Annotated in this window: 48 protein-coding genes (2 of these 48 only partly in view); 22 read left to right on the top strand and 26 right to left on the bottom strand. The window is 69.4% G+C overall.

All coding sequences use genetic code 11. From position 1 onward, the window contains the following. Positions 1-1,665: the 5' portion of a YgiQ family radical SAM protein gene (locus ASF43_RS03935; RefSeq protein ID WP_056176883.1), read on the bottom strand. The gene continues 648 nt to the left of window position 1, outside the view; the window shows 1,665 of its 2,313 coding nt (coding positions 1-1,665); its start codon is at positions 1,663-1,665; the stop codon falls past the left edge of the window. Positions 1,666-1,852: 187 nt separating this feature from the next. Here ASF43_RS03935 and ASF43_RS03930 point away from each other — a divergent pair, with 187 nt between their 5' ends. The 6 genes from ASF43_RS03930 (at position 1,853) to ASF43_RS03905 (ending at position 7,770) form a co-directional block, all read left to right on the top strand. Next, positions 1,853-3,121, top strand: a complete 1,269-nt coding sequence (locus ASF43_RS03930) for an HD-GYP domain-containing protein (RefSeq protein ID WP_056176879.1) — start codon at positions 1,853-1,855, stop codon at positions 3,119-3,121. A gap of 47 nt (positions 3,122-3,168) precedes the next feature. Continuing rightward, a complete protein-coding gene (locus ASF43_RS03925; RefSeq protein WP_156373119.1) occupies positions 3,169-4,368 on the top strand; it encodes an MFS transporter in 1,200 nt (399 codons plus the stop codon). Positions 4,369-4,437: 69 nt separating this feature from the next. Then, positions 4,438-5,577 (top strand): mechanosensitive ion channel family protein, encoded by a 1,140-nt coding sequence (locus ASF43_RS03920; protein ID WP_056176877.1) that lies wholly within the window; start codon positions 4,438-4,440, stop codon positions 5,575-5,577. Positions 5,578-5,624: 47 nt separating this feature from the next. Further along, positions 5,625-6,551 (top strand): helix-turn-helix domain-containing GNAT family N-acetyltransferase, encoded by a 927-nt coding sequence (locus tag ASF43_RS03915; RefSeq protein ID WP_056176875.1) that lies wholly within the window; start codon positions 5,625-5,627, stop codon positions 6,549-6,551. Positions 6,552-6,586: 35 nt separating this feature from the next. Continuing rightward, complete coding sequence (locus tag ASF43_RS03910; protein ID WP_056176872.1) at positions 6,587-7,192, top strand: chromate transporter; 606 nt, start codon at positions 6,587-6,589, stop codon at positions 7,190-7,192. Beyond that, complete coding sequence (locus ASF43_RS03905) at positions 7,189-7,770, top strand: chromate transporter (RefSeq protein ID WP_056176869.1); 582 nt, start codon at positions 7,189-7,191, stop codon at positions 7,768-7,770. The genes ASF43_RS03910 and ASF43_RS03905 overlap by 4 nt, the downstream gene beginning before the upstream one ends. Positions 7,771-7,781: 11 nt before the next feature. Here the strand turns inward: ASF43_RS03905 and ASF43_RS03900 are convergent, their stop codons facing one another. From ASF43_RS03900 to ASF43_RS03850, 11 genes are all read right to left on the bottom strand, one after another. After that, positions 7,782-13,874 (bottom strand): CHAT domain-containing protein, encoded by a 6,093-nt coding sequence (locus tag ASF43_RS03900; RefSeq protein ID WP_056176868.1) that lies wholly within the window; start codon positions 13,872-13,874, stop codon positions 7,782-7,784. A gap of 57 nt (positions 13,875-13,931) precedes the next feature. Continuing rightward, positions 13,932-14,777: a caspase family protein gene (locus ASF43_RS03895; protein ID WP_056176865.1), complete on the bottom strand. Its 846-nt coding sequence runs from the start codon at positions 14,775-14,777 to the stop codon at positions 13,932-13,934. A gap of 136 nt (positions 14,778-14,913) precedes the next feature. Further along, a complete protein-coding gene (gene queC / locus ASF43_RS03890) occupies positions 14,914-15,621 on the bottom strand; it encodes a 7-cyano-7-deazaguanine synthase QueC (protein ID WP_056176859.1) in 708 nt (235 codons plus the stop codon). 50 nt (positions 15,622-15,671) lie between these two features. After that, positions 15,672-17,138 (bottom strand): xylulokinase, encoded by a 1,467-nt coding sequence (gene xylB / locus ASF43_RS03885; protein WP_056176858.1) that lies wholly within the window; start codon positions 17,136-17,138, stop codon positions 15,672-15,674. Positions 17,139-17,148: 10 nt separating this feature from the next. Beyond that, entirely contained in the window at positions 17,149-18,084 is a 936-nt protein-coding gene (locus ASF43_RS03880) for an AraC family transcriptional regulator (protein WP_056176857.1), read from the bottom strand. Between the two features lie 46 nt (positions 18,085-18,130). Next, positions 18,131-19,519, bottom strand: coding sequence for a D-arabinitol 4-dehydrogenase (gene dalD, locus ASF43_RS03875; protein ID WP_056178088.1), 1,389 nt, complete (start codon positions 19,517-19,519; stop codon positions 18,131-18,133). A 48-nt stretch (positions 19,520-19,567) separates the two neighbouring features. Further along, complete coding sequence (locus tag ASF43_RS03870) at positions 19,568-20,602, bottom strand: ABC transporter ATP-binding protein (protein ID WP_056176856.1); 1,035 nt, start codon at positions 20,600-20,602, stop codon at positions 19,568-19,570. Between the two features lie 13 nt (positions 20,603-20,615). Further along, entirely contained in the window at positions 20,616-21,449 is an 834-nt protein-coding gene (locus ASF43_RS03865; RefSeq protein WP_056176851.1) for a carbohydrate ABC transporter permease, read from the bottom strand. A 2-nt stretch (positions 21,450-21,451) separates the two neighbouring features. Next, the gene (locus tag ASF43_RS03860) at positions 21,452-22,309 is read right to left on the bottom strand and encodes a carbohydrate ABC transporter permease (protein WP_056176847.1); all 858 of its coding nucleotides are present in this window, start codon (positions 22,307-22,309) and stop codon (positions 21,452-21,454) included. Between the two features lie 55 nt (positions 22,310-22,364). Next, a complete protein-coding gene (locus ASF43_RS03855) occupies positions 22,365-23,675 on the bottom strand; it encodes a sugar ABC transporter substrate-binding protein (RefSeq protein WP_056176845.1) in 1,311 nt (436 codons plus the stop codon). A 135-nt stretch (positions 23,676-23,810) separates the two neighbouring features. Further along, positions 23,811-24,692: a Sir2 family NAD-dependent protein deacetylase gene (locus ASF43_RS03850; RefSeq protein WP_056176842.1), complete on the bottom strand. Its 882-nt coding sequence runs from the start codon at positions 24,690-24,692 to the stop codon at positions 23,811-23,813. 87 nt (positions 24,693-24,779) lie between these two features. Here ASF43_RS03850 and ASF43_RS03845 point away from each other — a divergent pair, with 87 nt between their 5' ends. Beyond that, positions 24,780-25,028, top strand: a complete 249-nt coding sequence (locus tag ASF43_RS03845; protein WP_156373118.1) for a hypothetical protein — start codon at positions 24,780-24,782, stop codon at positions 25,026-25,028. Here ASF43_RS03845 and ASF43_RS03840 read toward each other — a convergent pair whose 3' ends face one another. From ASF43_RS03840 to ASF43_RS03810, 7 genes are all read right to left on the bottom strand, one after another. Next, the gene (locus ASF43_RS03840) at positions 25,029-26,132 is read right to left on the bottom strand and encodes an XdhC family protein (protein ID WP_056176836.1); all 1,104 of its coding nucleotides are present in this window, start codon (positions 26,130-26,132) and stop codon (positions 25,029-25,031) included. 24 nt (positions 26,133-26,156) lie between these two features. Then, complete coding sequence (locus ASF43_RS03835; RefSeq protein ID WP_082497570.1) at positions 26,157-26,711, bottom strand: carbon monoxide dehydrogenase subunit G; 555 nt, start codon at positions 26,709-26,711, stop codon at positions 26,157-26,159. Positions 26,712-26,727: 16 nt separating this feature from the next. Continuing rightward, positions 26,728-27,912 (bottom strand): VWA domain-containing protein, encoded by a 1,185-nt coding sequence (locus ASF43_RS03830; RefSeq protein ID WP_056176833.1) that lies wholly within the window; start codon positions 27,910-27,912, stop codon positions 26,728-26,730. Beyond that, positions 27,912-28,811, bottom strand: a complete 900-nt coding sequence (locus tag ASF43_RS03825; RefSeq protein ID WP_056176830.1) for a MoxR family ATPase — start codon at positions 28,809-28,811, stop codon at positions 27,912-27,914. Before ASF43_RS03825 ends, ASF43_RS03830 begins: the two co-directional genes overlap by 1 nt. 86 nt (positions 28,812-28,897) lie before the next feature. After that, a complete protein-coding gene (locus tag ASF43_RS03820) occupies positions 28,898-29,689 on the bottom strand; it encodes a xanthine dehydrogenase family protein subunit M (RefSeq protein ID WP_056176828.1) in 792 nt (263 codons plus the stop codon). A 198-nt stretch (positions 29,690-29,887) separates the two neighbouring features. Then, a complete protein-coding gene (locus tag ASF43_RS03815; protein WP_056176825.1) occupies positions 29,888-32,257 on the bottom strand; it encodes a xanthine dehydrogenase family protein molybdopterin-binding subunit in 2,370 nt (789 codons plus the stop codon). A 13-nt stretch (positions 32,258-32,270) separates the two neighbouring features. Continuing rightward, positions 32,271-32,741: a (2Fe-2S)-binding protein gene (locus tag ASF43_RS03810; protein WP_056176821.1), complete on the bottom strand. Its 471-nt coding sequence runs from the start codon at positions 32,739-32,741 to the stop codon at positions 32,271-32,273. Between the two features lie 113 nt (positions 32,742-32,854). Between ASF43_RS03810 and ASF43_RS03805 the strand changes: the two genes are divergently transcribed. From ASF43_RS03805 to nanR, 8 genes are all read left to right on the top strand, one after another. Next, on the top strand, positions 32,855-33,988 hold the full coding sequence (locus tag ASF43_RS03805) for a helix-turn-helix domain-containing protein (RefSeq protein WP_235578114.1): 1,134 nt from the start codon (positions 32,855-32,857) through the stop codon (positions 33,986-33,988). Positions 33,989-34,088: 100 nt separating this feature from the next. Continuing rightward, positions 34,089-34,919, top strand: coding sequence for a phosphogluconate dehydrogenase C-terminal domain-containing protein (locus ASF43_RS03800; protein WP_056176819.1), 831 nt, complete (start codon positions 34,089-34,091; stop codon positions 34,917-34,919). A gap of 37 nt (positions 34,920-34,956) precedes the next feature. Continuing rightward, positions 34,957-35,934, top strand: coding sequence for a TRAP transporter substrate-binding protein (locus ASF43_RS03795; RefSeq protein WP_056176814.1), 978 nt, complete (start codon positions 34,957-34,959; stop codon positions 35,932-35,934). Positions 35,935-35,997: 63 nt separating this feature from the next. Further along, the gene (locus ASF43_RS03790) at positions 35,998-36,510 is read left to right on the top strand and encodes a TRAP transporter small permease (RefSeq protein ID WP_056176811.1); all 513 of its coding nucleotides are present in this window, start codon (positions 35,998-36,000) and stop codon (positions 36,508-36,510) included. Further along, on the top strand, positions 36,507-37,799 hold the full coding sequence (locus tag ASF43_RS03785) for a TRAP transporter large permease (RefSeq protein ID WP_056176809.1): 1,293 nt from the start codon (positions 36,507-36,509) through the stop codon (positions 37,797-37,799). The genes ASF43_RS03790 and ASF43_RS03785 overlap by 4 nt, the downstream gene beginning before the upstream one ends. Before the next feature lie 14 nt (positions 37,800-37,813). After that, entirely contained in the window at positions 37,814-39,076 is a 1,263-nt protein-coding gene (locus ASF43_RS03780) for a ribulose-bisphosphate carboxylase large subunit family protein (RefSeq protein WP_056176806.1), read from the top strand. Next, a complete protein-coding gene (gene oiaK, locus ASF43_RS03775) occupies positions 39,076-40,464 on the top strand; it encodes a 3-oxo-isoapionate kinase OiaK (RefSeq protein ID WP_056176803.1) in 1,389 nt (462 codons plus the stop codon). Before ASF43_RS03780 ends, oiaK begins: the two co-directional genes overlap by 1 nt. A 45-nt stretch (positions 40,465-40,509) precedes the next feature. Then, the gene (nanR, locus tag ASF43_RS03770; protein ID WP_082497569.1) at positions 40,510-41,244 is read left to right on the top strand and encodes a transcriptional regulator NanR; all 735 of its coding nucleotides are present in this window, start codon (positions 40,510-40,512) and stop codon (positions 41,242-41,244) included. 2 nt (positions 41,245-41,246) lie between these two features. Here nanR and ASF43_RS03765 read toward each other — a convergent pair whose 3' ends face one another. Then, entirely contained in the window at positions 41,247-42,329 is a 1,083-nt protein-coding gene (locus ASF43_RS03765; protein ID WP_056176801.1) for an isocitrate/isopropylmalate dehydrogenase family protein, read from the bottom strand. A 77-nt stretch (positions 42,330-42,406) separates the two neighbouring features. Here ASF43_RS03765 and ASF43_RS03760 point away from each other — a divergent pair, with 77 nt between their 5' ends. Together ASF43_RS03760 and ASF43_RS03755 are read left to right on the top strand one after the other, a co-directional pair. Further along, complete coding sequence (locus ASF43_RS03760) at positions 42,407-43,294, top strand: NAD(P)-dependent oxidoreductase (protein WP_056176798.1); 888 nt, start codon at positions 42,407-42,409, stop codon at positions 43,292-43,294. A gap of 84 nt (positions 43,295-43,378) precedes the next feature. Continuing rightward, complete coding sequence (locus tag ASF43_RS03755) at positions 43,379-43,936, top strand: hypothetical protein (RefSeq protein ID WP_056176796.1); 558 nt, start codon at positions 43,379-43,381, stop codon at positions 43,934-43,936. Here the strand turns inward: ASF43_RS03755 and ASF43_RS03750 are convergent, their stop codons facing one another. Further along, on the bottom strand, positions 43,937-45,190 hold the full coding sequence (locus ASF43_RS03750) for an SUMF1/EgtB/PvdO family nonheme iron enzyme (RefSeq protein ID WP_082497568.1): 1,254 nt from the start codon (positions 45,188-45,190) through the stop codon (positions 43,937-43,939). A gap of 167 nt (positions 45,191-45,357) precedes the next feature. Here ASF43_RS03750 and ASF43_RS03745 point away from each other — a divergent pair, with 167 nt between their 5' ends. Both ASF43_RS03745 and ASF43_RS03740 read left to right on the top strand, forming a co-directional pair. Beyond that, positions 45,358-45,972 (top strand): TRAP transporter small permease subunit, encoded by a 615-nt coding sequence (locus tag ASF43_RS03745; protein ID WP_056176790.1) that lies wholly within the window; start codon positions 45,358-45,360, stop codon positions 45,970-45,972. A 20-nt stretch (positions 45,973-45,992) separates the two neighbouring features. Continuing rightward, positions 45,993-47,825 (top strand): TRAP transporter large permease subunit, encoded by a 1,833-nt coding sequence (locus ASF43_RS03740; protein ID WP_056176787.1) that lies wholly within the window; start codon positions 45,993-45,995, stop codon positions 47,823-47,825. An 80-nt stretch (positions 47,826-47,905) separates the two neighbouring features. On the opposite strand, the gene ASF43_RS03735 is transcribed toward ASF43_RS03740, so the two are convergent. The 4 genes from ASF43_RS03735 to xseB all read right to left on the bottom strand — a co-directional run bounded on the left by ASF43_RS03735 (position 47,906) and on the right by xseB (position 52,314). After that, entirely contained in the window at positions 47,906-48,988 is a 1,083-nt protein-coding gene (locus tag ASF43_RS03735; protein WP_056176784.1) for a TRAP transporter substrate-binding protein, read from the bottom strand. Between the two features lie 139 nt (positions 48,989-49,127). Then, positions 49,128-51,050: a 1-deoxy-D-xylulose-5-phosphate synthase gene (dxs, locus tag ASF43_RS03730; RefSeq protein WP_056176781.1), complete on the bottom strand. Its 1,923-nt coding sequence runs from the start codon at positions 51,048-51,050 to the stop codon at positions 49,128-49,130. Between the two features lie 29 nt (positions 51,051-51,079). Next, entirely contained in the window at positions 51,080-52,063 is a 984-nt protein-coding gene (locus tag ASF43_RS03725) for a polyprenyl synthetase family protein (RefSeq protein ID WP_056176779.1), read from the bottom strand. After that, the gene (gene xseB / locus ASF43_RS03720) at positions 52,060-52,314 is read right to left on the bottom strand and encodes an exodeoxyribonuclease VII small subunit (RefSeq protein WP_056176776.1); all 255 of its coding nucleotides are present in this window, start codon (positions 52,312-52,314) and stop codon (positions 52,060-52,062) included. Before xseB ends, ASF43_RS03725 begins: the two co-directional genes overlap by 4 nt. 256 nt (positions 52,315-52,570) lie before the next feature. On the opposite strand from xseB, the gene ASF43_RS03715 reads away from it, so the two are divergent. The 3 genes from ASF43_RS03715 (at position 52,571) to ASF43_RS03705 (ending at position 55,679) form a co-directional block, all read left to right on the top strand. After that, the gene (locus ASF43_RS03715) at positions 52,571-53,722 is read left to right on the top strand and encodes an aromatic ring-hydroxylating dioxygenase subunit alpha (RefSeq protein ID WP_056176773.1); all 1,152 of its coding nucleotides are present in this window, start codon (positions 52,571-52,573) and stop codon (positions 53,720-53,722) included. 86 nt (positions 53,723-53,808) lie between these two features. Further along, the gene (locus ASF43_RS03710; RefSeq protein WP_056176772.1) at positions 53,809-54,732 is read left to right on the top strand and encodes a DMT family transporter; all 924 of its coding nucleotides are present in this window, start codon (positions 53,809-53,811) and stop codon (positions 54,730-54,732) included. Between the two features lie 50 nt (positions 54,733-54,782). Beyond that, positions 54,783-55,679, top strand: coding sequence for a sulfurtransferase (locus ASF43_RS03705; protein WP_082497567.1), 897 nt, complete (start codon positions 54,783-54,785; stop codon positions 55,677-55,679). On the opposite strand, the gene ASF43_RS03700 is transcribed toward ASF43_RS03705, so the two are convergent. Further along, positions 55,680-56,577, bottom strand: partial view of a PA2169 family four-helix-bundle protein gene (locus ASF43_RS03700; protein WP_056176770.1) — the 3' portion only. 53 nt of this gene lie beyond the right edge of the window; only the last 898 of its 951 coding nucleotides appear in the window; its start codon lies off the right edge, out of view; the stop codon is at positions 55,680-55,682.

Raw genomic sequence — 56,577 nt, 5'->3', positions numbered from 1 at the left:
CACATGGTGCTGCACCAGTTCCTTGACGTACTCGGGGCTTTGCACGGCCAGGTCGTAGCGCAGGCCCGAGCCGATCAGGATCTTCTTGATGCCGCGCAGCGCACGCGCGCGCCGGTAGATCTTGATCAGCGGGTCGTGGCTGGTCGATAGGTTCTGGCAGATGCCGGGGTAGACGCAGCTGGGCTTGCGGCAGGCCGCCTCGATCTCGGGCGACTTGCAGCCGATGCGGTACATGTTGGCGGTCGGCCCGCCCAGGTCGGAGATAGTGCCCGTGAAGCCGGCCACCTTGTCGCGGATCTCCTCGACCTCGCGGATGATGGATTCCTCGCTGCGGCTCTGGATGATGCGGCCCTCGTGCTCGGTGATCGAGCAGAAGGTACAGCCGCCGAAGCAGCCGCGCATGATGTTCACGCTGAAGCGGATCATCTCCCAGGCCGGGATCTTGGTTGCGCCGTCGTGGCTGCCGTTCTCGTCCGCATAGCGCGGGTGCGGGCTGCGCGCATACGGCAGGTCGAACACGTGGTCCATCTCGGCCGTGGTCAGCGGGATCGGCGGCGGGTTGATCCACACATCGCGCGCGGTCGCGCCTTCGCCATGGGACTGCACCAGTGCACGCGCGTTGCCGGGATTGGTCTCCAGGTGCAGCACACGGTTGGCATGCGCATACAACACCGGGTCGGCCTTGACCTGCTCGTAGCTGGGCAGGCGGATCACGGACCGGTCGCGCGGCGGCACCTTGAGCTTGACGCTGGGGTTGGCCACGAACTGGATGGTCTGGATGGCCGGGATGGCGGAGACCGCGGCATTGGCCTGGTCGGCAACCGCCTGGGCCTCGTCTTCCTTGGCACAGGTCGCGCCATTGGCCTTGGCCTGCTCCGACACCATGAGGTAGGGATTCACATGCGCCTCGACGCGGCCGGGCTGGTCCACGCTTGTGGAGTCGATCTCGAACCAGCCCTCGATGGACTCGCGCCGCACAAAGGCCGTGCCACGTACGTCGGTGATCCGGGCGACGGGCTCGCGCGCCGCCAGCCGGTGCGCCACCTCGACGATGGCACGCTCGGCATTGCCGTACAGCAGCAGGTCGCACTTGGCGTCCACCACCACAGAGCGGCGCACCTTGTCCGACCAGTAGTCGTAGTGCGCGATGCGGCGCAGGCTGCCCTCGATGCCGCCCAGCACGATGGGCACGTCGTTCCACGCCTCGCGGCAGCGCTGCGAATACACGATGGCCGCTCGGTCTGGCCGCGCGCCGCCCACGTCGCCAGGCGTGTAGGCGTCGTCGCTGCGGATCTTGCGGTCGGCCGTGTAGCGGTTGATCATGGAATCCATGTTCCCGGCGGTCACGCCGAAGAACAGGTTGGGCTTGCCCAGGGCCTTGAACGGCTCGGCGCTTTGCCAGTCCGGCTGGGCGATGATGCCCACGCGGAAGCCCTGGTTCTCCAGCATGCGGCCGATCACGGCCATGCCGAAGCTGGGGTGGTCCACATAGGCGTCGCCTGTCACCAGGACGATGTCGCAGCTGTCCCAGCCGAGCGCGGCCATCTCCTCGCGCGAGGTCGGCAGGAATTTCGCGGTGCCGAAGCGCGCTGCCCAGTACTTGCGGTAGCTGGTCAGCGGCTTGGCGGCGCGCGCGAAAAAGGAAACGTCGACTGGGGCGTTCATCGGAAGGGGGGTCATCCTGGCGGCAGGACGCGGGGGGCGGGGGACCGCGGATTTTAGTGGGGATGGCCCAACATGCGCCCGCACAGGGTCATGCCAGGGGGCTTCGCCGCGCAAACCCTGTGATACAACCGCTTGCATGTCCACTGCGCCGCCCCCGCCTCCGATATCGCCAAACTTCCAGGAGGCCGTGCAGCAACTGGCGGAAGTGCGCCCGCCGCAGGCCACGCAGGCCATCTACAGCTCGCAGGGCGTCAAGCTGATCGAGCGCGGCGCCACGGTGGACCAGCGGCTGTATGACCGTCTCATGCGCCATCAGCTGGCGGCCCCGCTAGAAGACAGCTTGGAGGCGCAGGACAGCGTGAGCGGCCGTGTCTTGCGCGCCACTGCCGAGAAGCTCATCGAGCGGCGCCCCATCCTGGGCTACATGCTGGAATCGCCGACAGTGCGCGCCACCCTGCTCGACGCGCTGGAGGCCATGCCGCTGCCCCCGCCGATCGCGTTCAAGCTCAGCGTTGCGCGCGACGTGCACCCGGCCCTGTTCCAGTACAACGTGTGCGCGGCGCTGATCGCCGGCTGGCTGGCCACCGGCCCGAATGCGTTGCGCTACGACGTGTCCATGGTGGTGGCCGCCGGCATGCTGCAGGACCTGGGCATGATGCATGTGGACCCGGTGCTGCTGCAGCCCGAGGGCACGCTGACGCGCGAACAGCGCCGCCAGCTCTATTCGCACCCGCTGGTCTCGGCGCTGCTGCTGGAGCGCCACCATGAATACCCACGCGAGCTGATCCGCGCCGTGCGCGAGCACCACGAGATGCTGGACGGCTCAGGCTATCCGGCCGGCCTGACCGCCGACAAGATCAGCGCCTGGGGCCGAATTTTGTCGTTGGCCCAGGTGGTGTCGGCCCTGCTGCGGCCAGGCCGCGGCCTGTCGTCACTGCGCCTGTCGCTGCTGCTGCGTACGAACCGCCACCAATTCGACGTGGACCTGGGCGAGCGCGTGCTGGCCGTGGTGCAGCAGCTCGGCCGCGACAGCGTGCCCGCCACGCCGACCGAGATGGCCTCGCTGGAGCCGGTAGCCTCACCGGCGAACAAGCTCATCGCCATGGACACGCTGCTGTCCGAATGGCCCGGCGAACGGGCCAACGAAGCCAATACCACGCCCGCGCGCCGCGCCGGCATGGCCGCGCTCGGCCAGCAGTGCGAACAGATGCGCCGCCTGCTGGCCGACGTCGGTGCCAGCGCCGACCAGCTGACGCAGCTGGGCGATGGCTTCGACGACGAGGTGCTCACGAGCGAGCTGTCGCTCGTCGCGCAGGAGATGGCCTGGCAGCTGCGCACGCTGACGCGCCAGGTCGGCCGCCGCTGGGCTGCGACGCCGGGCGAGGCCTTGCCCAAGGCGTTGCAGGACTGGGTGCGCCAGGTCCAGGACTGCATCGGCGACCTGGTGGAGATCTGATCCACTACGATCGGCGCTTTGCGAACGAAGCGCGGACACGGGTGGGCATGAAGGAATCGGAACCGCAGGCAACAGCCGCGCAGGACGCACCACCCACCCTGCTGCGCCGCCTGCTGCCGCTCATGGTCGTGATGGTGCTGGTGCACCTGGCCTTCACGGGCGGGCGCGTCGCCCTCACGCTCTACGCCATTGCGCTGCAGGCCTCCACCGTCGTCGTCGGGCTGCAGGTCAGCCTGCTGTCGCTGCTGCCCATGCTGTTGTCCGTCCAGCTCGGGCGCTGGATCGACCGAGTCGGCATCCGGCGGCCGGCGCGCATCGCCATCTGCACCACGGCCATCGGCGCCGCCCTGCCGGCGCTTTGGCCCTCCGTGCCCGTGCTGTGCGCCGCCAGCGTGCTGCTGGGCAGCGGCTTCATGCTGCTGCACATGACGGTCTACAACGAGGTGGGCCACACCGTCGCATCCGACAGCCGCGTGCGCGCCTTCACGCTGGTGTCCATGGCCTTCTCTGTCTCGACCGTGCTCGGCCCCGTGATCGCGGGCCTGACCATCGACCTGCTGGGCCACCGGCGCACCTTCATGCTGCTCGCCCTGTTCCCGTTGGCGGCGCTGGCCGTGCTGGTAGGCCTGCGCATCCGCGTCGCGCCGCGCGGCGGCCTGGCCGCGGCACCGGCCAGCGCCAGGACGATGGACCTGCTGCGCGCGCCGCGCATGCGCGCGGTCTTCATCATCAGCGGCCTGCTGTCCATGAGCTGGGACATGTTCACTTTCATGGTGCCCGTGCAGGGCACGCGCATCGGGCTGTCGGCCTCCACGATCGGGCTGGTCATGGGCTGCTTCGGCGTGGCGACCTTCGTGGTGCGCCTGGGCATGCCGATCCTGCACCGGCACCTGGACGAATGGCAAACGCTGTGCCTGTCGCTGGGCATCACGGCCGTGGTCTACCTGCTGTTCCCGCTGTTCACGGCCGTTCCCGTGCTGCTGGCCCTGGCCTTCGTGATCGGGCTGAGCCTGGGCTGCACGCAGCCCATGGTCATGAGCCTGGTGCACGCGGTCGCGCCGCCGGGGCGCTCGGGCGAGGCGCTGGGCGTGCGCAGCACGGTCATGAACGCGAGCCAGGTATTCCTGCCCATCCTGTTCGGCGGGCTGGGTGCGGCTGCCGGCATGGTGCCGGCGTTCTGGACGCTGGCCGTGATCCTGTCGGGCGGCACCGTCTACGCACACGGCTACGCCCGGCGCCGCCCGTAGTCCCGCTCCTACCACCCACGCCCCCGAGGGCCGATAGCTGCACTGCAGCACAACAGGTACAAGCCTGCCATGGACATCACCACCTGGTTCAAGACAACGACCCTGGCAGGCATCACCCTGCCCCACTGGACGATCGCGCTGGCAAGCGCCATCGCCGCCTACCTGGCGATGACCACCGTGCTCGGCCTGGTCCGCTCGCGCATCCTGCAGCGCGCACAGACCACGCCCGACGCCGCCGGCCGCAGCAGCCTGCCGCCCGTGCTGGCCCTGGTGCTGAACGGCACCAGCCACTGGCTGCTGCTCGCCGCGTCCGTGCTGGTCGGCCTGAGCCTGCTGGACCTGCCGACCCGCTGGTCCGACCGCGTGGCCCAGCTCTGGTACGTGACGGTCGCGCTGCAGTTGGCGCTGTGGGGCGCGCGCCTGATCGATGTGCTGATGCAGCGCCAGCTTCTGCGGCACGTGCCTGCCGGCAGCTCGCCGCAGGCGAGCGTCTCGCATACGCTGATCGGCTGGGGCCTGAACACCGCCCTGTGGGCCATCGTCGCGCTGGCCATCCTGTCCAACCTCGGCTTCAACATCACGGCCTTCATCGCCAGCATGGGCATCGGCGGTATCGCCATCGCGCTGGCCGCGCAGAACATCCTGGGCGACCTGTTCGCCTCGGTCGCCATCGCGCTGGACAAGCCCTTCGAGGTCGGCGACGCGATCAACACCGGCACGGTCAACGGTACGGTCGAGCACGTGGGCATGAAAACCACGCGGCTGCGCAGCCCCGGCGGCGAGCAGATCGTGGTATCCAACACCGAACTGCTCAAAGGCTCGCTGCGCAACTTCAAGCGCATGCAGACGCGGCGCATCGAATTCACGTTCGGCGTCAGTTACGCGACGACGCCCGAGCAGGCGGGCGCCATCCCTGGCGTGGTGCGGCGCGTGGTGGAGGCCCAGCCCGAGCTCGTCTTCGACAGGGCCCATTTCTCGAGCTTCGGCGACAGTGCCCTGAACTACGTCGTCGTCTACATCATGCAGACGCCGAATTACGGCCAGTACATGGACAACCAGCAGGCCATCAACATCGGCCTGATGCGCGAGTTCGCGGCCATGGGCGTGGACTTCGCGTTCCCCACGCGCACGGTGGTGCTCGCGCCGCCCGGCGGCGCTGCCAGCGCGTTGAACGCCGGGCCGCCTGTCGCGGAGTCCAGCGCCGCCTGACACCTTGATGCTTGACGCCGTCAAGCATTCGGTAGACTCGGTCTACCATGGACACCGTCGCTTCTGAACATGTCGAAGCCCTGCGCGGCTTCAACCGTTTCTACACGCGCCGCATCGGCGTGCTCGACCCGTACCTGGGCAGCGACATGTCGCTGACCGAGGTACGCGTGCTGTACGAACTGGCGTACCGCGACCAGCCGGCTGCCAGCGAGATCGGGCGCGACCTGGGCCTCGACGCCGGCTACCTCAGCCGCATCCTCAAGCGCTTCGAGGCACGCGGCTGGCTCGAGCGCATCGGCTCGCTGGCCGATGCGCGGCAGCATCTCATGCGGCTCACCGCGGACGGCCAGGCCGCGTTCGCGCCGCTGGAGCAGCGCTCGCGCGAGGCTGCGGCGGCGCTGCTGGCCGGTGTGCCGGCAGCCCAGCGCGCAAGGCTGGTCGACGCCATGGCGACCATCGAGCAATTGGTGGCGCCCAATGCCCGCGCCAGCACGCGCACGGCCGTGCTGCGCGAACCGCGCCCAGGCGACATCGGCTGGGTGGTACAGCAGCACGGCGAGATCTATGCACGCGAGTACGGCTGGAACCAGCAATTCGAGGCCCTAGTCGCCGACATCGCCGCGCGCTTCGTGCGCGACTTCCAGCCCGAGCACGAGCGCTGCTGGATCGCCGAACTGGACGGCGAGCGCGTGGGCTCGGTGTTCGTGGCACGCAAGAGCAAGACCGTTGCGCAGCTGCGCATGCTGATCCTGGCACCGGCTGCCCGCGGCATGGGCCTGGGCGCACGGCTGACCGACGAGTGCCTGGCGTTCGCGCGTGCCAGGGGCTACCGCAAGATGGTGCTGTGGACCAACAGCTGCCTGCTGGCCGCGCGCGGCATTTACGCGGACCGCGGCTTCGTGCTGACCAAGAACGAGCCCTACGAGGGGTTCGGCCAGTCGCTGGTGGGCGAGACCTGGGAGCTCAAGCTCTGAACACGGGCGATGGCCGCGCCGATAATCGCGCCACCATGCCAGCCCCCTTCCCCGCGGCCCCGCCCGCCGGCTCCGGCGCCACCGCAGCGCTCGCACAGCCCAGTTCCAAGACCGACCTGTTTCTATCGTTCACCTGGCTCGCGCTGCAGGGCTTCGGCGGCGTGCTGGCGGTGGTCCAGCGTGAGCTGGTGGAGAAGAAGCGCTGGATGACGCGCGAGGAGTTCATCGAGGAATGGGCGGTCGCGCAGATCATGCCTGGCCCCAACGTGGTCAACCTGTCGCTGATGATCGGGGCGCGCTACTTCGGCCTGGGCGGCGCCATGGCCGCGCTGGCCGGCATGCTGGTGGCGCCCATGGTCGTGGTGCTGGGCCTGGCCCTGGTCTACACGCAGTTCGCGGCCGACCCGCGCATGGCAGGCGCGCTGCGCGGCATGGGCGCCGTGGCAGCCGGCCTGATCACGGCCACCGGCCTCAAGCTGATCCCGGCGCTGCAGGCCAATGTGCTGGGGCACGGGCTGTGCATCGCGCTGGGCCTGCTGTGCTTTGCCGGGATCGCGCTGCTGCGCTGGCCGCTGGTCTACGTGCTGTTCGGCTTGGGCGCCGTCGGCTGCGTGCTGGCGTACCGCAAGCTCAAGCCATGAGCGGCCTGCAACTCTTGCTCGGCCCGGCGGACTGGCTCAGCCTGTTCACGCATTTCGCCACGCTGTCGCTGCTGGCCGTGGGCGGCGCGATCACCACGGCGCCGGACATGCACCGCTTCCTGGTCGACCGCCAGCACTGGCTGACCGACACGCAGTTCAACGCCTCCATCGCCATCGCGCAGGCAGCGCCCGGGCCCAACGTGCTGTTCGTGGCGCTGATGGGCTGGAACGTGGGCCTGAACGCAGGCGGGTACGCGACGGCCGTGCTGGGCCTGCTGGCCGCGATGCTCGGCATCCTGCTGCCCAGCACCACGCTCACCTACCTCAGTGCGCAATGGGGCCACCGCAACCGCCATCTGCGCAGCGTGCGCGCCTTCAAGCAGGGCATGGCGCCGATCGTGGTGGCACTGCTGGTCGCCACCGGCTGGGTGCTGGCCGCCACCCACGACGTGCCGGCGCGGGACTGGGGCCTGTGGGTGGTGACGGCCTTGGCCACGGTCGTCGTCTGGCGCACGCGGCTGCACCTGCTGTGGCTGCTCGGGGCCGGCGCGCTGCTGGGCGCGCTGGGCTGGGTGTAGCGGCCAGCGGGCTACTTGCGCTTGGCAGCGGCCTTGCGCGGCGCGGGCGTCTTGGCCGGCGCCTTCTTCACGGCGGCACGTTTTTTCGCGGCAGCGCGCGGGGCAGGCGGCGTGCGTTGCGCTGCCGCGGCGGGCCGCTTGGCCGGCGTGCCGGCAAGGGCCGCGGACGGCCGGTCCTGACGCGCCGGCCCGTGCGGCTGCAGGTGCCGCACCAGCTCCAGCAGCCGGCCGGCCAGCGTCACGAGGTCTGTACCGCGCGGGTCGCCCGTCATCTGCAATGCATCGGCGCAGCGCGACAGCAGCTCCATCTGGCTGGCCATGGAGTCCAGCTGCACCGGCGTGACGACCACATTGGCCAGGCAGTCGTCATAGCTGCGCTGCAGCTGCTCGAGCGCAGCGCGGCCTTCGTCGTCGGTCCTGGCCAGGCGGCCGTCGAGCATGCTGGCGACCAGTTCGGCCTCTACCTGCATGACGTCGGCCCAGGGATCCTGCCCCCGCGAGCGCTCCTGCGCCACGGCTTCGGCGCACTGGCTGGCCAGGGCCAGGGCGCCGGCGCGGCCCGCGGCGTCGATGCCCGGCCACAGCACCTGGACGGCCAGGCGGTTCAAGGCATGGTAGGGCGAGGGACGGGCGCCGTCGGGGTCGCGGTCGCCGGCGCGGTAGGCTGCGGCGGTGGCCGTCAGCGCCGCGACCATGGCCTCGCGCCATGCTGCCCGCTGCGCCGCCGGTGCGTCGCCCGCCGCGAGGATGCGGCGCGCATACAGCCCGGCCAGCCGCTTGTAGGCACTGGCACGCAATGCGCTGCGCTCGGTGTTGACAGGGTGGAGCGCAGCAGGCAGGTCGTCGCCCCGCGCCGCGATCAAGGCGTCCAGGCCGTCGAGCCGCTTCATCGCGATGCGGATCAGCGCCTCGCCCGATGCAGTGCCGCCGGACTGCGGATCGTCCTGGATCAGCGTGCCGAGCTTTTCGCCCAGCCGCACCTCGGCGTTGGCCAGCGTCTGGATGTCGCGGATCGGGACACGGCCGTCCAGATCCTCGGCCTGCACGGCCGCCAGGTAGGCGGTGCGGGCCTGCTTGAAGCGTTGCAGGTCGTACCAGGTCGCCCCGAGTGCGGACAGCAGCTGCGGCAGGCCGGCCCAGCCCGCCGGGCAGCGCTGCTCGAGCATCTGCTCCACCTGTTTGGCGCGCGCGCGCAGCTCGCGCTCGTCCTGCTGGCCCGGCCTGCGCCGCAGCTCGCTGCGGATGCGCGCCAGCCCGTCCAGCACCTCCTCGGGCGAGCTGTAGGTGCCGTCGCTGCCAGGGCCGCCAGCGTTGTCCGCGCGCGGCTCGGCCCGCCAGCCGGGTTCGCCATAGGCCTGGAAGGCGCCCCAGGTGATGTCCTTGGCATCGTCGGCCCAGACCAGCCTGCGCGCCTCGAACACGGCCTGGCCGAAGGTCTCGCGGCGCAGCAGCAGGTGTTCGTAGAAGCCCTGGCCGAAGCGCTGCGCCTGCAGGTCGCTGACGGCCCAGCCGGCCACGACCACGCAGCGCACGCCGATGTCGATCAGCTCGCGCGCCACGCTGGCGGCCAGCTTGTTGCCGTCCGCGCCCACGGCCACCTGCGCGCGCGGGTCGTCGGCGCGGCCCTCGATCTTGCCCAGGTGGCAGCAGTTCAGGAACACCAGCTCGGGCACCATCTCCATGGCCGCGATCTCCGCGGCCGTGATCAGCAGACCATCGGACAGCACCACGCCGCTGCGGCGCTTGCCGTCGGCATGCAGCAGGTCGAACACGCCGTGGGCCGAGATGTGCACGAAGCGGTAGGGCCGGCGGTACAGCGCCGCCAGCACGTCCTTGGCATTGCGGTCCTCGCCGACCTCGGGCACGACGTCGTAGCCCAGGCCCTTGAAGGCCGCGACGACTGCCAGCGCCTCGGCCTCGGCACCGCCCAGCTTGGGCGGCTCGGCCATGGGCCTGTCGGGCGTGCCGGGGAAGGCCTTGGTGAAGCCGTGGACCGACGGGTTGCCCACCACCAGCGCGTTGCGCCCGGCGCTCTCGCGCAGCTGGCGGCGGAACTTCGTCGTGGCGAACTGCCGCACGACGGCTGTACGCAGTGCCAGCGGCAGCCGGTCGTCGTCCGCACATTGCGGCCCGCGCTGCGGCGCGTCGGCCAGCATCAGCTCCCATGGCAGGTTGGCCGTGCCGGCGTCCACCACCAGCACCACGCGCTCGAGCGCGCGCGCGGCCTCCTTGAAGTCGGGCGGCACCATGAGCTGGAACAGCATTCGGCCGAAGTCTTCCTGCCAGACCGGCGTGGCAATCTGGTCGCGCACGAGCTTTTCGATCAGCTCGGGCTGGCGCTGCAGCAGCACGGCCTCGGCGCGCGCGCGCTGGCCCAGGTACATGAAGCGCAGGCGCTCGGCCAGCATGGTGCGCGGCCCGTCGGTGCGGGCCGAGGCACCGTCGCGCGGCGTGCCGTCCTCGTTGCGCTCCGCGTCGGTGATGATGAGCCGCGGCCAGTACTGGTTGTTTTGGTTGTCGAACAGCCGCTGCCGGTAGCCGTCGCCTTTGTCGAGCTCGGTGTGCAGCACCAGGGCCGTGCCCAACTGCTCGGCCGCCGTGTGCAGCCGTGGCGCGAGCTGCCGCAGTGCGTAGACGGCGGTGATGGCCGTGTCGAGGTAGATCTCCACGATGTCCAGCCGCGTCACGCGGATGTCCAGCCGCGTGGTTTCGTGGAACTTGGCGTTGCCCTCGACCACGCCGCGCACCAGCGCCTCGACCGAGCTGGCCGGCGTCATGTTGGCGTTGGAGTTGTAGCCCAGCAGCAGGCTGGCCAGGCGCAGCTCGCGTGGCTCCTTGCCCAGCACATCGGAGGTCTGCAGCAGGTAGCGCATGACGCCCGTGCGGACGGCCTCGGTCAGCGCGCGCTGCGACAGGGCGCCGTCGTAAGGCCCCAGCCCGGTGACGATGGCGCCGGCCAGGCTGCCGCGCCGGCTCTCGAACGCATTGGGGCGACGCAGCACCGAGGTGGCAGTGCCCAGCGGGCCGGTGTACAGGCCCAGGTTGAAGCGCTGCGTCAGGTCGCCGCCCAGCATCTCGGCGTCGATCAGCGCCTCGGGCCCGGCCATCGGGTCGTGCTCGTAGTGGCCCACCATGATGGGCTGGTGCGTGATGAAGCGCAGGTCGCCCGCGCGCACGCAAACCTCCAGCCGCCGCTTGGCGCGCGGGGCGACGCGGCTGCGCTGCGAACCACCCATCAGGCCGCGCTGCAGCGCGTCGGCATCGTCCACCATGGGCGGGCCGGCGTCGTAGCGCACGGGCGCAGGCTGCTCGATGGCGCGCACCTGCGGCGGGCTGGTCGGCAGGCCAGCCGTGGTGCCCGAGGCCAGCAGCTCGGTCAGCGCAGGGAAGTGTTCCTTGGTGGCCGTCAGGTCGCCATGCTCGGCCGGCATGTAGTAGAAGCTGCCGATGCCGCCGATGCGGCCCGACTCCCAGCTCACCGTGCCGTCGCCGCGCGTGGTGCCCACCATCTTGAGCTGGCCCTTGTCCACGCGCACGCCGCAGGGCGTGTTGGCCGCCGCGCCGAAGACGTAGATGCTCTTGGCAGCGTAGGCCGCGGGCAGCGAGGGCTTGCCGTCCTGGAAAGCATCCCGGTCGGCCCGCCACAGCCAGCTGGCCTCGTCCAGCACTGCCTGCGACGGCGCGCCCACGCGGCCGTCACCGAACCAGAAGTCCTTGACCGAGCCTTTGAAGGCCTGCCAGGTCGCGCTGTCCTGGTAGTCGTGGAACTCGCCGCCGCCCTCGTCGCCCTGGAAGATGTCCTTGAAGCCCGGCTTGGGCAGCAACTGCAGCGCGCCGCGAAAGCCGGCCACGATGTCCAACACCTCCTGCATGCTGTGGCTCAGGTCCAGCCGCACCAGCGAGCGCAGCGTGTCGCCCTTGCCGACCAGGTTCTCCACCATGGAATGCGCGCCCTGGTGCGGCGTGCCCAGCATCAGCAGGCGGGCGCCGTCGCGCGCCATCAGCGCGTCCATCACCGCGCGGCGCTTGTGGATGGTGGCGCGCACCACCAGGCCGCCCATGCTGTGCGCGAGCAGGCGGATCGGCTGCTGCGTCTGGCGCAGCAGGCCGTCCAGCATGGCGCCGAAACGCTCGGCCAGCACATCCAGCGGCTGGCGCCAGTCGTAGGCGAAACACTCGACGCGGTGGCTTTTGGCCAGGTCGGCGCACAGCTTGCCGTAGAACATGGCGAACAGCTCGTCGGCCTCGATGCCGGGCAGGCCGAAGGCAAGCTTTTGCAGCCCGCCACTGGCGATGTCCAGCGGGTCGAACCAGACGCGGTCGTCCGCGCCGCGCTTGAGGTGCGAGCCCATTACGCCGGGCAGCACCACCACGATGGGGCGGTCCATCGCCGTGGCGTCGCGCTGCAGCGCCTGGGCCATGGCCTCGGCGTATTCAGCGGCACTGGGCAGGGGGCGGAAGGCGTCGATCCGTTCGGGCCGCTCCACCACCAGCCAATCGCGCAGCGCCGTGCGCGTGTCCATGTTGCCGAAGTAGCGGAAGTGCGAGACGTCCGCACCGCGGTCGAACAGCACCTTGGCCTGCGCCCGGGGCGCCACGCCGGACAGCATGGCCATGGTGTCGACCACGAGGTCGTTGTCGGTGTTGTCGAAGAACACGTAGTCGGTCAGCAGCACGCCCAGGCGCTTGAGCAGGTTGCCGCCTTCGATGTCGCCGGCGATCACGGCCATCTGGATGCCGGGCCGCACCGGCGCGTCGCGCAGCAGCCGCGCCATGGGCGAGTCGGGCAGCATGGCCTCGATGCCCGGCACCATGTGCGGGTTGGTGCGGTTCCTGGCGATGTCGACCACCACGCGCTTGAAGGCCGCGTAGTAGGGGCTGCCGAAGAAGAACGGCACCTGACCGATCAGCGTCAGCAGCCCGGACAGGAACAGGTCGAAGTTGGCGCTGGCCAGCCGCGTGCCGTTGGCCGGGCTGGCCACGCGCACGTAGCGCTGCACGACGAGCTTGCGCGCGAGCAGCAGCTGGTTGAGCTGGTGCAGTTGTGCACGCTGCGCGGCATGCGCAGCGCGCAGGTCGGCCAGGCGCTCGGCCTGCGCGTCGATGTCCGCCTCGCCCAGGCCCTCGAACGGGTAGTGGTAGTCCTCGATGCGGCTGCCGAAATCGCCCAGGCACAGCAGGTCGGCCACCAGCCCGCCGCGCGAATGCGAGACCAGGCTCACGTGGCTGCCGGCCGGCAGCGCGGCGGCCAGCGCGAGCGCGTTGTCGATCGGGCTTTCGGACAGCGTGCGGTGCTCGAAGGCATAGATGTGCTCGCCGAAGCAGCGCTCCAGCGTGCCCCACAGGTCGCGGTCGCCCGTGCGCAGGTCGCCGAAGCCGCCCAGCGAACTGGAGCCCGTGCCGTGGATGAAGACGAGGATGGGCCTGGCCTTGCCGTCCGCATCGGGCTGCGGCAGTTCGGCGCTGCGCACGGGCTGGGGCGCGGTCTTGCCGCCCAGATCGGCCCAGCGGTACAGCGCGCCGGCCGGTGCGTCCAGCCTGGACTCGATCGCCGCCATCAGCGCCTTGGTGCCCAGCCAGCTCACGCCGAGCAGCGCCAGGTCGACCACGCCTTCCTTGGCCAGCAGCTCCCTGGCTTTCTCGGTGATCGGGTCGCCCGCGGTGTCGACCTTGAGCGTGAAAACCTTGCGCACCAGGTGGCCCACGGCGTCGGTGATGAAGCCGCGTGGCACCGACGCTTCGGTGCGCAGCGTCTCCAGCAGGATCTCGCCGTTCGGCCCCAGCAATTCGGGGTGCGTCTGCGCCAGGCTGGCGCGCAGCCGCGCGGCGTTGCCGATGAAGGTGCTGCCGTCGTCCAGCTCCAGCACCACGATCTCGTCGGGGTCGGCGCCCTGCGCCTTGTCACCCGCACCGTTCGCGCTGCCGCGCGCCGCGGCGCCCACCTCGTAGCTGCTGGCAGCTGTCAGATAGCCGTCGGGCAAGAACCCCGAAGTCGGATCGCCGGTGGGGCCGGCCGAGCGCGTGGCCGGCTGGAACAGGGATGGCAGCGCCTTGCCGGCGTCGCGGCCATGCAGTTCGATGGTGATGCCGGTGGGGTAGTCCATGCGCGAAGCTCCGCTGGTTGGTCCTGCCACCGCCGGGTGGCAACTCCGTGCAAGCCGTTACGTGAAGACTTTGCGCTTGCGTGCTGCGGCGTTGCCCACGATCTGCGGGCTTTGCGGGTAGGTGGACGACGGCAGGTAGGCCGGGTGGATCGCGGCATGCCAGTCGGCATAGGTGGCGCCGGCTTTGAGCGACCTGAGCGCCTTCAGCGCGTAGTAGGTGAACGCGCCCGTGGGGCGGCCGTTGATGCGCGCGTCGTAGCTGTAGTTGTTCGGCCCTTCCTGGCAGCCAGACAGCAGCAGGTCGCCGGCCGCGCGTGACACGGCCTTGGTGAACGCCGACACACCGGACACCTGGGGCGTGCGCATCAGGGGTTGGCCGCTGGGGCCGCGCGGCAGTTGCTCGGCAGGCAGCCAGTTGCCCATGGGCATGAAGCGCGGGCGCGGCACGTCGTCGCTGACGTCGGGGTCCGGCGCCGCGGCGCGCGTGACGGTGCCCGAATGGCAGCTGTCGGAGATCAGCACCAGGCGCACGCCGGCCGCGCGCGTGGCGAAGATCGCATGGATCTCGTCGTCCAGCAGCGCCGCGCCGCCGGTCTGCAGGTCATAGGGGCACAGGCCCTCGTCCAGGCCGTCGGCTTCGTCGCCGTTGAGGTCGGGCACGTAGGTGCCATGGCCCGAGAAGGTGATGACCACGACATCGCCCTTCTTGGCGCCCGCAACGATGCTCTTGAAGCCCTTGGCCATCGCCGACTTGGTGGCCTTGGCGTCGATCAGGCTCGTGACGGCGAACCCGCGCGAGGTGAGCTCGGCCGCCCAGTCCTGCGCATCGTTCACACAGCCGTGCAGGTCCATGTGGGTGCCGGGATAGTTGTTCACACCGACGCACAAAGCGGTCTTGGCCATGGATGTCTCCTGGGCGAACGGCACCCGGCGGGTGCCGGATCGGGGTCGCTGGCCAGTATAGAAATGGCGCGAATCGCTGACAACATCAGTTCTGATGAAGCGCGGATCGGCCCGGCGCCGGGGCGCCAGCCGCCGCTCAGCTGCTGGCGCGTGACGCGCTGTACAGCCCGTGGCCGCGCGCGCGCAATTCGCAGGCCGGGCACTGGCCGCAGCCATAGCCCCAGCGGTGGCGCGCGCCGCGCTCGCCCAGGTAGCAGGTGTGCGTGTGCTCCACGATCAGTTCCACCAGCGCCGGCCCGCCCAGCGACGCGGCCAGCGCCCAGGTGGCGGCCTTGTCGATCCACATGAGCGGGGTGTCCACGAGGATGCGGCGGTCCATGCCCAGCGACAGCGCCAGCTGCATGGCCTTCATGGTGTCGTCGCGGCAGTCCGGGTAGCCCGAGAAATCGGTCTCGCAGACGCCGGTGACCAGCACGTCCAGGTCACGCCGGTAGGCCAGTGCGGCGGCCAGCGTGAGGAACAGCAGGTTGCGGCCCGGCACGAAGGTGTTGGGCAGGCCGGCGTCTTCCATCTTCAGCGCGATGTCGCGCGTGAGCGCCGTCTCGCTGATCTCGCCGAGCACGGGCACGGCCAGCAGGTGGTCGTCGCCCAGGCGCGGCGACCAGGCCGGGAACTGCTCGCGCAGCTGTTGCAGCACGACCAGCCGCGCGTCCAGCTCGATGCGGTGGCGCTGGCCGTAGTCGAAGGCAATGGTTTCCACATGCGCGTAGCGTGCGAGCGCATGGGCCAGGCAGGTCGTGGAGTCCTGGCCTCCGGAAAACAGCACGAGGGCGCGGCGGGGCATGGTGGGCGATGGCCGAAGCGGACGGCGGACGGTGGTTCCGCGCCCGCCTGTCAGTCGATGGGAAACAGCGGCCGCAGTCCGGCGTAGATCGCCTGGAAGCGGGCGAAGCGCGGGGCATGGACTTCGGCGGTCGACGCGTCGGGCACGAAGTGTTGCCGCGCATGGGGCTGGGTGCAGACCTCGCCGACGCTGCCGCCATCGCTGAGCCAGCCAAGCCGCGCGGCACCCAGCGCACCGCCGGCCTCGCCGCCCGCGCCCAGCACCAGCGGGGTCTGCAGCACGTCGGCCAGCAGTTGCGACCACCAGGCGCTGCGCGCGCCGCCGCCCACCAGGGCCAGCGGCGCACCCGGGTCCGGGCGCAACAAGGTGTCCAGGCCGTCGCGCAGGCCGTAGCCCACGCCTTCGGCCACGGCATAGGCGATGTCGGCACGCGAATGCTGCTGCGTCAGGCCGAACAGCACGCCCTGGGCATGGGCGTTGTTGTGCGGCGAGCGCTCGCCCGACAGGTAGGGCAGGAACAGTGGCGCATGGGCGCGCGCATAGCCGTCGAGCGAGGCCGCCGCGCCGAAAAGGCCGGCCACGTCCGAAAAGCCGAAGGTGCGCACCGCCCAGTCGATCGCGCTGGAGGCCGACAGCATGACCGACATCTGGTGCCAGCTGTTCGGCAGCGCATGGCAAAAGGCGTGCACCGCGCGCGCCGGGTTGGGCGCGAAGCCCGGTGTGCACACAAAGATGACGCCCGAGGTGCCCAGCGACACGAAGCCCTGGCCCGGCGCGACCAGGCCCATGCCCACCGCGCTGGCCGCGTTGTCGCCGCCGCCCCCGGCGATCTTGACTTCGGACTGCATGCCCCAGCGCGCCGCCAGCGCCGGCTGCAGCCAGGCCGACACCTCGCTGCCTTCAACCAGGCGCGGCATGTGCGCGCGCGTCAGGCCGGTCGCGGCCAGCAGCTCGTCGGACCAATCGCGCCGCCCCACGTCCAGCCACAGCGTGCCGGAGGCATCGGACATCTCGCTGACGGCCTCGCCGCTCAGCATCAGGCGCAGCCAGTCCTTGGGCAGCAGCACGCGCCGTGTGCGCGCGAACACGTCGGGCTCGTGCTCGCGCACCCACAGCAGCTTGGGCGCCGTGAAACCGGGCATGGCCAGGTTGCCGGTGATCTGCGCCAGCTGCGGCACGGCCTGCTCGAGCGCCTCGCACTGCGCGCTGCTGCGCCCGTCGTTCCACAGGATGGCTGGGCGCAGCACCTGGTCGTCCGCATCCAGCAGCACGGCGCCGTGCATCTGGCCCGACAGGCCGATGGCACGCACGGCGCGCATGGCGTCGGGGTGCCGCGCGCGCAGGGACTCCATGACCGTGTTCAAGGCCTCGGCCCACGACGCGGGGTCCTGCTCGGACCACAAAGGCCGCGGGCGCGCCACGGCCACGGCGGCATGCGCGACGCCCACGACGCCATGGTCATCGGCCAGCAGCAGCGCCTTCAGCTCGGAAGTTCCGAGATCCAGTCCCAGGTACATGCGAAAAGTCTTAGTGAGAACCGCCGAAGCGCGAATCGGCCTGGCGGCGAAACTCGGTAGGGGTCACGCCCTTCAACTCAAGGAAGCGGCGGTTGAAGTTTGCCACGTTGTTGAAGCCCACCTGATAACAAATATCTGTGACGTAGTGGTCGGTCTGCATCAGCAGGCGGCAAGCGCTGTTGATGCGCACCATGTTGACGAAGTCGGTGAAGCTGTTGCCGGTGGCGCGCCGGAAGAAGCGCGAGAAGCGCGACTCGCTCATGCCCAGCTCGGCCGCCAGGTCGGCCAGGCTCGTGGCCTCGGTCAGGTTGCCGGTGATCCGGTCGACGATGCGGTTGATCTGGTCCAGCTCGCCAGCCCCTTCGGCGCCCTGGATCTGCACGGTGGACAGCAGCCGGTAGTCGCCGCACTGGGCCAGGTCGGCCAGGTACTCGCAGAAACGGCCGAAGCGCCGCACGCCGTGCGACTCCTTGACCGCATGCCAGTGCTCGCGCGCGCGGCCCGACAGGCCGAAGAACTCGATGCCATGGCGCGCACGCTGCAGCAGCAGCATGACCTCGCGCAGCTCGGGCAGGTCCTGCGCGGCGCGCTCGAGCGGCGCGTGGTCGAACTGGATCACCAGGTCGCGCTCGGGCACGCCGGCATCGCCCGCGTCCAGCGAAATCCAGTTGTGCGGCAGGCGCGGCCCGCACATGACCAGATGACCGGGCTGGAAATGGCCGATCCAGTCGCCCACGAAAGCCTTGCCCGAGGTGCAGGTGATCAGGTGCAGCTCGTACTCGTCGTGGAAATGCCAGCGCGCCAGCGGGGTCGGAAAGCCGTGGGCCAGGCAGCGCACGAGGCCGCTCTCCTCCGGCGTCTCATAGCCCAGGGCCGCCAGCCGCGTGAAGTCGCCTTCCAGCTCGGGCTGGCGCTGGCGTGGGCGGTTGCGCGGGGCGGTGGACATGACGGCCTTATTGCAACACCGATTGCAGCGCGGGGGCGACCGCCGATCAGCGGACCGGCGCCGCCAGGAAGGCGGCCACGCACCGGCTGGCATTGCGCAGCGCCGCCAGCAGCCGCGCGTCGCCAGCCAGATCGCCCCACAGCGTCGGCTCGGCACACAGCGCGGCCTGCGGGTCGGCCGCCGCGCAGATGGCGTGGCCCACGGCCGGGTCCATGCCCTGGTCCTGGTAGGCGTAGGGCAGCTCGCCCCGGTGCCAGCGCTGCAGGAAGGCCAGGAACAGCGCCGGCAGCATGGCCACGGCGTCGATGCTCTGGCCGGCCGCGAGCCGCTCGCGCACGGTCGGCGCGATGAAGCCCGGGATTTTGGCAAAGCCGTCGGCCGCCACACGCTGGTTGGTGTCCAGGATGGCCGGGTTGCCGAAGCGGTCCAGCACCACGTCGCGGTAGGCCGGCAGGTCGACCGGGCTGGGCTCGCCTGGGCGGTTTAGGCAGGGGATCACGTCCTCGGTCACGTAGTCGTAGGCCATCTGGCGGATCGCCGGGTTGTGCGTGCCTTCGTGGATGTACGACAGGCCGGCCAGCGTGCCGGCCCAGGCGATGCAACTGTGCGTGGCGTTCAGAATGCGGATCTTGGCCTCTTCGTAGGGCTGCACCGAGCGCACCAGTTCCACCCCCACCGTCTCCCAGGCAGGGCGGCCGGCGATGAAGTCGTCCTCGATCACCCACTGGATGAAGCTCTCGGCCGTGATCGCGGCGGCATCGTCCACGCCGGTGGCGGCCAGCACGCGCGCGCGCAACTGTGGCGGCGGGCGCGGCGTGATGCGGTCGACCATGGCGTTCGGGCAGGTCGTGTGCTGCTGCGTCCAGGCGGCCAGCTCGGTCTCGCCGGCTGCGACGAGGAAGGCCAGCAGGCCGGCGCGAAAGCGCTCGCCGTTGTGGCGCAGGTTGTCGCAGTTCAGCAGCGTGACCGGGCCGGCGTCGGCGGCACGCCGGGCGCGCAGGATGGCCGCCACGGCGCCGTAGATGGTTTCGCCGGCCTCGCCGCGTTGTGCACGCCCGACGTCGGCGGCCAGCTCGGGCATGGACGGGTCGAGCCGGTGGGCGCTGTCCAGGTAGTAGCCCGCTTCGGTCACCGTGAACGAAACGATGCGCGTGGCCGGGTCGGCGCCGCGCGCGACCATGGCGGCCAGGCCGGGCGCGTAGGGAATGACCTCGCGGATGGCCGTGATGCGCTGGTAGCTGCGCGCGCCCTGGGGCGTCACGGTCTCCAGCGTGTAGGCCCCGCCCTGCGCGGCCAGCGCCTGCACCACGTCGGCCATGTCCGGCCGGATGTTGGTGCCCGCCAGGTGCCAGCGGGTGTCGCCGGCGTCGATCAGGCGCTGCAGGTAGACGGCCTGGTGCGCACGGTGGAAGGAGCCCAGGCCCAGGTGCAGGATGACCAGGGCCGTGTCGGCAGCGGAAGTGCTCACGGTGTCCTCGCCCCCTCAGGCGGTGGCCAGCGATTGGCCGTCGCGGTTGAACATGTGCAGCACCGACGGGTCGATCTCCACGCCCACGGCGTCGCCCTCCTCCAGCTGCGTGCGCTCATTCTGGCGCGCGATCATCGTCACGCCCTGCACGTCCACATGGATCAGCGTGTCCGAGCCCAGCGCCTCGATCAGGTCGACGCGGCCGGCCATGCCGGTGCCCCCGCCCGGGTGCACGCGCACGCCCTCGGGCCGCACGCCCAGGAAACCGTCGGCCGGCAGTCGCCCGCCCGTGACGCGCGACACGTCGGGCAAGGCGTTGGCGGGCAGCATGTTCATGGACGGCATGCCGATGAAGCGCGCCACGAACTGGTTGGCCGGCCGGTCGTACAGGTCCAGCGGCGAGCCGACCTGCTCGATCAGGCCGTCCTTGAGCACCACCACCTTGTCGGCCAGCGTCATGGCTTCCACCTGGTCGTGCGTGACGTAGATCGTGGTGGCGCCCAGCGACTCATGCAGCTTCTTGATCTCCACGCGCGTGTTGCCGCGCAGTGCGGCGTCCAGGTTGGACAGCGGCTCGTCGAACAGGAACACCTTGGGCGCACGCACGATGGCGCGGCCGATGGCCACCCGCTGGCGCTGGCCGCCCGACAGCTCCTTGGGCGTGCGCTGCAGGTAGTTGGACAGGTTGAGCTGCGCCGCGGCGCGCTCGACCTTGGTCTTGATCTCGGCCGGATCGACCTTGGCCAGCTTGAGCGCGAACGACATGTTGTCGTACACGCTCATGTGCGGGTACAGCGCATAGCTCTGGAACACCATGGCCAGGTCGCGCTTGCCCGAGGGTGCGTACGTGATGTCGCGCCCGTCCAGCATGAGCTGGCCGCTGGTGATGGGCTCCAGCCCGGCGATCAGCCGCAGCAGCGTGGACTTGCCGCAGCCCGAGGGGCCCACGAAGACGATGAACTCGCCCTTGTTGATCTGCAGGTCCACACCTTTGATGATGTGGGCGTCGCCGAAGCTCTTCTTGACGTTCTTGAGTTCGAGGTAGGACATGGAAGGGCTCCCTTTACTTGACCGCACCGAAGGTGAGGCCCTGGACGAGTTGTTTCTGGCTGAACCAGCCGAAGACGACGATGGGTGCGATGGCCATCAGGGACGCGGCCGACAGCTTGGCCCAGAACAGGCCTTCGGGGCTGGAGTACGAGGCGATCAGCGTGGCCAGCGTGCCGGCCTTGGCCGAGGTGAGGTTCAGGGCCCAGAAGGCCTCGTTCCAGCTCAGCACCAGGCACAGCAGGCCGCAGGAGGCCATGCCGCCGACCGACAGCGGGAACACCACCTCGCGGAACTCGGTCCACAGATTGGCGCCGTCCATGCGCGCGGCCTCCAGGATCTCCGGCGGGATCTCCTTGTAGTTCGTGTAGAGCATCCAGACCATGATGGGCAGGTTGGACAGCGTGAACACGATGATCAGCGCGGGCAGCGAATCGAGCATGCCGGCGGTCTGCGCCAGCACGTAGATGGGCACCAGTGCGCCGACGGCCGGCATCATCTTGGTCGACAGCATCCACATGAGGATGTCGCGCGTGGCCCTGGTCTTGAAGAAGGCCATGGAGTACGCGGCCGGCGCAGCGATCATGAGGCCGAGGATGGTGGAGACCACGCTGGCGATCAGTGAATTCTTGGCGTACAGCAGGTAGTCGCTGCGGCGCTGCACTTCACTGAAGTTGTCCAGCGTCGGATCGAACACGAACAGCGGCGGCACGGCGATGGCCTGCAGCTCGGTCTTGAAGGCCGTGAGGAACAGCCAGCCGAGCGGGAAGAACAGCAGCAGGGCGAGCGCCCAGGCCGTCACGGTGCGCAGCGCGGTCGGCAGCAGGGTGGATGGTGGCTTGGCAGACATGTTCAATCCAGGTTCTTGCCGATGATGCGGATCAAAAAGGCGGCGACGATGTTGGCCAGGATCACTGCGAACAGCGCGCCGGCCGAGGCCACGCCCACATCGAAGTTCAGCAGCGACTGCTTGAAGATCAAATACGTGAGGTTGGTGCTGGCGTTGCCCGGCCCGCCGCCCGTCGTGATGGCGATCTCGGCGAACACCGACAGCAGAAAGATCATCTCGATCATGATCACCACCGCCATGGCGCGGCCCAGGTGCGGCAGCGTGAGGTAGAAGAAACGCTGGATGGCGGTGGCGCCGTCCATGCGGGCGGCTTCCATCTGCTCACGGTCCAGCGATTGCAGCGAGGTGATGAAGATCAGGCAGGCGAACGGCAACCACTGCCAGGCCACCATGACGATGACCGAGAACAGCGGCGCATCGGTGAGCCAGTCCACCGGCTCGGCGCCGAAGAAGCGCCACACATGGGCCAGCACCCCGTAGATGGGGTTCATCATCATGTGCTTCCACAGCAGCGCGTTGACGGCGGGCATGACGAAGAACGGCGAGATCAGCAGCACGCGCACGATGCCCTGGCCCGGGAAAGGCTCGTTGACCAGCAGCGCCAGCAGCGTGCCCATGATCAACGTGATCAGGATCACGCTGCCGATCAGCACCAGCGTGTTCCACACGGCCGGCCAGAAGTCGGCGTCGGTGACGAAGTATTCGAAGTTCTCCAGGCCGGCGAAGGGGCGGTCGCCGGGCTGCATCAGGTTGTAGGTGACGAACGAGAAATAAAGCGTCATCAGCAGCGGCACGATCATCCAGAGGAAGAGCGTGATCACCGCGGGCGCCATCAGGGCGCGTGGCAGCAGTCGGTTCATGGCGGCTTTCGTGGGGTGACGAAACGAGGGCCGGACTGTGCCGGCCCTTGTCGGCTTACTTGTAGTAGCCGCCCTTCTTCATCTCACGTTCGGCCAGAGTCTGCGAGGCCTTGAGCGCGGCGTCCACCGTGACGCGGCCCGACAGCGCCGAGCTCATCTGCTGGCCCACGCCCAGGCCGATTGCCTGGAACTCGGGGATGGCAGCGTACTGCACGCCCACGTACGGCGACTTGGGCAGCGTGCTGTCGTTCGGGTTCGCCAGGTCGATGGCCTTCTTCTCGGCCGAGGCGAACTTGGCGACCTTCTGGAACTCGGCGTTGGCGTAGGTGCTCTTGCGCGTGCCGGTGGGCACGGCGTGCCAGCCGTGTTCCTTGGCGACGAGGTTCACGTAATCCTTGGACGTAGCCCAGCGGATGAAGGTCTGCGCGGCCGCGTCCTTGGTCGAGCTGGCCGGGATGGCCAGGTTCCACGACCACAGCCAGTTCGCGCCCTTGGGCGTGACGGCGACGGGCGCCTGGGCGTAGGCCACCTTGTCGGCCACCTTGGACTGCTTGGGGTCGCTGATGAAGGACGCGGCGATGGTGGCGTCCACCCACATGGCGCACTTGCCTTCGTTGAACAGCGCCAGGTTCTCGTTGAAGCTGTTGGCCGAGGCGCCGGGCGGGCCGTAGTTCTTGAGCAGGTCCACGTACAGCGTGATCGCGTCCTTCCAGGGCTTGGTGTCGATCTGCGGCTTCCAGGCCATGTCGAACCACTGGCCGCCATGCGTGTTGACCATGGTGGACAGGAAGGCCATGTTGTCGCCCCAGCCCGGCTTGCCGCGCAGGCACATGCCGTACACGCCGCCCTTGGGGTCGTGCGCCTTGGCGGCGAAGTCCTTTACCTGGGCCCAGGTGGGCTGCTCGGGGATCGTGACACCGGCCTTGTCGGCCAGATCCTTGCGGTACATCAGCATCGAGCTCTCGCCGTAGAACGGCGCGGCGTACAGCTTGCCCTCGTGCGACAGGCCGCTGCGGATGGCGGGCAGCAGGTCGTCCACGTCGTAGGCGGCGTCCGTGGCGATGGGCTTGAGCCAGCCCTTCTTGGACCAGATCGGCGCTTCATACAGGCCGATGGTCATCACGTCGAACTGCCCGCCCTTGGTGGCGATGTCGGTCGTCACGCGCTGGCGCAGCGTGCCTTCTTCCAGCGTGACCCACTTGAGCTTGATGTCGGGGTTGGCCTTTTCGAACTGCGGCGTGAGCTTCTGCATCTCGATCATGTGGCCGTTGTTGACGGTGGCGATGACGAGCTCGGTGGCGGCCTGGGCGGCCAGGCTGCCGGTGGCGATGGCAAGCGCGAGGACGGTTCGGGTGAAACGCTGCATGGTGTCTCCTTGACTGGGGTTCGGCTGGAACGACGGTCGGTCGTTGGGGCCGATTCTGGAGATTTGGCGCTGCGCGGTTGGTACCTTTGCCAGCCAGTTTGATACTTTTATGCGCGCATGGCTTGGGATATTCCCCTAATCACCGCTCAAAGGATGTGTGCTGCTCGGCGCAGCGTATAGGCCCGGCAACAGGGTTGCGATGGTCTCCAGGGCCGCACCGGCGGCGCAGGCTAGGCCCACATCGCGCGTGGACGCGACTGCCGACTCACGCGGGTTGATGCGCACGAGCCGCGCGCCCAGGGTCTGCTGCAGTTGCTGCGTGCAATTGCGCACCGAGGGCACCGCCGTGCCGGCCCCGACCTCGACGACCACCAGGCGCCCGGCACCATGCAAAAAATGCCGCATGCGCGCAGCCTGCGCCTGCTCGCGCAGAGGGTTCCAGCCCGCATCGCCGAACATCAGCACGTTGGGCCTGGCCAGCGCGCCGCAGTGCGGGCAACGCGGCAAGGCGTTGCGCAAGCGGCCGGCCTCTTCGTCGACCTCGGGATGGAAATCGTCGGCCGGCCAGATGGCGTCGCTGCAGTCCTCGATGCATTGCAGGTGCGCGATGGAGCCATGGCATTCATGCACGGCCTCGGCGTCGAAGCCTGCGCGCTGGAATTGCCCGTCGACATTGCTCGTGAACACCGCGCTGCCCCGGGCCATGCGCCGCCCCCAGCCGTGCAGCAGCGCGAAGCCCGCGTGCGGCACCGTGCGCCGGTACAGCGCCAGGCGGTGGCCATAGAAGCCCCAGGCCAGGGTCGGGTCGCTGCGGAACGCAGCCGGGCAGGCGATGCTGTAGAAGTCGATGCCGAGGCGGCCGAGCGCCGGGTAGGCATTCCAGAAACCATGCGCGCCGCGGAAGTCTGGCAGGCCGGAATCCACGCCCATGCCTGCCCCGGCCGCGACGAGCAAGGCATCGGCCTGCGCGATCAGTGCAGCCGCGCGTTCGAACGAGGAATCGGGGTCGGTGGACATGGCGGGAATCGACGCACTCTAGCGAGAAAACCCACCGATGCCGGGGGCGTTACAAGGCTTTCACAGATGCGGCCTAGACTGGCCCGCATGCAACGTGGAATCGTGATCGCGGTCGCCGCCGGCGCAGGCCGGCTGGTGCTTGAAATCGAAGGCGGGCGCTGCGCCATCCTGCAGTTCTTCCGGGGCGCACGCGTGCGCGCGGGCGATGTGCTGGCCGGCAGGCTCTTCAACGTCGGCGGCGCCCGGCTGCAGCACCTGGACGGCCAGGCCGTGGTCTGCGCGATGCTGGGCTTTCGCTCGCGCGCCGCCGCCCTGCGCATGCTCAGAAACGGCTGATCAGCGCTCGATGCCGCAGACCGGGGCCAGGGCGCCGTCGGCTGCCGCGTCCATGGCTTCGTTCGCCGCGATGCCGCGCGCATTCTTGGCATGGGTGACCGCCATGTCGCGCGGTAGTTGCACCCCGTTCTTGACGGCCAGGATCTCAGCCATGACGCTCACCGCGATCTCGGGCGGCGTCTTGCTGCCGATGTAGATGCCGATCGGGCCGCGCAGGCGCTTGAGGCTTTCTTCGGTCTGGTCGAAATGCTCGACCATGCGCTGGTGCCTTGCCTCGTTGTTGCGCCGCGAGCCGATGGCGCCCACGTAGAAGGCCGGGCTCTGCAGCGCCTCGAGCAGCGCCAGATCGTCCAGCTTGGGGTCGTGCGTGAGTGCCACCACGCAGCTGCGGCGGTCGGGCTTGAAGGCATGGACCACGTCGTCGGGCATGTCGCTGGTCAGCGTGACGCCAGGCACCGACCAGGCCCCGCGGTATTCCTCGCGCGGGTCGCACACGGTGACGGCAAAGCCGCTGAAGCGCGCCATGGTGGCCAGGTACTCGGTCAGCGGGCCGGCGCCGATCAGCAGCATGCGGTATTCGGGGCCGAAGGTGTTGGTCAGCTCGGCATCGCCCAGCGCGAGCTCGGCGGGCGCCTCGGCCTGGGCCGTGGTCACGGCGCCGTCGGCCAGGCGCACGGTGCGCAGCATCAGCTGGCCGGCCTCCAATGCCGTGACGAGGCTGGCCAGGCTGTCGGCATCGGGGTCGTGCTCCAGCAGCAGTTCCAGCGTGCCGCCGCAGGGCAGGCCGAAGCGGTGCGCCTCGTCGGCCGTGATGCCGTACTTGACGAAGGCCGGCGGGCCGGACGGCATGCGGTGCGTGGCGTCCTGCGCAGGCGCGGCGGCGGCAGACGCATAGGCCTGGGTGTAGCGGTAGATCAGGTCGTCCTCGATGCAGCCGCCCGAGACAGAGCCGACCACGGCGCCGTCTTCGTTCAGCGCCATGATGGAGCCGACCGGCCGCGGCGACGAGCCCCAGGTGCGCACCACGGTGGCCAGCAGCGCGCGTTTGCCGGCACGGCGCCAGTCGCGCAGCGTGCGCAGCACCATCACGTCGAGGTTTTCCATCGCGTCGTCCTTGGTCCTGGGGTATCAGGCGTTGTCGGCCTTCTTGGCCTTGCCGGTCAGGCGCGCCAGCCAGCCGGCCTTCGCTTCTTCGCCTTCGGGCTCAGGCTCGGCTTCGCCCTCGGCCGGCTCGCTCGGGAAGCGCTTGCGCATTTCGTTGTCGAAGCGCTTGAAGAAATCTTCCGACAGCGACTTGGCCGCGCCGTCGATCAGCCGCTGGCCCAGCTGCGCGACCTTGCCGCCGACCTGGGCCGTCACGCCGTATTGCAGCTCGCAGCCGCCCTCGTTGGGCACGAGCGCGACCTTGGCCGTGCCCTTGCCGTGGCCGGCGACGCCGCCCTGCCCCTCGAAGCCGATGGTGTAGCTGGCCGGCGCCACGATGTCGGACAGGCTGATCTTGCCCGCGAACTTGGCCGACACCGGGCCGATCTTGAGCGCCATGCCGATGGCGTACTGGTTGTCGCCACTGGGCTCGACCTTGTCGCAGCCCGGGATGCAGATCTTCAGCACCTCGGGGTCGTTGAGTGCGTCCCAGGCCTGTTGCTGGGTGACGGCGAGTTGGCGGCTGCCTTGCATTTCCATGGTGTTGTCCTTGTTGTCAGTGCTTCATCAATTGCGCGAGGCTGCGCGCCAGGTCCTCGAGGCGGCTTAGATTGTGAACCGCCAGCATGCCGTCTGCGTGGCGGTGCACCACGGCGGCCCCACGCGCAATAGGCGCATAGCCATCGAAGCGCAGCAGCGGGTTCAGCCACAGCAGGCGCCGGCAACGGCGGTGCAGCCAGGCCAGGGCCTCGTCGAGCTCGGCGGGCTCGCCGGTGTCCAGGCCGTCTGTCACCAGCAGCACCAGCGTGCGGCGGCCGACCAGGCGGCGCGCGTGCTCGTGGCGCAGCGTCTGCAGCGAGGCGCCCAGCTGCGTGCCGCCCGCGAAATCGTCGATGGCCTGGCTGGCGGCGAGCAGCATGTCATCCGTGTCGGCGAGCCGAAAGGCCGGCGTCAGGTCGGTCAGCTGGGTGCCGAATGCGTGGACGTCGCGCCGCGGCAGGCCGCGCGTGGCGGCATGCAAAAAGGCCAGCAGCAGCCGCGCATAACGCTCCATCGAGCCCGACACATCGACCAGCACCAGCAGCGGCAGCGGTTGCGGCCGGCGCTGCAGCCGCGGCAAACGCAGCACCTCGCCGCCCGTGCGCGCCGCCTCGCGCCGCACGCGCGCCCAGTCAAGCCGCGCGCCGCGGCTGCCGCGTTGCACACGGCGGCCCGGCACCTGGGGGATGGGCAGCGCGATGTCGCGCGCCAGGCGTTCGACGTGACGGTATTCGCTGGCCGACAAGGCGTTGAAGTCCGCGTGCTTCAGGCGCTGCAGGTTGCTGGCCGTCATGGCGGCGTCGAACTCGATCTCCTTGTCCTGCGGCTTGGGCGCCAGCGCCTGGCCCAATGGCTTTTGCGGCGACAGCGCCTCGTTCACGCGCGGCCGGCGGCGGCTGGGCTCGGCCTTGCCTTCGGCGCTGGGCAGCATCTGGGCCAGCAGCTTGTTGGCCAGGTCCGGGTTGCGGAAATAGGCGTCGAACAGCTCGCGGAACACGATGCGGTCCTGCTCGCGGCTCAGCATCACGGCCTCCAGCGCGGCGCCCAGGTCGTCGCGCCGGCCGATGTCCACCAGCAGCGCGGCCTGCTGCGCCAGCGCGATGCGTGAGGCATCGAGCCGCACACCGGCGCGCCGCAGCGTGCGGCCGAAGCCGGTGATGTTGTCGGCCAGCTTGCCGCGGCGGGCGTCGCCGAGTTGCATCAGGCGTCCTGAGGTTTGAGCAAGGCCGTTGCCATGTCGCTGGTCAGCGCCGCCACGTCTTCGCGCTGCTTGAACAGGATGCCGGCCGTGTCGGCCATGACCTCCGGGTCCACGGCCAGCGTGTCCAGCGCGACCAGGGCCTTGGCCCATTCCACGCTCTCGGCGACGCCGGGCGCGCGCTGGAAGGCATCCGCGAACGGCGCGCTGCGCAACCGGTGCACGACCTCGGCTACCTGCGCCGACAGGGACTCGCTGGCCTGGGGCACCTGGGCGCGCACGATGGCCAGCTCGCGCGCGCGCTCGGGGTAGTCCAGCCAGTGGTACAGGCAGCGGCGCTTGACGGCGTCGTTGAGCTCGCGCGTGCGGTTGCTGGTGAGGATGGTGACGGGGCTGGCGATGGCGCGGATGGTGCCGATCTCGGGCACGCTGACCTGGTACTCGCCCAGGTATTCGAGCAGGAAGGCCTCGAAGGGCTCGTCGGCACGGTCTACCTCGTCGATCAGCAGCACGGCGCCGGGTGCGGGTGTTTGCAAGGCCTGCAGCAGCGGGCGGCGGATGAGGTAGCGCGGCTGATAGACCTCGCGCTCCAGGCTCGCCGCGTCTTCATGGCCCTCCGCGGCGCGCATGTGTAGCAACTGGGCCGCGTAATTCCATTCGTAGAGAGCCTCGCGCTGCTCCAGGCCGTCGTAGCACTGCAGCCGCAGCAGCTGGCGTTGCAGCGCCACGGCCAGGGCTTTGGCCAGCTCGGTCTTGCCCACGCCGGGCTCTCCTTCCAGCAGCAGTGGGCGCTCCAGCTTCAGGGCCAGGAACACGGCCGTGGCGAGGCGCCGGTCGGCGAAGTAGCCGGCATCGGCCAGCGCGGCCGACAGGGCGTCGATGGTGGAAAAAGGTGTCGTCAACGGGTGATCCTTCAAGGGCAGCGGCTGGGCATTGTGGCGGCGCCGCCCTCACCCCTGCCCTCCCCCAGAGGGAGAGGGAGATGGGGTCAGCCCAGCGCCTTGGCGACCGCCCGCTGCGCCTGCACGCTGACCAGGTTGGCGCGGTAGGCAGCGCTGGCGTGGATGTCGGCGTTCAGGTCGGTCGCGTCGATCTTGACGCCGGCCGCGGCCTCGGGCGTGAAGTTCTTGGACAGTGCCTGCTCCAGCCCGGTGTGGCGGAACACGCAGCTGCCCGCGCCCGTGACGGCCACGCGCGCACCTGCATCGAACTGGGCCACGAACACGCCCACCATCGCGAAGCGCGAGGCCGGTTGCTTGAACTTCAGGTAGGCCGCCCGCTTGGGGATCGGGAAGCGGATCGCGGTGATCAGCTCGCCCTCTTCCAGCGCGGTGGAGAACATGCCCGTGAAGAAATCATCCGCCGCGATCTCGCGCTGCGTGGTGATGACGGTCGCGCCCAGGGCCAGCACGGCGCTGGGGTAGCAGGCCGCAGGGTCGTTGTTGGCGACTGAGCCGCCCAGCGTGCCCATGGCGCGCACCTGGCGGTCGCCGATGTGCGCGGCCAGGTCGGCCAGGCCGGGGATCGTGGCCTTGACCACGTCGCTGTTGGCCACCGTGATGTGCTTGGTCATCGCGCCGATGACGATGGCGTCGCCCTCCTTCTGGATGCCGGCCAGTTCGGCAATGCCGCCCAGGTCGACCAGCTGGCCCGGGTCGGCCAGGCGCAGCTTCATGGAGGCCAGCAGGGTCTGGCCGCCGGCCAGGGGGCGCGCGCCTGCGGCGGCGAGCTTGGCGGCGTCGGCCGCGCTGGCGGGGCGTTCGATCGTGAATGCGTACATGTTGATTCCTTCAGTTCTTGTCTCTGACAGCACCCGCCACGCCTCGTCCGTTCAGCGGCTTCTCGATCGTGGCGGCGCAGAAGGCCGCGGAGCAGGCCATGCCAGCAGCCGCCGCGGAACTGGCTCTGCCAGGCCGCTGGCGGCGCCCCCTTGAGGGGGTTGGCGAAGCACACGCAGTGCGCGAAGACTGGGGGTGGTTCATTTCGCGGATTGGATGGCGTCCCAGACGCGGGCGGGCGAAGCCGGCATGTCGAAGTCCTTCACGCCCAACGGCGCCAGCGCGTCCAGCACGGCGTTGATCACGGCCGGTGGCGAGCCGATGGCGCCCGCCTCGCCGCAGCCCTTGGTGCCCAGCGGGTTGTGCGTGCACGGCGTGCAGACGGTCTCCAGCTGGAACTGCGGGAAGTCGTCGGCGCGCGGCATGGCGTAGTCCATGAACGAGCCGGTCAGGAGCTGGCCGGTGTGCTCGTCATAGACGCAGTTTTCCATCAGCGCCTGGCCGATGCCCTGCACGATGCCGCCGTGCACCTGGCCTTCCACGATCATGGGGTTGATGATGGTGCCGAAGTCGTCCACCGCGCTGAAGCGGTCCACGCGCACCACGCCCGTGGCCGGGTCGACCTCGACCTCGCAGATGTAGGTGCCGGCCGGGAAGGTGAAGTTGGTCGGGTCGTAGAAGGCGGTCTCGTTGAGGCCAGGCTCCAGCTTGTCCAGCGGATAGTTGTGCGGCACATAGGCCGTCAGCGCCACCTGGCCGAAGGTGACTTTCTTGTCCGTGCCCTTGACGGTGAACTCGCCGTTGGCGAAGTCCACGTCGGCATCGCTGGCCTCCATCAAGTGCGCGGCGATCTTCTTGGCCTTGGTCTCGATCTTGTCCAGCGCCTTCATGATGGCCGCGCCGCCGACCGAGATCGAGCGCGAGCCATAGGTGCCCATGCCGAAGGGCACACGGCCGGTGTCGCCATGCACCACGTCGACCGCCTCGACGGCGATGCCCAGCCGGGCCGCGACGACCTGCGCGAACGTGGTCTCATGCCCCTGGCCATGGCTGTGCGAGCCGGTGAACACGGTGACGCTGCCGGTCGGGTGCACGCGCACTTCGCCGCATTCGAACAGGCCGGCGCGCGCCCCCAGGGCGCCCGCGATGTTGGACGGCGCGATGCCGCAGGCCTCGATGTAGCTGCTGTAGCCGATGCCGCGCTTGAGGCCCTTGGCCTCGCTCTCCTTGCGCCGCGCGTCGAAGCCGGCGACGTCGGCCAGGGCCTGCGCGCGGGTCATGCACTGCAGGTAGTCGCCCACGTCGTACTGCAGCGCCACCGGCGTCTGGTAGGGCCACTGGGTGATGAAGTTGCGCTTGCGGATCTCGTCCTGGCCCAGGTTCATCTCCCAGCCGCAGCGGCTGACCAGGCGCTCCAGCAGGTAGGTGGCCTCGGGCCGGCCGGCGCCACGGTAGGCATCGACCGGCGCGGTGTTGGTGAACCAGGCATCCACCTCCACATAGATCTGCGGGCAGGTGTACTGGCCGGCCAGCAACGTGGCGTACAGGATGGTCGGCACGGCCGTGGAGAAGGTGGACAGGTAGGCGCCCAGGTTCGCGTCGGTGTGCACGCGCATGGCGAGGAACTTGCCGTCCTTGTCCATGGCCATCTCGGCATGGCTCACATGGTCGCGGCCGTGCGCGTCGGAGACGAAGGCCTCGCTGCGGTCGGCCGTCCACTTGATGCTGCGGTTGATCTGCTTGGCGCCCCAGGTGAGTGCCACGTCCTCGGCGTACAGGAAGATCTTGGAGCCGAAACCGCCGCCCACGTCAGGCGCGATCACGCGCACCTTGTGCTCGGGCAGGCCCAGCACGAAGGCCGTCATCAGCAGCCGCTCCACATGCGGGTTCTGGTTGGACACGTACAGCGTGTACTCGTCCGAGCCGCGGTTGTAGGCGCCGATGGCCGCGCGCGGCTCCATGGCGTTGGGCACCAGGCGGTTGTTGACGAGGTCGAGCTTGGTCACGTGCGCGGCGTTGGCGAACGCAGCATCGACCTGGGCCTTGTCGCCGATCGCCCACTTGTAGCAGTGGTTGTCGGGCGCGGCCTCGTGCAGGGCCGTGGCCTGGGCCGCGTCCGTCACCTTGACGACGGCGGGCAGCGGCGCGTAGTCGACCTCCACCGCCTCGGCGGCGTTCTTGGCCTGCTCCAGCGTCTCGGCCACCACCATGGCCACGTGGTCGCCCACGTAGCGCACCTTGCCCTGGGCCAGGATGGGGTGCGGCGGCTCTTTCATGGGCTGGCCATCGGTGCTGGTGATGAGCCAGCCGCACGGCAGCCCGCCCATCTTGCCCTCCACATCGGCGCCCGTGAAGATGCGCACCACGCCGGGCATGGCGCTGGCCTTGGTGGTGTCGATGCTGTTGATCGTGGCGTGCGCATGCGGCGAGCGCACGAACACGGCCTGGGCCGCGTCGGCCAGGCGGATGTCGTCGGTGTAGTTGCCGGCGCCAGTCAAGAAGCGGTAGTCCTCCTTGCGCTGGAGGGCTTCGCCGATGTGCGGCAGCTTGGAGAAATCAGAGGCACCCATTGCATGCCCCTTGTCAGGCCGCAGCCATGTTGGTCTGGCCCATCTTCACGGCCTTTACGATGTTCTGGTAGCCCGTGCAGCGGCAGATGTTGCCCTCCAGCAGCTCGCGGATCTCGCCCTCGTCCGCCTTGGGGTGGTGGTTGCAAAGGTCCACCGCGCTCATGACCATGCCGGTCGTGCAGAAGCCGCATTGCAGGCCATGGCATTCCTTGAACGCGGCCTGCATGGGGTGCAGCGTGCCGTCTTCCTTGGCCAGGCCTTCGATGGTGGTGATCTCGGCGCCGGCCACCTGGGCGGCCAGCACGTTGCAGGACTTGATGGCCCGCCCGTTCAGGATCACGGTGCAGGCGCCGCATTGCGCGGTGTCGCAGCCGACATGGGTGCCGGTGAGCTTGAGGTGTTCGCGGATCGTCTGGACCAGCAAGGTGTTCGGCGGCACGTCGACCGAGACCTGCTTGCCGTTGACCGTCAATTGAACCTGCATAGGATGTATCTCCATCGGTGGGGGTGGGTCGCGCGTCGATTGTTGGGAGGCCGCACGCGACCTTACCTAGGCGAAACCCTAGACGGCGCACGCGCGGGATTGAAATTCTCAAAATGAAACAGCGCCCCGCGCTGGCGCACAATCCCGCGGCCCTCACGATGACCATGCTGCTGCCCACCACCCCTGCATCGCGCGACCGCGCCGAGCGCGTCCAGCGTGCACGCGAGCAGGTGCTGGGCCGGCAACTGGCGGCGTCGGGCGGCCTCGTCGCGCCCTGGATCGAACGCTCGTGGCAGCGCTGCATGGCGCATGGCCACCGGCCCGAACAGCGGCTGGACTTCGACGCCGTGTCGCCGGCCCGCGCACGCGCCGCGGCCGAGGCCAACCACCACCTGGCCCGCGTGGCGCGCCCCGTGCTGGAGCACCTGGCCCGCGCCTTGGCGCAGACACGCTACTTTCCGATCCTGACCAATGCCGACGGCGTGGTGGTGGACGCGCTGGGCGCCATCGACCGCGACGACCGTCGCGCCACGCTGATCACGCGCGCGGGCACCGATCTGTCCGAAGCACGCGTGGGCACCACGGCCATCGGCGCGGCGCTGATCGAGCAGCAGCCGGTCTGGCTGCACCGCGCCGAGCATTTCTTTGCCGACACCGGCGCCTACAGCTGCGCCGGCGCGCCCCTGCGCGGCCCCGATGGCCACAGCGCCGGCATGCTGGATTTGACCGGCATCGACGTGGCCGAGCGGCCCGAGCTCAAGCACCTGGCCGCCCAGGCGGCGCGCAGCATCGAGAACGCGCTTGTGCTGGCCCGGCCCCATGCGCTGCTGCTGCGCCTGAACTGGCATGGCGCGCACCTGGGTGGCGATGCCGACGGCCTGCTGGCACTGGATGCCGAGGGCTGCGTGGTGGCCGCCAACCCCGGCGCACGCGACATGCTGGCCCTGCCGCCGATGCCGGGCACGGCCCAGCACGCCAGCACGCTGTTCGCCATGCCCGAGGCGGCGCTGTTCGACGCACACGCCAGCGGCCGGCCCGTGGAGGCGCCGCTATGGTCCGGCCTGCGGCTGTGGGTGCAAGCGGTGGGAGCGCGGGGCCGCGTGGACAGCACCGCCCAGCCGCTCAAACAAGTGGAGAGCGACCTGATCCGCAAGGCGGTAGCCGATGCGCGCGGCAACGTCGCGCTGGCGGCTCGGCGCCTGGGCATCAGCCGGGCCACGGTCTACCGCAAGCTCGGACGGCGCTGATTTTTTGATTCGGGAATACCCTGGATAGGGAAAGCGCTGACCTGATCGTGACCTAGTCATCATACCATCAGGTCACTATTTCACTGGTGGCGGAGACACGATGACAACGACGATTGCCCTGCTCGGCGCAGGCGGAAAGATGGGCGTACGCCTGGCCAAGAACCTCCAGGGTTCGCGCTTCCAGGTGCGCCATGTGGAGGTGGGCGAAGTGGGCCGCAAGCGGCTGCGCGACGAGGCCGGTATCGAGTGCGTGGACGAGGCCGCGGCGCTGGACGGCGCGCAGGTCGTGATCCTGGCCGTGCCCGACACCTTGATCGGCAAGATCGCCCATGCGATCGCGCCGCGCCTGGCGAGCGGCACCATGGTCATGCTGCTGGACGCTGCCGCGCCCTTCGCCGGCCACCTGCCCGAGCGCGCCGACCTGGTGTACTTCGTGGCCCACCCCTGCCACCCGCCGATCTTCAGCGCCGACCTGCGCAAGGACGGCGCGCCCGACTTCTTCGGCGGTGGCCACGCGCCGCAGTCCGTCGTGAGCGCGCTGATGCAGGGCAGCCCGGCCGACTTCGACCTGGGCGAAGAGATCGCCAAGACCATCTATGCGCCCATCCTGCGCAGCTACCGCGTGACGGTGGAGCAGATGGCGCTGCTGGAGCCTGGCCTGTCGGAGACCGTCTGCGCCACGCTGCTGGACGTGATGCGCGAGGCCATGGACGAGGTGGTCAGCCGTGGCGTGCCGGCCGATGCGGCACGCGACTTCCTGCTGGGCCACATGACCATCCTGTCGGCCGTGATCTTCAAGGAGATACCGGGCCAGTTCTCCGACGCCTGTAACAAGGCCATCACCTTCGGCAAGCCCAGGCTCATGCGGGACGACTGGAAGGGTGTCTTCGAACGCGACGAGATCGCCGAGAGCATCCGCCGCATCACCTGAGCCCTTTCATTCGCCAACAACAGCCAAGGAGACACCCATGCCCCATCTGCATCTGACCCGCCCCGCCCTCGCCGCCACCCTCGCCCTGCTCGCCGCCGGCGCCCAGGCGCAGACCACCATCAAGATCGGCTATACGCCTGCCCAGGGCTCGCACTATTCAGTGGGCGCGACCACCTTCTGCGCCGAGGTCGAGAAGAACACGCAGAACCGCTACAAGTGCCAGCAGTTCCCCAGCTCGGCGCTGGGCGGCGAGCGCGAGATGGTGGAGTCGGTGCAGCTGGGCACGCAGGACGCCGTGATCACCTCCACCGGCCCGGTCGGCAACTTCGTGCCCGAGATCAAGGTGGTGGACATCCCCTTCCTGTTTCGCGACTACGACCATGCGCGCAAGGTATTCGACGGCCCCATCGGGCAGGACCTGCTGACCAAGTTCCCCTCCAAGAACCTGATTGCGCTGGCCTGGACGGAGAACGGCTTTCGCCACATCACCAACAGCAAACGCCCCATCATGAAGCCCGAGGACACCAAGGGCCTGAAGGTGCGCACCATGGAGAACAAGGTGCACATGGACGGCTACCGCACCTTCGGCATGATGCCCACGCCCATGTCCTTCCCCGAGGTGTTCGGTGCGCTGCAGCAGGGCACGGTGGACGGGCAGGAGAACCCCATCCCCATCATCACCACGGCCAAGTTCTCGCAGGTGCAGAAGTATCTGTCGCTGACCGGCCACGTGTACTCGCCCGCGCTGCTGATGGTGTCCAACAGGCTGTGGGACAAGGTCAGCGCGGCTGACCGAAAGGTGTTCCAGGACGCGGCCCGCCTGAGCGTGGTGGCGCAGCGCAAGAAGGTGGACGAGGACGACGCGACCGGCGTCGCGCTCCTGGAAAAGGAAGGCATGCAGGTCGTGCGCAACGTGGACAAGGCTGCGTTCCAGGAGGCGCTCAAGCCCGCCTACGTCGCCTACGCCAAGGAGTTCGGCGCGGACAGGATCAAGCAGATCCAGGACGTGCGCTGAGGCTGTGCGCCCCGCCCCGGCGCGCCGCCCGCGCCGGGCCAACCTGCTGAACACCGCGCGCGCATGCCCACCTTCGAACGCTATTTCCTCGCCGCCAACCGCTGGGCGCTGATCCTGCTGCTGGCCTCCATGTCGGTCATCATCTTCACCAACGTGGTGATGCGCTACGCCACGAACGCCTCGCTCGAATGGGCCGAGGAGGTGGCGCGTTACATGATGATCTGGCTGACCTTCCTGGGCGCAGGCCCGGTGCTGCGCTACGGCGGCCACATCGCGGTGGAGAACCTGCAGGACGCGCTTCCGAGTGGCGGCGGCATGGCGGTGCGCGTGCTGGTGGCCGCGCTGCTGTTCGCGTTCTTCGGGTTCATGGTCTGGTACGGCTGGCTCTACATGCAGCGCACCATGTTCCAGCAGACCCCGGTCACCCAGATCCCGTTCGCCTACATCTACAGCGCCATGATGTTCGGCGGGCTGCTGCTGATCGTGCACTTCGCGCTCATCGTGCGCGGCTACGTGCAGGCGCGCCGCTTCGCGTCAGACGAGCATTTCGATGCCACGGCGAGTGCCTCTCTATGAACGCCGCCGTCGTCCTCATCACCTCGGCCTGCATCTTCCTGGCCATCGGCGTGCCCGTGGCCTTCGCACTGGGGCTGGCGACGGCCGCCACGCTGATCCTGGCCGAAAACTATCCGCTCATGGTGCTGCTCAAGGAGACCTTCACGGGCATGGACAGCTTCCCGCTCATGGCCGTGCCCTTTTTCATCCTGGCGGCCGAACTCATGAGCGGCGGCTCGCTGACCGAGGTGCTGCTGCGCTTCGCCGGCCAGTTCGTGGGCCACAAGCGCGGCGGGCTGGGCTACACGAACGTGGTGTCGCTGACCTTCTTCTCGGGCATCTCCGGCTCGGCGCTGGCCGACGCGGCGGGGCCTGGCTCCATGCTGATCCGCATGATGGACAAGGCCGGCTACGACCGCCCGTACGCCGCGGCGCTCACCGCCTCCACCGCCATCGTGGGCCCGATCATTCCGCCGTCCATCACCATGATCATCTACGCGCTGCAGGACGAGACGGTCTCGGTCGGCGCGCTGTTCGTGGCCGGCATCCTGCCGGGCATCCTGATCGCCGTCGCGATGTGCGTGGTGAACTACCGCGTCTCCAAGCAGCGCAACTACAGGGGCGACGGGCAGTTGCCCTCGCTGCCCGAAATCCTGGCCACCACCTGGCGCGCGCTGCCGGCCATCCTGCTGCCGGTGGTGATCCTGGGCGGCATGCGCGCGGGCTGGTTCACGCCGACGGAGGCCTCGGTGGTGGCGGTGTTCTATGCGCTGGTCTGCGGCAAGTTCGTCTACCGCACGCTGCAGTGGAAAGCGCTGCCCGACATCCTGTCGCGCTCGGCCCTGCTCAGCGCGTCGGTGCTGATCATCATCGGCCTGTCGTCGGCGTTCGCCTGGGTGCTGACCATCGAGGGCATTCCGCAGCAGCTGGCCGAGTGGCTGGTGAGCATGAGCCTGTCGCCGTGGATGTTCCTCATCCTCGTGAACATCTTCCTGCTGCTGTTCGGCATCTTCATCGAGCCGCTGCCGGGCGTGATGGTGCTGGTGCCCATCCTCGCGCCGGTGGCGATCAAGCTGGGCATCGACCCGGTGCACTTCGCGATGGTCGTGATCTTCAACCTCACGCTGGGCATGATCACGCCGCCCGTGGGCGGGCTGCTGTTCGTGACGGCCAACGTGTCCAAGGTGCCCATGGGGCCGCTGGTGCGCGAGCTCGTGCCCTTCCTGTGGGCGCACGGCGTGGTGCTGGTGCTGCTGACCTTCGTGCCCGCGCTGTCCACCTGGATGCCGCGTGCGCTGGGCTTCAAATGAACGGGGAATCCAGCATGCCCACCAGCTTCGCATCGGCCGACGGCCGCATCCACGCCCGCTACTGGCTGGAGACCGGCGACGACCCGCAGCGCGCCGCCGAGGTCATCGCAGGCGAGCAGTCCAGCGGCACCTTCACCGCCGTGCCCGGCGAGACGCCGGAGCTCAAGGCCCGCGCCGGCGCGCGCGTCGAGCGGCTCGACGTGATCGACCACAGCGACCGCCCCAGCCTGCCCGGCGGCATGGCCAGCAGCCGCTACACGCGCTGCCACCTCGATCTGTCGTGGCCGCTCGACAACATGGGCCCGTCGCTGCCCAACCTCATGGCCACGGTGGCCGGCAACCTGTTCGAGCTGCGCCAGGTCTCGGGGCTGCGGCTGCTGGGGCTGCGACTACCCCAGGAATTCGCCACCGCGTCACCCGGCCCGGCCTTCGGCATCGCCGGCACGCGTGCACTGGCGGACGTGCACGGCCGGCCGCTGATCGGCACCATCATCAAGCCCAGCGTGGGCCTGTCGCCTGCGCAGACGGCCGAGACCGTGCGCCTGCTGGTCGAGGGCGGCATCGACTTCATCAAGGACGACGAACTGCAGGCCGACGGCCCGCACTGCCCGTTCGACGAGCGCGCCCGCGCCGTCATGCAGGTGGTGCACGACGCCGCCGCGCGCACCGGCCGCAAGGCCATGGTCGCGTTCAACATCACGGGCGACCTGGACGAGATGCGCGCCCGGCACGACCTGGTGCTGGCGCTGGGCGGCACCTGCGTGATGGTCTGCCTGAACTCCATCGGCCTGGCCGGTTTGCTGGCGCTGCGCAAGCACACGCAGCTGCCCATCCACGCGCACCGCGCCGGGTGGGGCTACCTGTCGCGCTGCGCCGCGCTGGGCTGGGACTACGCGCCCTGGCAGCTGTTCTGGCGCCTGGCCGGTGCCGACCACCTGCACGTGAACGGCCTGGCCAACAAGTTCAGCGAGCCCGACGCCAGCGTGGTCGCCGCCGCGCGCGCCGTGCTGACGCCGGCCTTCGACGAGCAGCCCATGGCGGCCATGCCGGTGTTCAGCTCGGGCCAGACCGGGCTGCAGGCCGCGCCCACCTACCAGCAGGTCGGCAGTTGCGATCTGATCCACGCGGCCGGCGGCGGCATCCTGGGGCACCCCGGCGGCATCCGCGCCGGCGTGGCCGCCATGCGCCAGGCCTGGGACGCGGCCATGGCCGGCGTGCCGCTGGCCACGCATGCCGCGCAGCACCCGGAACTGCAGGCGGCGCTGGGGAGCTGGTGATGGCCGCGACTGCCCTGCCCGATGGCCTGCTGCTCGCCTACTACGGCGACGACTTCACGGGCTCCACGGATGTGCTGGAGGCGTTCACGCGGGCCGGCGTGGCGACCGTGCTGTTCCTGCAGCCACCCGACGCGGCGGCGCTCGCGCGCTTCCCCGATGTGCGCTGCGTGGGCCTGGCCGGCACCTCGCGCGGTCGCGACCCGGCCTGGATGGACCTGCATTTGCAGCCCGCGCTGCAGTCGCTGGCCGCCCTGGGCGCGCCGCTGCTGCAGTACAAGGTGTGCTCCACCTTCGATTCCTCGCCCGCCATCGGCTCCATTGGCCGCGCCATCGACCTGGGCGTGCCGCTGATGCCAGGCAGCTGGTCGCCCATGGTGGTCGGCGCGCCGCGGCTGGGGCGCTACCAGGCGTTCGGCAATCTGTTCGCCGTGGTGGACGGCCGGGGCCACCGGCTGGACCGGCACCCCACGATGTCGCGCCACCCGGTCACGCCCATGGCCGAGGCGGACCTCGCCCGCCACCTGGGCGCGCAGACCGAGCGCCCGCGCGCGCTGGTGGACTTCACGCAGCTCAAGGCCTGCCGTGGGGCAGAGGTGCTGGCAAGCCATTGCGCGGTGGCGCAGGCCGCGCCCATCGTGCTGGTGGACGTGCTGGACGAGGACACCTTGCGCGAAGCCGGCCGGCTGGTCTGGGAACAGCGCGGCGCGGGCGTGTTCAGCGCCTCGTCGTCGGGCCTGCAATACGCGCTGGCGGCGTACTGGCGCGCGGCCGGGCTGCTGCCGGAGCCGGCCGCCCTGCCCGTTGCCACGTCGGCCGGCGCCATCGCAGCGGTCAGCGGCAGCTGCTCGCCCGTCACGGCGCGGCAGATCGCGCGTGCTGCGGAGCAAGGTTTCGACACGCTGCGGCTCGACCTGGCGCAACTGTTCGGTGCGGGCGAAGACGCCGAGATCGAACGCGCCGTCTCCGCGGCCAGCGCCGCGCTGGCGCAGGGCCGCAGCCTGCTGGTCTACACGGCGCAGGGGCCGGACGACCCGGCGGTGCGCGACTTCGACGCCACCGCCCGGCGCGCCGGCCTCACGCGCGAGCAGGCCGCGCGCCGCACGGGCGAGGCCCTGGCCCGCGTGATGCGCCGGCTGCTGGAACGCACGCCCGCGCTGCGCCGCATCGCGGTGGCAGGCGGCGACAGCTCGGGCGAGGTGGCAGCGGCGCTCGGCATCCAGGCCTTGACGGTGGCCGCCAGCCTGGCGCCTGGCGCGCCGCTGTGCCGCGCCTGGTCGGCCGACGCGCGCCGCGACGGGCTACAGATCGTGCTCAAGGGCGGCCAGCTCGGCGGCCCCGATTTCTTCGCTGCCGCGCGCGACGGGGTGGCGCCACCGCCCCCCGGATAATGGCCGGCCCCCGTTCCCCCGCCCTCGCCCGCCCGCGCAGCCCGCATGACCGCCACCGGCCCGATCCAGAAACGCAAGCTCTACCAGGAGGTCGTCGACCGCCTGATGGCCCGCATCGAGAGCGGCGAGATCCGCCCCGGCGACCAGCTGCCGCCCGAGCGCGAGCTGATGGACCAGTACGGCGTGGGCCGGCCCGCCGTGCGCGAGGCGCTGCAGGCGCTGGAGCGCTCGGGCATCGTGGAGATCTCGCACGGCGAGCGCGCCCGCGTGGTGGTGCCCACGGCAGACGACCTGATCCGCCAGATCGGCAGCGGCGCGCGCCATTTGTTGAGCATGCAGCCCGACACGCTGGAGCACATGAAAGACGCGCGCATCTTTTTGGAAGCCGGCACCGCGCGCATGGCCGCCGCGCTGGCCACGCCCGAGGACGTGGCGCTGCTGCAGCAGCGGCTGGATGCGCAGGCCGCCTCGCTGGCGCAGCTCAGCGAGTTCGTGGACCGCGACATGGCCTTTCACCGCGAGATCGCGCGCATCAGCGGCAACCCGATCTTCACGGCCGTGGTCGAGGCCATCTTCCGCTGGGGCAGCGACTACTACCAGGCCATGGTGCGGGCGCCGGGCGCCGAGCAGCTGACGCTGGCCGAACACCAGCGCATCGTGGACGCGATCGCGGCGCACGACGGCGATGCGGCCGACGCCGCGATGCGCGCGCACCTCACGCGCTCCAACGTCATGTACCAGCGCATCGCGCAGGAACAGGGCCTGCGCGGCAAAACCTGACTTCAGCGCAGGCGCCGGCAGATCGCCTCGGTCATCTCGCTGCAGCTGGCGCTGCCACCCAGGTCGCGCGGCACGATCTGGCCCGCGGCCAGCACGGCCTCCACCGCCTGTTCGACCCGGTCGGCGCCCGCGCGCAGCGACTCATCGCCATGCTGCTCGCCCAGCCAGCGCAGCATCAACGCGCCCGACAGCACGGTGGCGACCGGGCTCGCCAGGTTCTGGCCCGCGATGTCGGGCGCCGAGCCGTGCGCGCCCTGGAACAGGCCATGTCGCTCGCCGAGCTCGGCCGAGGCCGCGATGCCCAGCCCGCCCACGGTGCCCGCGCCCAGGTCGGAAATGATGTCGCCGAACATGTTCTCGGCCACGATCACGTCGTAGAAGTCGGGCTTCTTGAGCATGTGCACGGTGATCGCATCGGCGTAGGCGTAGTCGATCGCCACGTCGTCGTAGCCGGCCTTGACCTCGTCGCACACGGCGCGAAAGAACGCGTAGCTGCGCAGGATGTTGGCCTTGTCGCAGACGGTCACGCGGCGCTGGCCGTCGCGCGGCGCCCCGCTGCGCCGGCGCGCGAGTTCGAACGCGAAGCGGGCCACGCGCTCGGTGCCCTTGCGCGTGACGACCAGGGTGTCCGTCACCACCTCGCCGCGCAGGTTCACGCCCGCGCCGCGGCTGGCGTACAGGCCCTCGGTGTTCTCGCGCACGATGACGTAGTCGATACGGCCGGGCGGAAAGCCCGCCAGCGGCGACTGCACGCCCGCGTAAAGGCGGATCGGCCGCACGTTGGCGAACAGGTCGAGCCTGAAACGCAGCTGCAGGTGCACGTCGTTGCCGACCTCGGTGCCGTCCGGATACGTCACGCCCGGCAGGCCGGCCGCGCCATGCAGCATGGCGTGCATGGAGCGGCAGGCGGCGAAGGTGTCGTCGGGCAGCACGGCGCCGGTCTTCACATAGTGCGCGGCGCCGCCGTCCAGTTGCGTGAAGCGCAGCGTGGCGCCGCAGGCTTGGCTGAGCACGTTCACGGCCGAGCGGCAGACCTCGGGGCCGATGCCGTCGCCCTCGATGGTGGCGATGTCGTAGATGGGCATATGTCTCCAGTCTTTCGATGTCGGCGCAATATGCCAGACAATTTTTCAACCCCACCCCAGAGCGAAGGACAGTCTCCATGAAACACAAGATCGGCATGGTCGGCATCGGCATGATGGGCCACGGCATTGCGCGCAACATCGCCAGGCACGGCTATCCGCTCACGGTGCTCGAGCATGCGGGCAACCAGCCGCTGGACGAGCTCGAGGCAGCCGGCGTCACCACCGCCACGAGCGCCCGGGCTCTGGCCGCCGGCTCGGACATTGTGATCCTGTGCGTCACCGGGACGCCCCAGGTCGAGGCCGTGCTGCTGGGCGACGACGGTGTACTGCAGGGCCTGCGACCCGGCAGCGTGGTGATCGACTGCTCCACGGCCGTGCCGTCCTCCACTGAGCGCGTGGCCGAGGCGGTGGTCGCAGCCGGCGGCCGCTTCCTGGACGCGCCGATGACGCGCACGCCCAAGGAGGCGCACGAGGGCCGGCTCAACCTGCTGGTCGGCGGCGACGACGCGCTGTTCGCCGAATGCCGGCCGCTGCTGGCCTGCTTTGCCGAGAACATCACGCACGCCGGGCCGGTCGGCGCCGGCCACCGCATGAAGCTGCTGCACAACTATGTGTCGCTGGGCTTCGTGACGCTGCTGGCCGAGGCGGCGGCCTGCGCGCAGCGCGCCGGCGTGGCACCCGAGGTCTTCGTCGACGTGCTGGCCAAGGGCGGCGGCGGCGGCGCGGCTCTGGAGCGGCTGCGCCCCTACATCACGGCGCAGGACGCCTCGGGCCTGCGCTTTTCGCTGTCGAACGCATGCAAGGACCTGGGCTACTACAACGCCATGGCCGAAGAGGCCGGGGCTGTGCAGGCCGTCGCCCAGGCGGTGTTGCAGAACCTGGAACTGGGCGTGCGCGAGGCCGGCCCGGACCGGCTGCTGCCCGAGATCGTCGCGGCGCTGGCGGCGCACCGGGGCGCGGCTTGAGGCCTCACGCACGGCAGGCGATACTGGCGCCCCCGCGCGCCATGGGATGATGGCGCCCTCTTCCTCCCCTCCTGAAAGACGCTCTTGAACAAAGTCCTCGCCGCCGCATTGCTGGCCGCCAGCTGCACGCTGGCCCACGCCGAATCATCTGCTGCCAAGAAGGAACTCGTGGCCAAGATCCTGCAGCAGCAACGCCCCGTGATCGAGGCGCAGGCCCGTGCGCTGGGCGAGCGGCCTGCCGCGGCCATGATGCAGCAGGCTGCCGTCGTCATCCAGCAGCGCGTGCCGGTGGACAAGCGCGAGGCCGTCATCAAGGACATCCAGGGCGACCTGCGCCAGTACGTCGACGAAGCCACCGCCGTGCTGCGCGAGCAGGCCTTGAAGCTGCACCCCACGGTGACCGGCGCGGTGCTCGATGCCAAGTTCTCGGAGTCCGAGCTCAAGCAACTGGTCGACCTGCTGGAGTCACCGGTCTTTCGCAAGTACCAGCAGTCCACCGACGAGATGCTGCGCCCGCTGAACGAGCGGCTGGTGCAGGACAGCCGCGGCGTGATCGAGCCCAAGCTCAAGGTGCTGGACCAGGCGATCCGCAAGCGCCTGGAAGCGGCCATTGGTGCGCCCGCACCGGCTGCCAAGCCCTGATCAGGCCGCGCAACTGCGGAACCCGACGAAGCGCAGGTCGTCGGCCGGGTCCGCAAAGCCTCTGAAGCGCGCGTCGCGCAGCCGGCCACGCGTCGCGAACGACGCACCGCGCAGCACGCGCGCGCGCCCGAACCAGGGCTGGCTGTAGTCCGCCCAGGGCCCAGGCGAAAAGCCCGGCCAGGGCCGCAGGGTGCCAGCCGTCCACTCGTGCACCTGCCCCCAGTCGAAGCCGCGCCGTGCGGCCGTGACGGCTGCGCATTCCCACTCCACCTCGGCCGGCAGCCGGCGCCCGGCCCAACGGCACCAGGCATCGGCCTCCCACCAGGTCACGTGCATGGCGCTCTGATGGCCGGCCAGGCGCACAGGCCGGCCGAAGCGCTGCTGCAGCACCGCACCGCCGGCCCCGCCGATCTGCTCAACATAGCGCGGCCCGCGGCGCCCATCGCCCTGCGCGAGTTGCTGCAGCCAGGCCCAGCCCTCGGGGTGCCAGCATTGCGGCCTGTCGTAGCCACCGTCGTCCACGAACTCCACGAACTGAGCCCAGCTCACGGGCTGCGCATCGATCTCGAATTCAGGCAGCTCGACTTCGTGCCTCCATTGCTCGTTGTCGAAGACGAAGCCGCCCGGCACCGCGCCCGGCGACCAGCGCGTCCCCGGAATCGACAGCGCCGGCAGGGACCGCCCCTGCTCGCGCGCGGCGAAAGGCACGTGCATGCCGCAGCGCTGGGCCTGCGCCAGCATGTCTTCGCTGCGCAGGTCCTCGTGCAAGAGGGCCAGCCGATAGAAATAAAGCCCTGCGTCGTCCTGCGGCGCCTTGCCCAGCAGTTCCAGCGTGCTTTCGAGTTGTTCGAGCAGGAAGGCGCGCGTCGTTGCGGCGTCCGGCAAGGGCCGGCGTGCTGCGCCATGCGCCGTGTCGCCCCACCAGTCGTCTGCACAGGCTTCTGTGGAAGCCAGGCGTAGCGGCCGCGCCGGACAGGCCGGGCCCTGGTAACGCTGCGTGTTGCGTCCGATCCAGAACTCTGCGAACCACCCCGCATGGCCGGCCAACCACAGCACATCGCCCGGTGTGGCCGTGAGCGCCTCGCCGCGCGCCGTCGCCGCGGTTTCGCACAAGGCCAGCCATTGCAGCACCCGGTTGCGCGCATCCATGAGCGCCAGGGACAGGACATCGGGCCCCGCATGGCGCACCGCCGGCGTGTGCAGCGCATCACCGGCACGCGCAGGCATGTCGGGTGCAAGAGGGCTGGCGGGCATGGGCCGATTATGGTGCGCGGCCATCGACCGACCCCAGGGTACGCCCCGAAGACAGCACCGCCCTCGCCTATAAAATCCGCCCGCCTCACGCACCCGACCCCGCTGGCGCACAACGCTGGTGTGTCGGGTGCAGTCGTATCGGAGGCACCCAACACAAAGAGGAAGACATGCAAGGCTTGTTAAAGCTATCGCGGGCCATCGACTGGCTCAACGCCCAGGTCGGCAAGTGGGTGATCTGGTTGATCCTGGCCTCCACGGCCATCAGCGCCATCAATGCGGTGGTGCGCAAGGTGTTCAATACCAGTTCCAACGCCTACCTCGAAGTCCAGTGGTATCTGTTCGCCTGGTCTTTCCTGCTCGCAGCGGGTTTCACGCTGCTGAACCGCGAGCATGTGCGCATCGACGTGTTGAACAGCCGCCTGCCCAAGAAGGCTCAGATCTGGATCGACATCGTGGGCTTCGCCTTGTTCCTGACGCCGCTGTGCCTGCTGGTGCTGTACTACACCGTGCCGATGACGATCCAGCAGTACCAGAGCGGCGAGATGTCGGGCAACCCCGGCGGCCTGATCCGCTGGCCGGTGTGGCTGGCCCTGCCGCTCGGCTTCAGCCTGCTGATGCTGCAGGGCTGGTCCGAGCTCATCAAGCGCATTGCCTTTCTTGGCGGCAAAGGGCCGGACCCGACGGTGAAGGCCGGCGAGAAGACCGCTGAAGAAGAGCTGGCCGACATCCTGCGCCAGCGCGAGCTGGCCGCGGCCGCCGAAACCCCTGCCGTGGCCCGCTGAGCGCGCCGGAGACGACCTCGATGGAATTCATCACCACCAACTTCGCCCCGATCATGTTCGCGGGGCTGATCTGCTTTTTGCTGCTTGGCTTTCCGGTGGCGTTCAGCCTGGGCGCCTGCGGCCTGACCTTCGGCATCATCGGGATCGAGCTCGGGGTGTTCCCCGCCTCCGTGCTGGCCTGGCTGCCACAACGGCTGATCGGCATCATGGCCAACGACACGCTGCTGGCCGTGCCCTTCTTCACGCTGATGGGGCTGATTCTGGAGCGCAGCGGCATGGCCGAGGACCTGCTCGACACCGTGGGCCAGGTGTTCGGCCCGATGCGCGGCGGCCTGGCCCTGGCGGTGGTCTTCGTCGGCGCGCTGCTGGCTGCCACCACGGGCGTGGTCGCGGCCTCGGTCATCTCCATGGGCCTGATCTCGCTGCCCATCATGTTGCGCTACGGCTATGACCGCAAATTCACCAGCGGCGTGATCGCAGCCTCGGGCACGCTGGCGCAGATCATCCCGCCGTCCCTGGTGCTGATCATCATGGCCGACCAGCTCGGCCGCAGCGTCGGGGACATGTACAAGGGCGCTTTCGTGCCGGCCTTCATGCTGGTGGGCTGCTATGTGCTCTACATCGCCGCGCTGGCGATCTTCAAGCCGGCCAGCGTGCCGGCGCTGCCGCCCGAGGCGCGCGTGTACCGCGAGCCCAACGGCAGCGGCGGTTACCCCTCGCTCCTGGTGCTGATGGTGATCTCGTTCCTGGTCTCGGTGTTCCTGGCCCGGCACATGCCCGAGGTGCATAGCTGGTGGCTCGGCGAGGAGGTCACCTCGGTCGCCACCGACGAGAAGGTGGTCGTCGCCATGTGCGGCGGCGCCACGGTGGCGCTGCTGATCGCGCTCTTCAACAAGTTCACCAGGCTCGGCCTTCTGTCGCGACTGGCAGAGCGCGTGACCTTCGTGCTGATCCCACCGCTGCTGCTGATCTTCCTGGTGCTGGGCACCATCTTCCTGGGCGTGGCCACGCCCACCGAGGGCGGCGCGATGGGCGCCATCGGTGCGCTGGTGATGGCCTGGGCGCGCGGGCGCCTGGGCCTGTCGCTGCTCAAGCAGGCGCTGGCCAGCACCACCAAGCTGGGCAGCTTCGTGATGTTCATCCTGATCGGCGCCACGGTCTTCGGCCTGGTGTTCCAGGCCGCCGACGGCCCGATCTGGGTGGAGCACCTGCTGGCCGCCCTGCCCGGTGGCCAGGTGGGCTTCCTGATCTTCGTCAACGTGCTGGTGTTCTTCCTGGCATTCTTCCTGGACTACTTCGAGCTGTCCTTCATCGTGGTGCCGTTGCTGGCGCCTGTGGCCGACAAGCTGGGCATCGACCTGATCTGGTTCGGCGTGCTGCTGGCCATGAACATGCAGACCTCGTTCATGCACCCGCCGTTCGGCTTCGCGCTGTTCTTCCTGCGCTCCGTGGCGCCGGACAAGCCCTACGTGGATCGCGTGACCAAGAAGGTGATGGACCCGGTCACGACCATGCAGATCTACAAGGGCGCGATCCCGTTTTTGCTGATCCAGCTGTGCATGGTGGGCGTGATGATCGCCTTCCCCAACCTGGTCACGGGCAGCCTGGACAAGGCGCAGACCTATGACCTCAAGGCCATTGGCGACCAGATGCGCGAAGGGCTGAGCCCCGACAGCGGCAGCGACAGCAAGGGCGACGGCGGTTACGGCTCCGATGGCGGCTATGGCGCCGATGAGAAGCCTGCGCAGGAGCCCTCCGGGGCCGCCAGCGATGCGCCCGCCGGGAGCGCGGCCGAAGGCGACGACGACCCGATGAAGGCCATGCAGGAAGCGCTCAAGCAGTCCAAGCCCTGACCCTCGGCACCGGCGCCATGCGGCGCCGGCACCAACGAAAAAGCCGCGCAGTGCGCGGCTTTCTCATGGGTGCCTGAAGTTCAGATCTTCACGCCGTTCATGTACTGGTTGAACGGGAATTCGGAGAAGCGGTTCCACAGGATCTGGTCGCGCTGGAATGCGCGCATGTCCTGGTGGATCTTCTTGAAGTCGGCCGACTTGGCTTCGTGCTCGGCGAACACCTCCATGCAGGCCTTGAAGCCGGCATCGATCACGGCCTTGGGGAAAGCCACGAGCTTGGTGCCCTCGGCCACCAGCTTCTTGATCGCGACGGGGTTGAAGGCGTCGTACTTGGCCGTCATGTCGGTGGCCGCAACGGCCATGGCCGCGTTCAGGATGGCCTTGTTCTCGTCCGATAGCGCGTTGAACTTCTTCAAGTTGATGAAGAACTCCAGGTCGGCGCCGCCTTCCCACCAGCCGGGGTAGTAGTAGTACGGGGCGACCTTGTTGAAGCCCAGCTTGGCATCGTCGTAGGGACCGACGAACTCGGCCGCATCGAGCGTGCCTTTCTCCAGCGCCTGGTAGACATCGCCGGCCGGCATGTTCTGCGCCACCACCCCCAGCTTGGCCATGCCTTCGCCGAACACGCCGCCGCCCATGCGCATCTTCAGGCCCTTGAGGTCGGCCACGGTCTTGATTTCCTTGCGGTACCAGCCGCCCATCTGCGTGCCGGTGTTGCCGGCGCTGGCCGTCTTGAAGTTGTACTGCGCGAAGAAGGCGTCCAGGAGCTTGCGGCCGTTGCCGTGGTCCTTCCACGACGTGTTCTGGCGCGTGGTCAAGCCGAAGGGCACGGCGCAGCTGAACGCGAAGATCGGGTCCTTGCCGGTGAAGTAGTAGGCTGCGGTCTGGGCCATGTCGATGTTGTCGCCCTGCAGTGCGTCGACCACACCGAAGGCGGGCATGAGCTCGCCGGCCGGATGCACCGAAATCTCGAACTTGCCGCCGGACAGGGCCTTGACGGTCTTGGACAGCATTTCGGCACTGCCGAAGATGGTGTCCAGCGAACGGGGGAAACTGGAGGCCAGGCGCCAGCGCACGGCTGCCTGCGCGTGCACGGCCGGCGCGATGCCGGCAGCCAGCACACCCGCAATGCCTGCATTCTTGATAACGGAACGACGATCCATTGAAAAACTCTCCGAAGATCTAATAAAAAACCCGCTTCCCTTTTGGAGAAACGGGGACCGAAGTCAGCGCCGGATTGTAAGAAGCGGTGTCGGGCGATCCGCCCGGGTTTACCCCTGCGCAACCCTGCGTAGCGCAGGGTCAGGCGACGAGTTTCAGCGCGGCCTGCGCCTGCTCGACGAGCGCGGGAAAACGCTCCACGATGGCGCGCTCGATGCCGTCCGCATCCAGGCCCTGCAGCGCGATGAGCTTGGCCGGGTCGCCGTGCTCGATGAAGCGGTCCGGCAGGCCCAGTTGCAGCACAGGCTTGACCACGCCGGCCGCGTTGAGCGCCTCGGCCACGGCACTGCCGGCGCCGCCCATGATGGCGCCCTCTTCCAACGTGACCAGCGCGTCGTGGTCGGCGGCCAGCTGCAGCAGCAGCTCCTGGTCCACAGGCTTGGCCCAGCGCATGTTGGCCACCGTGGCGTTGAGCTTTTCCGCAGCGGCCAGTGCCGGGTACAGCAGCGTGCCGAACGCGAGGATCGCGATGCGCCGGCCCGGGCCGGCCTTGGCCATGCGCCGCACCTCGCCCTTGCCATAGGGCAGCGACTGCAGCGAGGCCGCGGGCACCACGCCCGCGCCGGCGCCACGCGGGTAGCGCACGGCCACGGGGTGGTCCTGCTCGTAGGCCGTGGACAGCAGTGCGCGGCACTCGCCCTCGTCGGCCGGGCAGGCAATGCCCATGTTCGGGACGCAGCGCAGGAACGGAATGTCGTAGGCGCCAGCGTGCGTGGCGCCGTCGGCACCGACCAGGCCCGCGCGGTCGATCGCGAACACCACGGGCAGCTTTTGCAGCGCCACGTCATGGATCAGCTGGTCGTAGGCGCGCTGCAGGAAGGTCGAGTAGATCGCGACCACGGGCTTGAGCCCTTCGCAGGCCAGGCCCGCGGCGAAGGTCACGGCATGCTGCTCGGCGATGCCCACGTCGTAGTAGCGCTTGGGAAAGCGCTTTTCGAACTCCACCAGGCCCGAGCCCTCGCGCATGGCCGGCGTGATGCCCACCAGGCGCGGGTCACGCTCGGCCATGTCGCACAGCCACTGGCCGAACACCTGCGTGAAGGTCGGCTTGCCGGGTGTCGCGGGCTTGGTCAGGCCCACGCGCGGGTCGAACTTGCCGGGCCCGTGGTAGGCCACGGGGTCGGCCTCGGCCAGCTTGTAGCCTTGCCCTTTCTTGGTCACCACATGCAGGAACTGCGGGCCTTCGAGCTGTCGGATGTTCTCCAGCGTGGGGATCAGCGACTCCAGGTCGTGGCCATCGATCGGGCCGATGTAGTTGAAGCCGAACTGCTCGAACAGCGTGGCCGGCACGACCATGCCCTTGGCATGTTGCTCCAGCCGCTTGGCGAGCTCGAACAGCGGCGGCGCAGCCTTGAGCACCTGCTTGCCGACGTTCTTGGCGGCGGCGTAGAAATGCCCGCTCATGAGCTGCGCCAGATAGCGGTTCAGCGCGCCCACGGGCGGGCTGATGCTCATGTCGTTGTCGTTCAGGATGACGAGCAGGTTGCAGTCGCACACGCCGGCGTTGTTCAGCGCCTCGAAGGCCATGCCGGCCGACAGCGCGCCGTCGCCGATGATGGCCACCGAGCGGCGGTCCTCGCCGAGCTGCTTGGCGGCCATGGCCATGCCCAGCGCGGCCGAGATCGAGGTCGACGAGTGCGCGGTGCCGAAGGTGTCGTAGCGGCTCTCCGAGCGCATCGGGAAGCCCGACAGCCCGCCGAGCTGGCGCAGGCTGCCCATGCGGTCGCGCCGGCCCGTCAGGATCTTGTGCGGGTAGGTCTGGTGGCCCACGTCCCAGACGAGGCGGTCGTCCGGCGTGTTGAACACGTAGTGCAGCGCCACGGTCAGCTCCACCGTGCCCAGGTTGGAGCTCAGGTGGCCGCCGGTCTGCGACACGCTGTCGAGCACGTAGGCCCGCAGCTGGTCGGCCAGGGGCTTGAGGTCGGCCCGGGCCAGGCGGCGCAGGTCCGCGGGATCGTTGATGCTGTCCAGCAGCGGGTAGGCCGATGCGTTCGATGTCGCCATGAAATCTCTTCTCCGTAGTGCGCTGCGGCTCAGCTCGATCGGTTCACGACCATGTCCGCCAGCGCACGCAAGGCCCGGGTATCGGGCAGATCGGTGCTGTCCAGCGCAGCGAGGGCCTGCGCCAGCAATTCCTGCGCGTAGGCCTGCGAACGCGCCAGGCCCAGCACCGATACATAGGTGGGCTTGTCCTGCGCGGCATCCTTGCCCGCAGTCTTGCCCAGGGTGGCCGAGTCGGCCGTGACATCGAGGATGTCGTCCACGACCTGGAAGGCCAGGCCCAGCGCGGCGCCATAGCCCGCCAGGCCCTGCAACACGGCGTTGCTGCAGGCACGCGCGGGATCGCGGCAGGTCGCGCCCATCATCACGCTGCCGCACAGCAACGCGCCGGTCTTGAGCCGGTGCATGCCGCGCAGCTGCTCCTCGGACAGCGCCAGGCCGATGCTGGCCAGGTCGATGGCCTGTCCGCCGGCCATGCCGTCGTAGCCCGCCGCACGTGCCAGCTGGCGGCACAGCGACGATTGCACGGTGGCTGGCGCGCCCGACTGCTCGCTCGTGATCAACTCGAAAGCCAGCGCCTGCAGCGCGTCGCCGGCCAAAAGGGCCTGGGCCTCGCCGAAGCGCACATGGACAGTGGGCTTGCCGCGGCGCAGCACGTCGTTGTCCATGCACGGCATGTCGTCGTGCACGAGCGAATAGGCATGGATCAGTTCGGCTGCGCAGGCCGCGCGCAATGCAGCATCGTCCAGCGCGGCGGTCACGGAAGGCGACTCGCCCGTGGCGATGGCCTGGCGTGCGGCCAGCACCAGCAGCGGGCGCAGCCGCTTGCCGCCATCCAGCACGGCATAGCGCATGGCTTCGCGCAGCGCGGCCGGTGCCTCGTGGCCGAGCACGGCCCAGCCGCTGTCTGCCTCCGGCGCGGCTGCCTGCTCGGGCGCCACCCAACCCGAAAGCGCGCGCTCCACACGCTCCAGCGCCTCGGTGCTCCAGGCCGACAGATCGAACCGGGCACTCATTCGCCGCTCCATGGCTTGGCCACGCCCTGGTCCAGCACGCGGATCTGCTCCTCGACCGCGTCGAGCTTGCCGCGGCAGAACTGCAGCAGCTCGGCGCCGCGCTGGTAGCCCGTCATGAGGCCGTCGAGCGGCATCTGGCCAGACTCCATCTGGCCCACCAGGGCCTCGAGTTCCTGCAGGGCTGCCTCGTAGCTGGCCGGTGCATTGGGCGCGGGCGCTAAAGGGGTGGACGAGGCGGAAGCCTTGGGCATGGGCAAGCGGTGCAATCGGATGGCGAAGCGCGCGATTTTAGGCGCGTCGCCAAACGTTTCCCTGCGCCGCGGACGGCCATGCCCCGCGGCTACAATCGCGCCTCCCTTTTTCCTGCAAGCGGCAACGCTTTCGAAAGGAGCCTCGGCGGCACCGCCGGTTCACCCTTCCCGCGCATACCAACGGCCGCCATGGCGCCCTGAGGAACAGGCGCCTACCCTGCCCCTTCATAGGGGGAGTCTCTAGGTCAGGACATGCATGTCTGATTTAAGTCTTCAATTTCAGCAGGCCACAAGCCAACTCCCCGTTTCCAGCTATTTCGACGAAGCCCTGTTTCGTCGTGAGATGGACACCATCTTCCAGCGCGGGCCCCGCTACGTGGGGCATGAACTCCTGGTGCCCCATGTGGGCGACTACCACGCGCTGCCGCAAGAACGGGAGGGCCGCGCACTCGTGCGCACGCCAGGCGGCGTCGAACTCGTCTCCAACGTGTGCCGGCACCGCCAGGCGCTGATCCTGAAGGGCCGCGGCTCGCTGCAGCAGACGCAGAGCGGCAGCGCGGGCGGCAACATCGTCTGCCCATTGCACCGCTGGACCTACAGCGGCGGCCACGGCAACCCGGCGGGCACGCTACTGGGCGCGCCACATTTCGCGCAGGACCCCTGCCTGAACCTGCACAACTACCCGCTGCAGAACTGGAACGGCCTGCTGTTCGAGGGCGCCCCCGCGGGCCGCGTCGCGGCCGAGCTGGCCCGCCTGGGGCCGCGCGCCGACCTGGACTTCGACGGCTACGTGTTCGACCGCGTCGAGCTGCACGAGTGCGACTACAACTGGAAGACGTTCATCGAGGTCTACCTGGAGGACTACCACGTCGGCCCGTTCCACCCCGGCCTGGGCGGCTTCGTGAGCTGCGACGACCTGCGCTGGGAGTTCGGCGACCACCACTCGGTGCAGACCGTGGGGGTGGCCAACCGCCTGGGCAAGGCCGGCAGCCCCGCCTACCAGCGCTGGCAGCAGGCGCTGCTGGCCTACCGGGACGGCCAGCCGCCGCGCCATGGGGCGATCTGGCTGACCTACTACCCGACCGTGATGGTCGAGTGGTATCCGCATGTGCTGACCGTGTCCACGCTGCATCCGATCTCGCCGCAAAAGACACTGAACACGGTGGAGTTCTACTACCCCGAGGAGATCGCCGCCTTCGAGCGCGAGTTCGTCGAGTCGCAGCAGGCCGCCTACATGGAAACCTGCGTCGAAGACGACGAGATCGCATTGCGCATGGACGCGGGCCGCAAGGCCCTGCTGGCGCGCGGCGACAACGAGGTCGGCCCCTACCAGAGCCCGATGGAAGACGGCATGCAGCACTTCCACGAGTGGTACCGGCGCCAGCTGCAGGGCAACCTCGCCGCCTGAACCTCGCCAACTGCGCCTGAACCGGCGCCTGCGGCCCGCGCGGCCGGCTGCGCGCCATCGACAACAGATTTCTCAAGGAAGACACCATGCAAGGCCTCTGGATGGTGGCATCCGCGTTTCTGTTCGCCACCATGGGCGTGTGCGTGAAGATCGCATCGAACTGGTTCTCCAGCGCCGAGCTGGTGTTCTGGCGCGGCGCCATCGGCATGGTCTTCATCGCCGCGCTGGCGCGCCAGCAGCGTGTGCCGCTGGCCACGCGCTACCCCGGCATGCACGCCTGGCGCAGCATCATCGGCACGCTGTCGCTGGGCGCCTGGTTCTACGCCATCGCCCACATGCCGCTGGCCGCGGCCATGACGCTCAACTACATGAGCAGCATCTGGATCGCCACCTTCCTGGTCGGCGGCGCGCTGCTCGCCTGGGCGCCGATCCCGGGCCGCGACGGCCGCATGCCGCTTCCGCCGCTACAAGGCGCGCTGGCGCTGACGGTCGTCGTCGGCTTCGTCGGCGTGGTGCTGATCCTCAAGCCCGACGTGAACCAGAGCCAGGGCTTTGCCGCCATCATGGGCCTGCTGTCCGGCCTGACGGCGGCCTTCGCGTACCTGCAGGTGATCGCGCTGTCACGGATCGGCGAGCCCGAAACGCGCACGGTGTTCTATTTCGCGCTGGGTGCGGCCGTGTTCGGCGGCATCTGGATGCTGGCGACCGGCGTGTCGCCCTGGAACTGGCGCCACGCGCTGTGGCTCCTGCCCGTGGGCGTGCTGGCTGCGCTGGGCCAGTTGTGCATGACGCGGGCCTACGCCCGGGCCAAGACCCAGGCCGGCACGCTAGTGGCGGCCAACCTGCAGTACTCGGGCATCGTGTTCTCGGCCCTGTACAGCGTGTTGTGGTTCGGCGATGCCATCGACGGCGCGGGCTGGGTCGGCATGGCACTGATCATCGCCAGCGGCATCGCAGCCACAGTGCTGCGCCAGCGTGCCGTGCCCAAGGCGCCGGCCGAGGAGCATTGAGCGGCCGCCCGGCACACAATGGCAGCGCGTTCCACCACACCCGACTGCCCATGTACACCACCTTGATCTCGGTGCCGCAACTGCAGGAACTGCAGCGCAGCGGCCAGCGCCACATGCTGTTCGACTGCAGCTTCGAGCTGATGCGCCCGCAAGCCGGCGCCCTGGCCTACGCGGCCTCGCACATCCCCGGCGCCGTGCATGCCGACCTGGACCGCCACCTGAGCGCCAAGCACGGTGCGCCCGGTGCTGGCGGCACCCTGACAGCCCATGAGGCCGACACCCCCGCCTCCGGTGGCCGCCACCCCCTGCCCAACCGCGAGAAGTTCGCGATCTGGCTGTCCAGCGTTGGCTTTGCCAACGACATGCAGGCCATCGTGTACGACCGCAACGGCGCAAACTATTGCGGCCGGCTGTGGTGGATGCTCAAGTGGGCCGGCCATGAAGCAGTCGCCGTGCTGGACGGCGGCCTGCAGGCCTGGCAGGCGGCCGGCGGCGCCGTCACGGACCGCGAGGAGCCGGCGCATTTTCAAACCAATTTCGAGCTGGGCCCGCCGGGCGCACGCCTGGTCGCAGCTGGCGAGGTGCTGCAAGGCCTGGATGGTTTGGAGCAGACCGTGCTCGATGCACGCGCCGGGCCACGATACCGTGGCGAGACGGAGCCGCTCGACCCAGTGGCGGGCCACATTCCGGGCGCTCTGAACCGGCCGTTCTCCGAGAACCTGGGCGCCGACGGCTTTTTCAAGCCGGCTGCCCAGTTGCGCGCAGAGTTCAATGCGCTACTGGCTGGCCGCGACCCAGCCGGCGTCGTGCACCAGTGCGGCAGCGGCGTGAGCGCCGTGCCGAACTTGCTGGCGATGGAGATCGCAGGCCTGCCGCGCGCCGGCCTGTATGCCGGCAGCTGGAGCGACTGGTGCAGCGACCCTACGCGGCCAGTGGCCAGGGGCTGATCAGGCGCGTGCGCGCTCGGCGTCCCGCAGCTGCTTGATCTGGTCGTGGTTGCGCTGCGCGCCTTCCAGTTGCCGCTGCACCATGGCGCGGATGTCGGCGGGCAGGTCCTGCTTCAGCGCTTTGCGGTAGCGTGCCAGGGCAGTGTCTTCGCCGCGCTCGCACTCCTCCAGCATGGCCAGATCGCTCAGGGCGCCCACGCTGCCACGCAGGCTGACCCAGCCGCGGTGCAGCGCGCCGGTGGCACTGCCGCCGTCGTTGACCTTGCCGCCCAACTGCGTGATCGCAGCCGCCAGTTCCTCGGCTGCCCGCGCGCATTCGCGTGAGCGCTGCAGGAAGGTTTGCGCCAGCGTGCTGGTCTTCGTGTGCTCGGCCGACTCCTTGAAGCCCTTTTCGCCGTCGCGCGCCGTCTTGAGCAGGTCGTCCAGCGCATCCAGCGCATCGCCATAGCTCACGGGTTCCGCGTCGAAGGCACCGCCGCCGCCATAAGTGGTGTCGACCCGGTCCCAGGCCGCGCGCGTCGCCGGTCGCGCCTGCTCCCAGTCCAGGCTGGACGCACCGCGCCGGCCCTCCCATTCGCGCGCCAGGTCGGCTTCCGCCAGATCGAAGCCACCCGTGTAGGCTGAGCGCGTGCTCCAGCCGTAGGCGTAGGCGGGGGCGTAGTCGTCGTAGGTGCGGCCTGCTTCGTAGTAGGGCTCACGCGTGTAGTTCTCGCGCCAGTAGGCTTCCTCGGCGGTCGGGTTCACGCGCTCGGCCACGGTCTTGCCGGTCAGGCCGCCGACCACGGCGCCAGCCACCAGGCCGACGGCGGCACCGACCGGGCCACCCACGGCGCCGATGGCTGCTCCTGCCATGCCACCGCCTGCCGCGCCGACGCCCGTCCCTACGGGGTGTGCACCG

The organism is Pseudorhodoferax sp. Leaf267, assembly GCF_001422405.1.
Taxonomy (GTDB): domain Bacteria; phylum Pseudomonadota; class Gammaproteobacteria; order Burkholderiales; family Burkholderiaceae_C; genus Pseudorhodoferax.
Note: the sequence above shows the minus strand (reverse complement) of the source record. Positions and strands in the feature narration are given on the sequence as shown.

What these genes read in the sequence shown, in the direction of transcription:
- ASF43_RS03925 (WP_156373119.1), top strand. Translation starts at nt 3,169, where the DNA reads ATGAAGGAATCGGAACCGCAGGCAACAGCCGCGCAGGACGCACCACCC.
- ASF43_RS03920 (WP_056176877.1), top strand. Translation starts at nt 4,438, where the DNA reads ATGGACATCACCACCTGGTTCAAGACAACGACCCTGGCAGGCATCACC.
- ASF43_RS03915 (WP_056176875.1), top strand. Translation starts at nt 5,625, where the DNA reads ATGGACACCGTCGCTTCTGAACATGTCGAAGCCCTGCGCGGCTTCAAC.
- ASF43_RS03910 (WP_056176872.1), top strand. Translation starts at nt 6,587, where the DNA reads ATGCCAGCCCCCTTCCCCGCGGCCCCGCCCGCCGGCTCCGGCGCCACC.
- ASF43_RS03905 (WP_056176869.1), top strand. Translation starts at nt 7,189, where the DNA reads ATGAGCGGCCTGCAACTCTTGCTCGGCCCGGCGGACTGGCTCAGCCTG.
- ASF43_RS03900 (WP_056176868.1), bottom strand. Translation starts at nt 13,874, where the DNA reads ATGGACTACCCCACCGGCATCACCATCGAACTGCATGGCCGCGACGCC.
- ASF43_RS03895 (WP_056176865.1), bottom strand. Translation starts at nt 14,777, where the DNA reads ATGGCCAAGACCGCTTTGTGCGTCGGTGTGAACAACTATCCCGGCACC.
- queC (WP_056176859.1), bottom strand. Translation starts at nt 15,621, where the DNA reads ATGCCCCGCCGCGCCCTCGTGCTGTTTTCCGGAGGCCAGGACTCCACG.
- xylB (WP_056176858.1), bottom strand. Translation starts at nt 17,138, where the DNA reads ATGTACCTGGGACTGGATCTCGGAACTTCCGAGCTGAAGGCGCTGCTG.
- ASF43_RS03880 (WP_056176857.1), bottom strand. Translation starts at nt 18,084, where the DNA reads ATGTCCACCGCCCCGCGCAACCGCCCACGCCAGCGCCAGCCCGAGCTG.
- ASF43_RS03870 (WP_056176856.1), bottom strand. Translation starts at nt 20,602, where the DNA reads ATGTCCTACCTCGAACTCAAGAACGTCAAGAAGAGCTTCGGCGACGCC.
- ASF43_RS03865 (WP_056176851.1), bottom strand. Translation starts at nt 21,449, where the DNA reads ATGTCTGCCAAGCCACCATCCACCCTGCTGCCGACCGCGCTGCGCACC.
- ASF43_RS03860 (WP_056176847.1), bottom strand. Translation starts at nt 22,309, where the DNA reads ATGAACCGACTGCTGCCACGCGCCCTGATGGCGCCCGCGGTGATCACG.
- ASF43_RS03855 (WP_056176845.1), bottom strand. Translation starts at nt 23,675, where the DNA reads ATGCAGCGTTTCACCCGAACCGTCCTCGCGCTTGCCATCGCCACCGGC.
- ASF43_RS03850 (WP_056176842.1), bottom strand. Translation starts at nt 24,692, where the DNA reads ATGTCCACCGACCCCGATTCCTCGTTCGAACGCGCGGCTGCACTGATC.
- ASF43_RS03845 (WP_156373118.1), top strand. Translation starts at nt 24,780, where the DNA reads ATGCAACGTGGAATCGTGATCGCGGTCGCCGCCGGCGCAGGCCGGCTG.
- ASF43_RS03840 (WP_056176836.1), bottom strand. Translation starts at nt 26,132, where the DNA reads ATGGAAAACCTCGACGTGATGGTGCTGCGCACGCTGCGCGACTGGCGC.
- ASF43_RS03835 (WP_082497570.1), bottom strand. Translation starts at nt 26,711, where the DNA reads ATGGAAATGCAAGGCAGCCGCCAACTCGCCGTCACCCAGCAACAGGCC.
- ASF43_RS03830 (WP_056176833.1), bottom strand. Translation starts at nt 27,912, where the DNA reads ATGCAACTCGGCGACGCCCGCCGCGGCAAGCTGGCCGACAACATCACC.
- ASF43_RS03820 (WP_056176828.1), bottom strand. Translation starts at nt 29,689, where the DNA reads ATGTACGCATTCACGATCGAACGCCCCGCCAGCGCGGCCGACGCCGCC.
- ASF43_RS03815 (WP_056176825.1), bottom strand. Translation starts at nt 32,257, where the DNA reads ATGGGTGCCTCTGATTTCTCCAAGCTGCCGCACATCGGCGAAGCCCTC.
- ASF43_RS03810 (WP_056176821.1), bottom strand. Translation starts at nt 32,741, where the DNA reads ATGCAGGTTCAATTGACGGTCAACGGCAAGCAGGTCTCGGTCGACGTG.
- ASF43_RS03805 (WP_235578114.1), top strand. Translation starts at nt 32,855, where the DNA reads ATGAAACAGCGCCCCGCGCTGGCGCACAATCCCGCGGCCCTCACGATG.
- ASF43_RS03800 (WP_056176819.1), top strand. Translation starts at nt 34,089, where the DNA reads ATGACAACGACGATTGCCCTGCTCGGCGCAGGCGGAAAGATGGGCGTA.
- ASF43_RS03795 (WP_056176814.1), top strand. Translation starts at nt 34,957, where the DNA reads ATGCCCCATCTGCATCTGACCCGCCCCGCCCTCGCCGCCACCCTCGCC.
- ASF43_RS03790 (WP_056176811.1), top strand. Translation starts at nt 35,998, where the DNA reads ATGCCCACCTTCGAACGCTATTTCCTCGCCGCCAACCGCTGGGCGCTG.
- ASF43_RS03785 (WP_056176809.1), top strand. Translation starts at nt 36,507, where the DNA reads ATGAACGCCGCCGTCGTCCTCATCACCTCGGCCTGCATCTTCCTGGCC.
- ASF43_RS03780 (WP_056176806.1), top strand. Translation starts at nt 37,814, where the DNA reads ATGCCCACCAGCTTCGCATCGGCCGACGGCCGCATCCACGCCCGCTAC.
- oiaK (WP_056176803.1), top strand. Translation starts at nt 39,076, where the DNA reads ATGGCCGCGACTGCCCTGCCCGATGGCCTGCTGCTCGCCTACTACGGC.
- nanR (WP_082497569.1), top strand. Translation starts at nt 40,510, where the DNA reads ATGACCGCCACCGGCCCGATCCAGAAACGCAAGCTCTACCAGGAGGTC.
- ASF43_RS03765 (WP_056176801.1), bottom strand. Translation starts at nt 42,329, where the DNA reads ATGCCCATCTACGACATCGCCACCATCGAGGGCGACGGCATCGGCCCC.
- ASF43_RS03760 (WP_056176798.1), top strand. Translation starts at nt 42,407, where the DNA reads ATGAAACACAAGATCGGCATGGTCGGCATCGGCATGATGGGCCACGGC.
- ASF43_RS03750 (WP_082497568.1), bottom strand. Translation starts at nt 45,190, where the DNA reads ATGCCCGCCAGCCCTCTTGCACCCGACATGCCTGCGCGTGCCGGTGAT.
- ASF43_RS03745 (WP_056176790.1), top strand. Translation starts at nt 45,358, where the DNA reads ATGCAAGGCTTGTTAAAGCTATCGCGGGCCATCGACTGGCTCAACGCC.
- ASF43_RS03740 (WP_056176787.1), top strand. Translation starts at nt 45,993, where the DNA reads ATGGAATTCATCACCACCAACTTCGCCCCGATCATGTTCGCGGGGCTG.
- ASF43_RS03735 (WP_056176784.1), bottom strand. Translation starts at nt 48,988, where the DNA reads ATGGATCGTCGTTCCGTTATCAAGAATGCAGGCATTGCGGGTGTGCTG.
- dxs (WP_056176781.1), bottom strand. Translation starts at nt 51,050, where the DNA reads ATGGCGACATCGAACGCATCGGCCTACCCGCTGCTGGACAGCATCAAC.
- ASF43_RS03725 (WP_056176779.1), bottom strand. Translation starts at nt 52,063, where the DNA reads ATGAGTGCCCGGTTCGATCTGTCGGCCTGGAGCACCGAGGCGCTGGAG.
- xseB (WP_056176776.1), bottom strand. Translation starts at nt 52,314, where the DNA reads ATGCCCAAGGCTTCCGCCTCGTCCACCCCTTTAGCGCCCGCGCCCAAT.
- ASF43_RS03715 (WP_056176773.1), top strand. Translation starts at nt 52,571, where the DNA reads ATGTCTGATTTAAGTCTTCAATTTCAGCAGGCCACAAGCCAACTCCCC.
- ASF43_RS03710 (WP_056176772.1), top strand. Translation starts at nt 53,809, where the DNA reads ATGCAAGGCCTCTGGATGGTGGCATCCGCGTTTCTGTTCGCCACCATG.
- ASF43_RS03705 (WP_082497567.1), top strand. Translation starts at nt 54,783, where the DNA reads ATGTACACCACCTTGATCTCGGTGCCGCAACTGCAGGAACTGCAGCGC.